Here is a 55947-nt window from a genome sequence, read left to right on the forward strand (position 1 = left end):
GGTGCTGGAGGAAACCGGGCTGGCGCCACACCTCCTGGAGCTGGAGTTGACCGAAAGCCAGCTGCTGGACAGCGTCGAGCACATCATCGCCACCTTCCAGCAGTTGCGTGATCTCGGGGTGAAACTGGCCATTGATGATTTTGGCACTGGCTACTCCTCCCTGAGCTACCTCAAGCGTATCCCGGTGGATTACGTGAAGATCGACCAAGCCTTTATCCGCGGGTTGGGAGAGGGCACCGAGGATGCGGCGATCACGCGGGCGATCATTGCCATGGCTCACGGCCTGAAGCTGAAGGTCGTGGCGGAAGGGGTGGAGCGGGAAGAACAGCTTGAGTTCCTGAAAGCCGAGCGCTGCGATGAAGTGCAGGGCTATTTGATCAGCCGGCCCATCGAGTCACAGGCATTGGCGATCCTGTTGCGAGAGCAATGTTCGAATTGAATGGGCTGATTCCCGCCGGGTTTTGTGGGGCGACGTAAAGCCTTGCGATCAGGGCATCAGTGCTACATGAAGCGCGGGCACCTGAAATCGAGGGATTCGGTAACGCATTGAGCAGGCAAAAAGCCAATTCATGTAGTATAACTACAAGCGTGCTACATCCCCGGCACCTGCCAATAACAAAGAGTCCAGCCCCTTGAATCTGCTGCAACACATCGCCCAGTCTCGCCACCTGTTACGCAAGTCGGAGCTCAAGGTCGCCGACCACGTGCTGCTTGATCCTGCGGCCGTGATGCACAGCTCCATGGCCGACCTGGCCCACAGCGTGGGCATCAGTGAACCGACCATCGTGCGCTTCTGCCGCGCCATCGGTTGTTCCGGGTTTCAGGACCTGAAACTCAAGCTGGCCCAGAGCCTGGCGGCAGGTGCGAGTTTCGGCCAGTTTGCGATCCATGAGGATGATTCGGTCGCCGACTACAGCCTGAAAATCTTCGACACCACCCTGCATACGCTGATGGAGGTTCGCGAGAAACTCGATCCGCTGGAGTTGCAGCGGGCGGTGACACTGATGTCCCAGGCCCAGCGTGTCGAGTTCTACGGCTTCGGCGCCTCGGGTGCGGTCGCGGCGGACGCCCAGCACAAGTTCTTCCGCTTGCTGCTCACCGCTGCGGCGTATTCCGACCCGCACATGCAGGCGATGTCGGCCGTAACGCTCAAGCCAACCGACGTGGCGATCTGCATTTCCCAGTCCGGGCGCTCCAAGGACCTGTTGATCACCGCCAACCTGGTGCGTGAAAGCGGTGCCTCGTTGATCACCTTGTGCCCGAGCCAGACGCCATTGGCCGAGCTGTCTACGGTCAATCTGGCGATCGATGTGCATGAAGACACTGAAATCTATACGCCGCTGACTTCGCGTATCGCCCACCTGGTGGTGATCGACGTGCTGGCGATGGGCGTAGCCATGGCCCGTGGCCCGAGCCTGGTCAACCACCTCAAGAGCGTCAAGCGCAGCCTGCGCAGCTTGCGGTTGTCGCCAAAATCGGTGAAAGCGCTGGACGATTGATTTCAAGGCTGGCACCGACCCTGTGGCGAGGGAGCTTGCTCCCGCTCGGCTGCGCAGCAGTCGCAAAATCTTAGGGTCGCTTCGCAACCCAGCGGGAGCAAGCTCCCTCGCCACAGGCCCAACCAATTTTCATCAGTCTGTAACGCCCGAGCCGCCAAACCGTCATCCCCCGCGCCTATCTTGAAACTCCCGTACTCGCCTTGGGAGACTCGAAATGGCTATGCCCTACGAAGAACGCAACAGCGCTGTCAAAACCCGACGTCAGCAAGAAGATCAGCGCCGCATGGAATTCCGCCGCGCCATCGAAGATCGCTGCGAACGCCGTCAGCTTCTGGCCGAAATTGGCGACTTTCCGGAGTTGGAGCTCAATTTCTGGCAGGCATCTGCCTCGACTTCCCGTCGAAACGCTCAGCCAACGCGCTGATTTGAATCCGTTCGCAACGGATAAACGCCAGGAAGGCGTGCGCCACCGGTGACAGGCGTTTCGCCTTGGCCTGCACCAGGCACCAGCTGCGAAACAGCGGCAGCTCTTCGACCGGTAGCTCGATCAGTCCACCGGTTGCCAGCTCAAGGCTCAGGGCGTGGCGCGTCAACAGCGCAACGCCCAGGCCTGCCAGTACACATTCACGCTGGGCTTCGGCAGACGAGACCTCCTGAGTCTGGTTGAAGTGCACGCGCTTCTCCTTGAAGTATTCTTCGCACGCAAGCCGCGTCCCGGAGCCTGGCTCACGCAGCAACAGTGTGTAGGGCTCGAGATCCTGCAAGCGCAGCGGCCCCATATGACACAGCGGGTGATCCGGTGGCGCCACGGCGACGATCGGGTTGTTCAGGAATGGCAGGAACTCCAGGCCCATGTCCTGCGGCACCATGGACATGATCACCAGGTCGTCGCGGTTGTCCGACAGGCGCCGGATCACTTGGCCGCGATTGACCACCGTCAGTTGCAGGTTCACTTCCGGGTGCTGGCGTTTGAACGCGGCAAACAGATGCGGTACGAAATATTTGGCGCTGGACTCGATTGCCAGTTTCAGTTGCCCCTGCAACGAGCCCTGCATGTCCGACAGCTGCATGTCGAGGTTTTCCAGGCGCCCGAAAATATCCCGGCTGGCTCGCTGTAACGCTTCAGCCGCTTCGGTCATGTAGAGTTTTTTGCCGACGTAATCGAACAAAGGCTGGCCAATCAGCTCTTCAAGTTGACGAATCTGCAGGCTGACGGCAGGTTGTGTGAGCGACATTTCGTCGGCTGCGCGGCTGTAGGACCGCAAATCACAGACCTCGTTGAAGATCTGCAATTGCCGCAAAGTCATACGCATCAATGACTTACGCATTTTATCGTTGCTCTCGTCGCTGGCTGGTGCATCAACTATAAGTCTTTACTTATGCACGACCCAATTTTTATTCATTTTTGTTAATCCCTTGTGGGCGCTAGTGTGGACCTGCGACCAAATTGAAACATTTGGTCACTCGTCGGCCTGATCTAGCAGGTCGTGGGTACACCGGCTCAAGGGAACCTCCAAGTGATAACAAAGATCCTGATCGCCAACCGTGGTGAAATTGCCGTACGAATCGTACGTGCCTGCGCCGAGATGGGCATTCGTTCGGTCGCGATCTATTCCGACGCCGACCGCCATGCCTTGCATGTGAAGCGTGCGGACGAGGCCCATAGCATTGGTGCCGAGCCACTGGCCGGTTACCTGAACCCGCGCAAGCTGGTGAACCTGGCTGTAGAAACCGGTTGCGATGCACTGCACCCCGGCTATGGCTTCCTTTCGGAAAACGCTGAGCTGGCGGAAATCTGCGCCGAACGCGGGATCAAATTCATCGGCCCATCGGCTGAAGTCATTCGCCGCATGGGCGACAAGACCGAAGCTCGTCGCAGCATGATCAAGGCCGGCGTACCGGTGACCCCGGGCACTGAAGGCAACGTGTCGGGCATCGAAGAAGCCCTGACCGAAGGCGATCGCATCGGTTACCCGGTGATGCTCAAGGCCACGTCCGGTGGTGGCGGTCGCGGCATTCGTCGCTGCAACAGCCGCGAAGAACTCGAACAGGCTTTCCCACGGGTCATTTCCGAAGCCACCAAGGCGTTTGGTTCGGCGGAAGTGTTCCTGGAAAAATGCATCGTCAATCCGAAACACATCGAAGCGCAGATTCTTGGCGACAGCTTCGGCAACGTGGTGCACCTGTTCGAGCGTGACTGCTCGATCCAGCGCCGCAACCAGAAGCTGATCGAGATCGCCCCGAGCCCGCAACTGACCCCGGAACAGCGCGCCTACATCGGCGACCTGTCGGTGCGCGCAGCCAAGGCCGTGGGATACGAGAACGCCGGCACCGTGGAGTTCCTGCTCGCCGAGGGCGAGGTGTACTTCATGGAGATGAACACCCGGGTGCAGGTGGAACACACCATCACCGAAGAAATCACCGGTATCGACATTGTCCGTGAGCAGATTCGCATTGCGTCCGGCCTGCCGCTGTCGGTGAAACAGGAAGACATCCAGCACCGTGGTTTCGCCCTGCAGTTCCGGATCAACGCCGAAGACCCGAAGAACAACTTCCTGCCGAGCTTCGGCAAGATCACGCGCTACTACGCTCCCGGCGGCCCTGGCGTGCGCACCGACACGGCGATCTACACCGGCTACACCATCCCGCCGTACTACGACTCGATGTGTCTGAAACTGGTGGTGTGGGCGCTGACTTGGGAAGAGGCGATGGATCGTGGCCTGCGCGCCCTGGACGACATGCGCCTGCAAGGGGTCAAGACCACTGCCGCGTACTACCAGGAAATCTTGCGTAACCCGGAATTTCGTAGCGGCCAGTTCAATACCAGCTTCGTTGAAAGCCACCCTGAACTGACCAACTACTCGATCAAGCGCAAACCCGAAGAGCTGGCCCTGGCCATCGCCGCCGCCATCGCCGCCCACGCAGGCCTGTGAGGAATAGAACAATGAGCAAGAAGATTCATGTAACCGACACCATCCTGCGCGACGCTCACCAATCGCTGCTGGCGACCCGCATGCGCACCGAAGACATGCTGCCGATCTGCGACAAGCTCGACAAAGTCGGCTACTGGTCGCTGGAATGCTGGGGTGGCGCGACGTTCGACGCCTGCGTACGTTTCCTCAAAGAAGACCCGTGGGAGCGTCTGCGCCAACTGCGCGCCGCGCTGCCTAACACCCGCCTGCAAATGCTGCTGCGCGGCCAGAACCTGCTGGGCTACCGCCACTACAGCGACGACGTGGTCAAAGCCTTCGTCGCCAAGGCTGCGGTCAACGGCATCGACGTGTTCCGCATCTTCGACGCCATGAACGATGTGCGTAACCTGCGCGTGGCCATCGAAGCGGTGAAAGCCGCCGGCAAACACGCCCAGGGCACCATCGCCTACACCACCAGCCCGGTGCACACCATCGAGGCCTTCGTGAACCAGGCCAAGCAAATGGAAGCCATGGGTTGCGACTCGGTGGCGATCAAGGACATGGCCGGCCTACTGACCCCGTACGCCACCGGCGAACTGGTCAAGGCATTGAAATCCGAGCAATCGCTGCCAGTGTTCATCCACTCCCACGACACCGCCGGCCTGGCCGCGATGTGCCAGCTCAAGGCGATCGAAAACGGCGCCGACCACATCGACACCGCAATCTCCAGCTTCGCCTGGGGCACCAGCCACCCGGGCACCGAGTCGATGGTCGCGGCCCTTAAAGGCAGCGAATTCGACACCGGCCTGAATCTGGAACTGCTGCAAGAGATCGGCCTGTACTTCTACGCCGTGCGCAAGAAGTACCACCAGTTCGAAAGCGAATTCACCGCCGTCGACACCCGTGTTCAAGTCAACCAGGTACCGGGCGGGATGATTTCCAACCTGGCCAACCAGTTGAAAGAGCAGGGCGCACTCAACCGCATGAGCGAAGTGCTGGCCGAAATCCCGCGGGTTCGTGAAGACCTCGGCTTCCCGCCGCTGGTGACCCCGACTTCGCAGATCGTCGGCACCCAGGCGTTCTTCAACGTACTGGCCGGCGAGCGTTACAAGACCATCACCAACGAAGTGAAGCTTTATCTGCAAGGCGGCTACGGCAAGGCGCCGGGCACCGTGAACGAACAACTGCGTCGCCAGGCCATCGGCAGCGAAGAAGTGATCGACGTTCGCCCGGCCGATCTGCTCAAGCCGGAAATGGCCAAGCTGCGTGCCGACATCGGCGCATTGGCCAAGTCTGAAGAAGACGTGCTGACCTTCGCCATGTTCCCGGACATCGGTCGCAAGTTCCTCGAAGAGCGTGCTGCGGGCACCCTGACACCTGAAGTGTTGCTGCCGATTCCTGAAGCCGGCGGCGTCGTGTCCGTTGGTGGGGAAGGCGTGCCAACCGAGTTCGTCATCGACGTTCACGGCGAAACCTACCGCGTCGACATCACCGGTGTTGGCGTCAAGTCTGAAGGCAAGCGTCACTTCTACCTGTCCATCGACGGCATGCCGGAAGAAGTGGTGTTCGAGCCGCTCAACGAATTCGTCGGTGGTGGTGGCAGCAAGCGCAAGCAAGCCTCTGCTCCAGGCCACGTCAGCACCACCATGCCGGGCAACATTGTCGACGTGCTGGTCAAGGAGGGCGACACCGTCAAGGCTGGCCAGGCCGTATTGATCACCGAAGCGATGAAGATGGAAACCGAAGTCCAGGCGGCCATCGCCGGTAAAGTCACCGCCATTCACGTGGCCAAGGGCGACCGGGTGAATCCGGGCGAGATCCTGATCGAGATCGAAGGCTGAGTTAACAGCCTCGGTTCAACGCTTTAAACCTCGGGGGGGCATGTGCTCCCCTTTTTTTCGCCCCGGGTTTGTGGCTGTCAGAAACTCATTCGCCACTGACCCGTGACACCATGATTGCGGCTGTCGGTGCCGATCTCGCCAGTGAGGCCGACGCCCAGGGTGTGTTTTGCTGACAATCCAAGGTCCAGTCCTGCATCGACCAGCAGACTGTCACGATCCAGCGGCGCGCCGGAAACGGTGAAGTTTTTTCCGCCCGTCACCAATCGTTGACGGGTATCGCTGTAGACGTCCCCGTAAGTGTGTTTCCAGCCGGCACTGAACCGTGGTGTCAGTTGCATGCCGTTATTCAGCGTGTTGAGCTTCGCAAGTCGCAGGCCGAATGTGCTGTTCAAATTATTCTGCGTTTGACCGAGTACCTTCAGTGCCGCTGCGCCACCTTTTTCCGTGTAGGTGTCGCGCTGATAACGTTGGTAGCCCAGGCTGGCAAACGGTTCGATGCTGACGTTCGCCCGTCCCAGGTTGTAACCGAATTCCGCAAAGGCCTGCTGGGTGTTGGCGTCGTAACGGCCTTCGGGGCGGTCGCTGAAACCTTTGAAGGCAACCCGGCGTTTAGTGCTGCCGTCGTGGCTGCTATAGGTCGCGCCCAGGCGCAGGGACATTGGTCCGTTTTGACGTAGGGCATAAGCTCCCACATGCCAGCTGTCGAGATCGCCGTCGAGTCCGCGACTATCCAGACGCGTTTCGGATTTGCCGCTCATCACCCCGATGCGCCAATCCTCATCAATTCCCCAATCTGCGCCCAAAATCAGACCTTGGGTGGAGTGTTTCAGGGCGTCGTAGTCGCGATCCAGCGTCCCACCGTGGCCCAATGCTTGAAGCCAGACTCGGCCATTGTCTTCGTTGCCGGCGGCCAGGCGTGGTGCATTGCGCCTGTTGGAATTGTAGCTACTAGCGCTGTCCAGCTGACGCATGGCCGAGAGCATGGTCGCGCTGATTGGGCTGTCACTGTTCAGGGTCGCTTTCGCAAGGTTGGCGTTCTGGCCACCAGCCAGCTGTTCGATGGCAACAGATGCCGTTTGTTTGTCAGCGCTGAGCAGGGCTGTGACAGCAGCGTTTGTGGGGATGGATGCCTTTGGCTCTGTGGCGACGGAATGGGTAGCTGGGGGTGGAGTTACGGCAGTGACGGGCTGGGCGGTAGTGGATGGAGTTGCGGCAGTGGCGGGTTGGTCGGTGGTAGGTGGTATTGCGGCTGTCGAAAGTTTTTCAGCGGTGGTTGTCGGTGTGGAGACGGGAACGGATGTGTCGGCACTTGCAGGTGAGTTCGGAGCTTCAGCGACGGAGGGGGCTTGAGGTATGTCCTTCGGCTCTTCAATACTTTGGGCGACTTCCTTCCCGTTATTCGTGGTTGCGACACTCTCGATCGTCACATCGTCACATCGTCACATCGTTACGGACGAGGATCAGGTCGACAGTCTTTTCTTCGTAGGCGAGCTTGGGCGTTAAAAAGGCAAGGTTGTTAAGGACTTTCCCAAATTCCCCTTCGACTTTATTGGCAATAAGGATGTTGCGTTCGCTGATTAGCGGGTAGTCACCCGGTGCTGCAACGATGTTCAGTGTGGCGCCTCCAAGGTTGGCGGTTCCATCGACTAATATCGTTTTACTTTTGCGGTCGGCATTGACCTCGTAGTTAGCTCGCAACTCGGAAACTCATCTTCCTTTCGCTAACTACGGCTCAAATACGCCTTCCCATAATGCCGCTCCATCTGCGCCTGAATCAGCTCCAACCCAATCGACATCACCCAATAAATCACCGCCGCCGTCGTCAGCATCTCGATGTAGCGATAGCTCGAGCGCCCATACGATTGCGCCAGAAACATCACCTCCCAAACCCCCATCACCGAGATCAGCGACGAGTCTTTGAGCATCGAGATGAATTGGTTGGTGGTTGGCGGGATGATGGTGCGCATGGCCTGGGGCAAGGTGACTCGCCAGAAGATCACGGTTTCGCGCATGCCCAGGGCCAGGGATGCTTCGCGCTGGCCGTGGGGGACGCCGAGGATGCCGGCGCGGAAGATTTCGCTCAGGTACGCGCCGTAGTTCAGCGACAGGGCGATGATGCCGGCGGCGATGGCGCCCGGGACGATGCCGAGTTGTGGCAGGCCGAGGTAGATCAGCAGGATCTGGATCAGTAGCGGTGTGCCACGAAAGAACGAGGCATAGAAGCTCGCGATTCCGAAGGCCACGGCGCTTTTCGACAGCCGCGCCAGGGCGGTGATGAAGCCCAGCAGCGAGGAGGTCACGATCGAGCACAGGCACAAGAACAACGTCAGCGCCGCTCCCTGCAAAAAGCCGTTGGGTGCCAGGTGCAGACCGATCAGGTTCGGCAGTTTGTCGAGGATGATCGAGAACTTCAGGTCGAAGCTCAGGAAGAAGCTGGCGAATAACCCGAACATCGCTGCCCAGGTCAGGAACAGCCGCGTGCGGAAACCGAAGATCCGTTGCAACAGCGACTCAGCCACCGGTTGTGGCGGCTGAGGAGATTTGGGGAAAGAAGTCATTTGCTGATGTCGGCGCCGATCCATTTCTGCGAAAGCTTGCTCAGAGTGCCGTCCTGTTTCAGCTGAGCGAAGACGTCACGCACTTTGGCGTCCCACTGGGCGTCGCCTTTTTCAATGGCCACCGAGTTCGGCTCCGAGTACAGCGGCTCGCCGGCGAGCTTGAAGCGCTTGTCTTCGGTCAGGCGCGGTTGGGCGGTGACAAGGTTGGTGAGGATCGCGTCCAGTCGCACGCCAGCGCCCAGGCCGAGGTCCTGGAACGCCACGTTGTCAGTGTCATACGGGGCGATCTGCACGTCCTCGAACGGGTACTGCAATTGGGTGTCTTCGGCGCCTTCGATCACCAGGTTTTTGTTCAGGTAGCTTTCATAGCTGGAGGCGCTGGTGAGGCCGACTTTCTTGCCGCTCAGGTCCTTGGCGCTGTGGATGCTGTCGTCCTTGGCGTTGACCACGATCACCGCTGGCGAGGCGTAGTACTCGACCGGGAAGTCGAAGACCTCAGCGCGGGCCTTGCTCGGGGTCATGGAGCAGATGCAGATGTCGTAGCGCCCACTCCAGCGGCCGGCAGCGATCACGTCCCAGGACGGGGTTTCGAGGCGCAGTTTGACGCCCAGTTTGTCTGCCACGGCCTTGGCCACGTCGACGTCGAAGCCATCGAGCTGGTTCTGATCATTGAGGAACGAGAAGGGTGGATAGCTTTCCATCAACACGCCCACCAGTTCTTTTTTTTGCTCGACGCGATCCAGCGTGGCGCCGCCAAAGGCTTGGGTGGAGGCAGCCAGAATCGTCAGGCCCAGGGCCAGGAGTGGTTGGAATTTCACAGTCGATTCCTGATAAAAAAGAGGTTGTCATTAACCGGATGGTGCGTATTAAATAGTTATAAGAACGACTCCGATAGTGAGTTATTTTCATAAGCTTATGAGTGAAAAGCATATGGGCGCAGCAAGCACAGTGATTCTGGATGGCGGCATGGGTCGTGAGTTACAGCGCCGAGGCGCGCCGTTCCGGCAGCCTGAGTGGTCGGCGCTGGCCTTGAGCGAAGCGCCGCAAGCGGTAGAGGCGGTGCACTCGGCTTATATCGAAAGCGGTGCGAACGTGATCACCAGCAACAGTTACGCGGTGGTGCCGTTTCACATTGGCGAAGAGCGTTTTGCAGCAGAAGGGCAGGCGCTCGCGGCGTTGGCCGGTGAGCTGGCTCGGCGCGCGGTAGAGGCTTCGGGCAAAGCGGTGCGTGTGGCCGGCTCATTGCCGCCGCTGTTTGGGTCCTATCGCCCGGACCTTTTTGATGCTGGTCGGGCGACTGAATTGTTGGCGCCGCTGGTGAAGGGGCTGGCACCTCATGTCGATCTGTGGCTGGCAGAAACCCAGAGTTCGATCGTTGAGGCGCGAGCGATCCACGCCGGTCTGCCAACGGACGGCAAGCCGTTCTGGCTGTCGTTTACCCTGAAGGATGAGGACACGGACGAAGTGCCGCGCTTGCGTTCGGGCGAGCCGGTGGCTGAAGCCGCCGCCGTGGCGGCTGAGTTGGGCGTCGAAACGTTGCTGTTCAACTGCAGCCAGCCGGAAGTAATCGGTGCTGCGATTGATGCCGCGCGGGAAACCTTCGAGCGTTTAGGGGTGAAGATTCACATCGGCGCTTATGCCAATGCCTTCCCGCCGCAACCGAAAGAGGCCACGGCCAATGACGGTCTGGACCCGTTGCGAGAAGACCTTGATCCGCCGGGTTACTTGCAGTGGGCGGCGGATTGGAAAGAACGCGGCGCCAGTCATTTGGGCGGTTGCTGCGGGATCGGGCCGGAGCATATTGCGGTGCTTGCCCAGAAACTCGCCTAAAAGCATCGCGGGGCAAGCCATGCTCCTACAGGTTTGGTGGCGTCCACAGATCGTGTGTCCGGCCCATATCCCGTAGGAGCAAAGCTTGCTCCGGGCGGCGTTCCGACGATAGCGTCCGTCCAGGCGCTACCGAATCAGGTGCGGCACTCCGCCAACGTTTTCACCTGCCCCGAATCCGTCTGGTTCTCATCGGATAGCCACCGCTCAAACCCCGCCCCGATCGCTGGCCATTCCGAGTCCAGAATCGAATACCACGCCGTATCCCGGTTCTGCCCCTTCACCACCATATGCTGACGAAACACGCCCTCAAAACTGAACCCCAGCCGCTCGGCCGCGTATTTGGAGCGGGCATTGCCGTTGTTGCACTTCCACTCCAGACGGCGATAACCCAGCGCAAAGGATTCCTTGGCCAGCAAATAAATCGCCTCGGTGCTTTTCGGCGAGCGCTGCATCGGCGCGCCGAACGTGACATGGCCGATCTCGATCCGCCCTTGTGAAGGGACAATCGACATCAAACTGAGGATGCCCTGCACATCGCCGCTAGCACGGTCGATCACGCTGAAGAAATACGGGTCGCTATTGGCCGCATGATTGTTCAGCCAATCGTTGAAAACGCTGCGCTCCGGGAAAGGCCCATAAGGCAAATAATCCCAGAGTTTCGGGTCGGCACCCGGGCCTTGCAGGGCCTTCCACAAACCATCGGCGTGACGCGCCGGGTCGAGTTTTTCCAGGCGGATGTAACGGCCTTCGATCAGTTGAGCGGTGGGTGCCGGGACGCCTTTCCAGTCGGCGAGTGAAATCGACATGCTGTTCTCCTAGATGGCTTTGCGAAACTGGATGAAACCGGGGCGTTCGGCGATGCGCTCGTAGAGCTGGATCGCGGTGGCGTTGGTTTCGTGGGTCAGCCAGTGGACCTTGTTGCAGCCGTCGGCCTTGGCCGTGGTGTAGACGAATTCGATCAGTTGCCGGCCGACGCCGGTGCCACGGGTTTCCGGGGCCACCAGCAAGTCTTGCAGGTAGCAGGCGTTTTCGATGGCCCAGTTCGAACGATGGTAGATGAAATGCACCATGCCCACCGCTTTGCCATCAGCCCAGGCGAGGGCGGCATGAGTCGGTTCGCTCGGGTCGAGCATGCGCAGCCAGGTGCTTTGGGTAACGGCCTCCGGCAATTCGGTGTTGTAGAAGCGCAAGTAGGCTTGCCACAGCGGCAACCAGGCCGCGTAATCACCGGCGGTGACCTGGCGAATGTCGATTTGACTCATGGTGATTTCCTTAGCGCATCAATCGGGCGAGGGTTTGGTCGTTGACGTCGGGGCTCGCGGCCAGGCCTTCGCGCACGCCGGCGATGTCGGCGGGGCTGCGGTTCTGGCTGAGCTTGCGCTTGCCTTCCAGACGGTCGATGGGAATGGCGAAACCGACGATGGCCTTGAGCATGCCGTCAATGTAATCGGCTGGGGCATCGGCCACTGACCACGGTTGGGCGCGGCCAGCTTCATGGCGGTCGGTGAGGGTGCTGACGATGTCGAGCAGCCGTCCGCCATCGCTGAAGGTTTCAGCTCGGCCATAGGCGTGTACGGCGACGTAGTTCCAGGTTGGCACGACTTTGCCGTGTTCGGCCTTGCTCGGGTAGAAACCAGGGCTGACGTAGGCGTCGGCACCGGCAAAAATCAGCAGGGCTTCGGCGCCGTCGCGCAGGTCTTTCCATTGTGGATTGGCTTTGGCCAGATGCCCGTACAACGTGCCGTTCGAGCCTTGTTCGCAATGCAGCAGCACCGGTACATGGCTGGCTTGCAGGCCGCTTTCACCGTGGGTCACCAATATGGCGAGACGGGTGGCGAGGATCAGTTCATGCAGTTGGGACAACTCGTCGATGGCAAAAGCACGTGGCGTGTACATGGAGATATTTTCCTTGGCGAATGTCTGCATCCTAGGCAGGCTATTGGTCTGTTGTAAGAGCCATTAATGACCAATTTCATAGGTCCATTGTGATGACTAGCGAACCACTGTCCTTGACCTTCAACCCGGCGGGTATCGAGCTTGATCGTCGCCAGGGGCTGAGTCGGCAGCTCTATCAGGCATTGCGGATGCGGGTGCTCGACGGGCGACTGGCCAGCGGCACGCGTCTGCCGGCCAGTCGGGATCTGGCTGCCGCGCTGGCGATTTCCCGCAACAGCGTCGTGCGCGCCTACGATCAGCTTTACGCTGAAGGGTTTATCGAGGGGCGGGTAGGCGACGGGACTTACGTCGCGCAATTACCCCAGGCAACCTTGCCGGCAAAAAAACTATCCACAAAAGTATCCACAGGGTTTTCAACAGGCTTACCCACAGGTTTATCCACAAATTGGCTTGATTTACCTGTGGATTCATCCAGCAAAGTTACCCACAGGGACGCCTTGTCCCGCGTTGAAAAGAACCATTTACCCATGCCGCCCAGTGGTCCGCCCAGGGCTTTTCGGGTCGGTGTCCCGGCGTTCGATCTGTTTCCGTTCGAGGTCTGGGCCAAGCTGAATGCGGCTTTCTGGCGCAAACCGGATTTGCAGCAACTGTGCTACGGCGACCCGGCAGGCGATGCGCGCTTGCGGGGGATGATCGCGGCGTATCTACGTAGCTCGCGGGGCATGCAGTGCACGGCTGAACAAATTGTGATCACCAGTGGCGCACAGCAGGGAATCAGCCTTTGTGCACAGCTGCTGGTGGAGCCCGGTGACGGGGTGGCGATTGAAAATCCGGGATATCGGGCGGCCGGTCATGCGTTCGCCGTTGCAGGTGCCCGGCTGCATGGGGTGGCGGTGGATAGTGAGGGTATCGACTGCGGTGAACTGGCACAGCTGGGCGATTGCCGTCTGACCTACGTCACCCCGTCCCATCAGTACCCCACCGGGGTGGTGATGAGCCTGGCTCGCCGTCTGGAGTTGCTGGCCTGGGCCGAACGCACGCAGGGCTGGATCGTCGAGGATGACTACGACGGCGAGTACCGCTACAGCGGTGCGCCGTTAGCACCTTTGGCGGCACTGGATCGGCATGGCCGGGTGCTCTACGTCGGCACGTTCGGCAAAGTGGCGTTTCCGGCGTTGCGCCTGGGTTACCTGGTATTGCCGACGGGGCTGGTGCAGGCATTTGCCCAGCGTCGGGCGGTGGACGTACGGCATTCCGAGGTCAGTACCCAGGCCGTAATGGCCGAGTTCATGGCTGCCGGGCATTTCCAGCGGCATATCCGCCGCATGCGGCGTGCGGCGCTGAGCCGGCGTAATGCGTTGCTCAGCGGCTGGCCGGGGGGCATTCCCGGTGTCGGCCAGTTGCCCACGGTCGCCGCCGGGTTGCACATGACAGTGCCGGTCGACAGCATTGAGCGAGAACAGGCGTTGATTGAATTGGCACGTAGCGTCGATGTCGAGATCAATGGCTTGAGTGGCTATTGGCTGCCCGAGTCCACGATCCCGATGGATCAGCGTGCCGGGTTGGTTCTGGGGTTTGCAGCAGTGCCGGAAAAGGCTATCGAAGCCGCGTTGGAGCGGTTGCGCACGGTCTGGCGTTGTCTTTGAAACGAGCGCGTCGGGTCGCTGATGTGCCGCCGTCACCAGGACCTGCGCGAGCGCAGGTCCTGGTGACGGCGGGAGCGAAGCGGGTATCAGGTGCCGGACTTGATCTTGGTCCAGGCCCGGGTCCGCGCACGTTCGGCATCGCGGGGCAGCGGTTGCAGGGTGTAGAGCGTGCTCATCGCCGTGTCGGTCGGGTACAGGTTCGGGTTGTTGCGGATCGCCGGGTCGACCATTTCCGTGGCGTCCTTGTTCGGGTTCGGGTAGCCGACGAAGTCACTGACCGGCGCGATCACCTGGGGTTGCAGCAGGTAGTTGACGAAGGTGTAAGCGTCGTCGGGGTTTTTCGCACCCTTCGGAATCGCCAGCATGTCGAACCAGATCGGCGCGCCTTCCTTCGGCAAACGCATGTCGACGACCACCCCGTTCCTGGCTTCTTTGGCGCGGTTGGCAGCTTGCGAGAAGCTGCCGGAGTATCCGACCGCAACGCAGATGTCACCATTGGCGATATCGGCCATGTACTTGGACGAGTGGAAGTAGGTGATGTACGGGCGGATCTTCATCAGCAGCGCTTCAGCCTTGTCATAGTCTGCAGGCTTCTTGCTGTTGGGGTCCAGACCGAGGTGTTGCAGGGCCAGCGGCAGGATTTCAGACGGCGAGTCGAGCAGGGCGACACCGCACTGCTTGAGCTTGCTGATGTTCTCTTCCTTGAAGATCAGATCCCAGCTGTCCACCGGCGCATTATCGCCAAGCACGGCCTTGATCTTGTCCGGGTTGAAGCCGATCAGGATGGTGCCGTACATGTACGGCACGGCGAACTTGTTGCCTGGGTCGTTGGCCTCGATCAGCTTCATCAGCTTGGGATCGAGGTGGTTCCAGTTCGGCAACTTGCTGCGGTCCAGCGGCTGGAACACCCCGGCTTCGATCTGCTTGGCGAGGAACACGTTGGACGGCACCACCACGTCATAGCCGGAGTTGCCGGTCAGCAGCTTGGCCTCCAGCGCTTCGTTGGTGTCGAAGATGTCGTAGACCAGTTTGGTCTGGGTGTTCTGCGTCTTGAAATCTTCCAGGGCCTTGGGCGTGATGTAGTCGAACCAGTTGTAGACGCGCAATGTTCGCTCTTCGGCGTGGGCGGCAACGCTGAGTACCGAGGCGCACAGCGTCGGCACGATAAAACGCTTAAGACTTTTCATTCCTCTACTTCCTCAACAAGCGCTTTCAAAACCTTCGAGAACGTTCACGGCATTGATGCCGATTTCTTCGACGGCATAACCACCTTCCATCACGAACAGCGTCGGTACGCCGAGGTTGGCGATGCGCTTGCCCATGGCCAGGTAATCCGGGCTGTCGAGCTTGAATTGCGAGATCGGATCGTCCTTGAAGGTATCGACGCCCAGGGACACGACGACGATGTCGGCGCCGTAGCTTTCGATCTCCTTGCAGGCCTGTTCCAGCGCAGCGCTCCAGGTGTCCCAGCCTGAACCGGCGGGCAACGGGTAGTTGAAGTTGAAACCTTCACCGGCGCCTTCGCCCAGTTCATCGTCATAACCGAGGAAGAACGGAAATTCGGCTTCCGGATGACCGTGAATCGATGTGAACAGCACGTCGCTGCGCTTGTAGAAAATCGACTGGGTGCCGTTGCCATGGTGGTAATCGACGTCGAGGATCGCGACCTTCTTGTGGCCCTGATCGAGGAAGGCCTGAGTGGCGATGGCGGCGTTGTTGAGGTAGCAATAACCACCCATCAAGTCGCCGGCGGCGTGGTGTCCAGGTGGACGGCACAGGGCGAAAGCAGAACGGGCGCCGCACTGGATTTCCGCTTGGGCGGTGAGCGCGACTTGCGCTGCGCTGTACGCCGCTTGCCAGGTGCCGGCGGTGATCGGGGCGCCGCCGTCGAAGCTGTAATAGCCGAGCTGGCCGTGCAGGCTGGTCGGTTTGACCTGGCGTAACGTGCGGGCCGGCCAGGTGTAGGGCAGCAGGTCACCGTCAGTGTTGAATTCGGTCCAGCGTGCCCAGGCGCCCTTGAAGAAATCAAGATAGTCGTGGCTGTGGATGCGCGCGATGGGCTCCAGGCCGAAATCCTTCGGTGCCTGGACGGGGCCCAGGTTCTGGTTTTTCACCCGTTGCAGCACGTGGTCGGCACGGGAAGGCATTTCGAAGCAGGGCTTGAGTTGGCCATCGATCAATTCACAACGGCCGTGGTGCAGGTGGTGATCATCCGAGTAGATCGTCAGCATTTCTTGTTCTCCGCAGGCTGGTTCGGTTGAACACAGTCTTGCGGTGCAGACGGTTTTGGAGAATGGCAGGAAAGGCCAAAAGGGGATCAATGTGGCCAAAACATTTGACCGAAATTCGCCCCTGAATGGCGCGGAGCATGGACCTGTAGGAGCTGGCTTGCCAGCGAAGGCGGTATTTCAGCCGATAGAGATGCGTCGGATGTGCTGGCCTCTTCGCTGGCAAGCCAGCTCCTACAAAGGCCTGTGTTGTGGCCGGAACTGACTCGGCGCCACACCGCTCCAGCGCACAAACGCATGCCGAAAACTCGCGGTTTCGCTGAAGCCCAGGGCCTCGGCGATCTGATAGATCGGCAACTGATCCTCGCACAGCATTTGCTTGGCCTGCTCGAAGCGCAGTTCGTCGAGCAGTTCCTGATAGCTGCAACCCATGTCCTTGAGATGCCGGCGCAAGGTCCGCGCCGAACAGTTCATTTGCTCGGCCAGCCCCTCCAACCCCGGCGCCGCATTCAATTGCGCGCTGAGCAATTGGCGGATGCGTCCCAGCCAGGCCTGGCGTCCGGTGAACTCGATGTTCTGTTTTCGGCAGCGTTCGGCCATGGCCTGGTGGGTGATGATATCGGCCAGCGGCAGTGGCTGGTCGAGCCAGCGCTTGTCGAAGGCAAAGGCATTGTTGCGGGCGCCGAAGTGCACCGGGCAATTGAAGTGTTCGGCGTAGGTCGCTTCGTAGTCGGGGGCGGCGTGTTCAAAGCGGGCGCCGAGCAAGGGCAGGGGATGGCCGAGCAGGTCGTCGCAGGTGACTTTCAGCGACACCAGGCAGAACTCGGCGTTGAACACCGCCATGGCCGGGCTCTCGCGGTAATCGGCGGCGGCGAACCAGATGCGCTCGCCATCGTCTTCAAGGCTCAACTCGAAAAGTGTTCCCAGCAGCGCCGGATAGCGCATCGCCAGACGCAAAGCGTCACCGAAGGTGGCACAGGTGAGCAGGGCGTAACCGAGCATGCCGTAGCAGGAAACGTGCATCCGCCGGCCCAGTTCCAGGCCGATGTCACGTTTGAGGGCAACGGCGTTGGCACAGACCTGCATTTCCTGATTGGTGGTGATGCACGTGTCGGCACGGTTCAGATCCGCCGCACTGATGCCGCTGCCGGCCAGCAGCGCTTCGCTGGACAAGCCTTGTGCCTTGAAGGCATCGAGTACCAGGGAGACCGCGTTGAGTGTGGTGAGGTGGGAGTGGAGCATGAGGACTTCCAGCCTTGGGATAGCTGGAGCGCAGCAAGTTGTATGCCGGGTGATGTCCCCTGTGGGAGCGAGCCTGCTCGCGATAGCGGTCTACCATTCACATTGATGTGACTGATCCACCGTCATCGCGAGCAAGCTCGCTCCTACAAGGGTGGTGTGGTGTCAGCTCAGTTCGCCGCAGAGGTCGAGCTCTACAAGTTGACGGACTTCTTGCGGATCAAGCCCCGCACCGAGCAACCCGTGCAACTTGCCGAACGCCGCTTCACGGGTCATGCCGCCACCGGACAACACGCCCACACCGCGCAAGCGACTGCCGGCTTCATAGACGTCCAGTACAACCCCACCTTCATGGCACTGCGTCACCGCGACCACGACCACGCCGTTGTCCCGCGCGCGGCCAAGGCTGGCGAGAAACTCGGGGTTGTCGCTCGGGCCGGTGCCGCTGCCGTAGCACTCCAGCACCAGGCCTTGAATGCCACTGTCGAGCAAACCATCCAGCACCTCGGCGCTGATGCCGGGGAACAGCGGCAGCACCGCGACGTTCGCCAATTGTTTGGGTTGGTTGTAATTCAGCTGTGCTGGTAAAGAAGGCGCCTTTACGCCACCGCCCTGACGCTCCAGTCGTTTGAACGGATGCCGGCCAAAACTGCGGACTTTCGCGCAGCGGGTCGGGTCCAGCAGTTCGCCATGGAAGTACAGATGTACGCCCGGCGCGATGCCCTGGCCCAGTGCAACCAGCGCACCGCCGAGGTTTTCCCAGGCGTCGCTGTCGGTGACGCCGGCCGGCAGCATGGAGCCGGTGAAGCACACGCGGGCATGCAGGCCGAGCAACTGGAAGCTCATGGCGGCGGCGCTGTAGGCCAGGGTGTCGGTGCCGTGCAGGATCAGCACGCTGTCGCAGCCCTGAACATCCACCGCGTCGACCACCGCTTCGCGCAGTTGTTGCCAATACGCCGGGGTCATGTTGGCGCTGTCGATCAGCGGCGACATTTCGCGAAAGCGCCATTGCGGCACCACCAGCTCAGGCTGGCTGTGCAGATACTCACGCATCCGCGCTTCGAAACCGGACGCCGGGGCCAGGCCATGGGCGCTGGCCTGCATGCCGATGGTGCCACCGGTGTAGAGCACCATGACGTGCTGGGCGGCAGGGTAGGTCGAGGAATTCATGGAAGTTCTCCGAAACAATGACTGCCATTGTGGGAGCAAGCCCGCTCCCACAATGGATTTGCGCACTCTAGCTGACGGACGCAAGGGATGCGCCCGCTTTTTACCGATCAGCGTTGCGCTGCAGGCACACCTTGCGACTCAACTTCAGTCTTGCCGACAGCGGCTGGCGGATTGGCCGGCCACGCCTGGAGGTCCAGATCCAGGTCCGGGAACTTGGCAGAGTCGAACACCGGGGTCTTGATGCCAGCGGCGCGCTGGTCATCGTAGTCACGCAGGATGCGCATGCCGACCTTGAACAGCAGGAACAGCGCGATCAGGTTGACGAACGCGAGCATGGTCATGGTGATGTCGGCGAAGGCAAATACGGTGCCGAGGTTTTCGATGGCGCCCCAGAAAATCAGCACCAGTACCAGCGCGCGATAGCCGATCAGTGCCTTGCGGTTTTCACCGATCAAAAAGCGCAGGTTGCTCTCGCCCAGGTAGTAGTTGTAGAGGATCGAGGTGAACACGAACAACGCCAGGGCCACGGAGATGAACATCCGGCCCCAGTCACCGACCACGGCGGCCAGCGAGTTCTGGGTCAGGGCAATGCCGTCGCCTTCGAAGCCCGGGGTGTAGAATCCGGAAAGCAGGATCAGCAGTGCGGTGCAGGTACAGATCACGAAGGTGTCGAGGAACACGCTGAACGCCTGGACCACGCCTTGTGCCACCGGGTGCTCGACCGCCGCAACTGCCGCCACGTTCGGCGCACTGCCCAGGCCGGCCTCGTTGGCGAACACGCCACGCTTCACGCCCATGACAATGGCGCTGCCGATCAGGCCACCGAAGGCCTGGTCCAGACCGAAGGCGCTCTTGACGATGGTCATCAGCATGCCCGGCACATGGTCGAACTGCAGCACGATCACGTAGAGGGTCACGCCGATGTACACCAGGGTTTTCACCGGCACCAACAGGTCGGCGACCTTGGCGATGCGCTTGATCCCGCCGATGAACACCAGGCCCAGCAACACGGCCAGACCGATGCCGGTGTAAGTGGTGTCGAGGCCGAACGCATTGTTCAAAGAGTGCGTCACAGCGTGGGCTTGCAGGCCGTTGAAGGCGAAGCCGAACGTCACCAGTAACAGGAACGCCATCAACATGCCCAACCAGCGTTTTTGCAGACCGTGCTGGATGTAATAGGACGGACCGCCACGGAACTGGCCTTCGGAATCGCAGCGCTTGTAGAGCTGGCCGAGGGAACATTCGAAGAAGCTACTGGACATGCCGACCAGCGCGGTCACCCACATCCAGAACACGGCACCGGGGCCACCGAGGGTCACGGCAATGCCGACGCCGGCGATGTTGCCCGCACCGACGCGGCCGGCAAGGCTGAGCATCAGGGCCTGGAACGAACTGAGTTGCCCGGCGCTGCTTTTGAGGCTGTCGCGGAACACCGCGAACATGTGGAAGAAATGACGCAGTTGAACGAAACGCGAGCGGATCGTGAAGTAGCTACCGAGCCCGACAATGAGCACGATCAGTACTTTCCCTGAGAGGAAGTCGTTAATGACTTCGAGCATGGATTATTCCTCGCTGTTTTTTGTGTAGGCAAATGCTGGCCGGGTAAACACATCGAGTTACACCCGCTGGCGCACGGCACAACAGGCGGGTCAACGTTCGTCCCGGTTTCATATCGCGGGTTTGTTATTAGTTCGGGTTTCGCATGGGTTGAGGCCTCGCTACCGACGACCGCTCACACGAAGAGGGGCGGCACTATACCGATGACGGTGCCGTCCGTCTGCACGGTTGTGGTACGTGTGGTGAAACGAAGCCTTTGAAACACCTGACTTTAAGGCGCCGGGCTCCTGTAGGAGCGAGCTCGCTCGCGAAAAACTCAAGGGCGCCGCTGGTCATCAGGTTCACGCGTTATCGTTAAATATCTTTCGCGAGCAAGCTCGCTCCTACAAAACAGTTAAAAAAAAGGGCCTGGAGATTGATCTCCAGGCCCTCAAAAGGTGAGAGGTGTCTAGTCCCTCGACCTGGTGAGCGGTGCTACAAATAACGCGTCGGGTTATGCCTTCAGAGGCACCAGACGCGGAGCAATCATGTTTTCCGGGCGCAGGATGTCGGCGAGCATGGCTTCGTCGAGCAGACCTTCTTCACGCACCAGTTCCAGCACGCCGCGGCCGCTTTCAAGGGCGAGGCCGGCGATGCGGGTGGCATTTTTGTAGCCGATGTACGGGTTCAGCGCGGTGACCAGGCCGATCGAGTGCTCGACCAGTTCACGGCAGCGTGCTTCGTTGGCGGTGATGCCAACGATGCAGTGCTCGCGCAGCATGTCCATGGCGCGTTGCAACAGGCGGATCGAGTCGAAGATCTTGAAGGCGATCAACGGCTCCATCACGTTCAGTTGCAGCTGGCCGCCTTCGGCCGCGATGGTCAGGGCCAGGTCGTTACCGATGATCTGGAACGCCACCTGGTTGACCGCTTCCGGAATAACCGGGTTGACCTTGCCTGGCATGATCGAACTGCCTGGCTGACGTGCCGGCAGGTTGATCTCGTTGATGCCGGTACGTGGGCCGCTGGACAGCAGGCGCAGGTCGTTGCAAATCTTCGACAGCTTGACCGCGGTACGCTTGAGCATGCCGGAGAACAGCACGAAGGCGCCCATGTCGGAAGTGGCTTCGATCAGGTCGGCGGCCGGTACCAGCGGTTGACCGCTGATCACTGCCAGACGCTGAACAGCCAGAGCCTGATAACGCGGGTCGGCGTTGATGCCGGTACCGATCGCGGTGCCGCCCAGGTTCACTTCAGTCAGCAGTTCCGGAGCCAGCGTCTTCAGACGGGCCAGGTCTTCGCCCATAGTGGTGGCGAACGCACGGAATTCCTGACCCAGGGTCATCGGCACGGCGTCTTGCAGTTGGGTACGACCCATTTTCAGGACGTGGTTGAATTCTTCACCCTTGGCCGCGAACGCCTGAATCAGGCTGTCGAGGCTGGCGAGCAGAGCATCGTGACCGAGCAACAGACCCAGGCGGATCGCCGTCGGGTACGCGTCGTTGGTCGACTGCGCCATGTTTACGTCATCGTTCGGGTGCAGGTACTGGTATTCGCCTTTCTGGTGACCCATGGCCTCCAGTGCGATGTTGGCGATGACTTCGTTGGCATTCATGTTGGTCGAAGTGCCAGCGCCGCCTTGAATCATGTCCACCACGAACTCTTCGTGGAAGTCGCCGCGAATCAAACGTGCACAGGCTTCGCTGATGGCAGCGTGCTTGGCTTCGCTCAGGTGACCCAGTTCACGGTTGGCGTCAGCAGCGGCCTGTTTGACCATGGCCAGGCCGACAACCAGTTTCGGGTAGTGCGAAATCGGAACGCCCGAGAGGCGGAAGTTATTCACCGCTCGCAGGGTCTGGATACCGTAATACGCTTGAGCGGGTACTTCGAGAGCGCCAAGCAGGTCATTTTCTGTGCGGAATGATGCAGCGGAGGACATGATAGAAATCATCTCAATATGGACCCGGTCTGTGCCGGAACGCTGTGAATGCTAGGCTTGTGCAGAATTTTGGGCCAATGCTGTTAAACACTAGCCTATGCACATTCGGCATAATGCCCGTGTGACGCCGTGTTGACGGCAGGCGTATGACCTAAATTGGTGCATCTCCGGGAGGGCGTGATGAATCTGGAAAGCAAATGGCTGGAGGACTTTAGTGCCCTGGCCGCCACCCGCAGTTTCTCCCAGGCAGCCGAGCGGCGTTTCGTGACGCAACCGGCATTCAGTCGGCGAATCCGTAGCCTTGAGGCCGCGCTCGGTCTGACTCTGGTCAACCGTTCCCGAACGCCGGTGGAACTGACGGCAGCAGGGCAATTGTTTCTGGTTACCGCACGCACCGTGGTCGAGCAACTGGGCGAAGTGCTGCGCCATCTGCACCACCTGGAAGGCGGGCAGGGCGAAGTGATGCAGGTCGCGGCGGCGCATTCCCTGGCGCTTGGTTTCTTTCCGCGCTGGATCGCGCAGTTGCGCAACGAAGGCTTGAACATCGCCACGCGGCTGGTGGCAACCAACGTCGGTGATGCCGTGCATGCGTTGCGCGAAGGCGGTTGCGATCTGATGCTGGCGTTCTACGACCCGGACGCCGCGATGCAGATGGACCCGGAAATCTTCCCCTCGCTGCACCTTGGCCACACCGAGATGCTGCCGGTGTGTGCCGCCGACGCCAATGGCAAACCGCTGTTCGATCTGGAAGGCGAAAGCAGCGTGCCGTTGCTGGCGTACAGCGCCGGGGCCTTTCTCGGGCGTTCGGTGAACTTGCTGCTGCGTCAACGAGCGCTGCGCTTCACCACGATCTACGAAACCGCCATGGCCGACAGCCTGAAAAGCATGGCCCTGGAGGGCCTGGGCATCGCCTGGGTGCCGCAACTGAGTGTGCGGGCCGAACTGGCGCGCGGTGAACTGGTGGTCTGCGGCGGCCCGCAGTGGCATGTGCCGCTGGAGATTCGTCTGTACCGCTGTGCGCTGGTGCGCAAGGCCAACGTGCGATTGTTGTGGCGCAAACTCGAGGGTGGGGCCGCACAAACTCCGACTGGACTGTAGGAGCCGGCTTGCTGGCGAACCAGACAACCCGGTTTGTCAGGTATGCCAGCTTTCGCTGGCAAGCCAGCTCCTACGATGAAATGCGCGGTGTTTTCATTGACCTTCGAGTCAATAAAACCGGTACTTTGCGCCGCATGACAGATGGTCGCCACAGGGGCTGTTTATCTGCTTCATTGAGGTATACTGCGCGGCCTTCGGCCGGTTACGACCGGCCATAATTCGTACAATCAAGCCACGCATTCTGCGTGGCTTGTTGTTTTTTGATGCGCCTGCGGGCGCCCAGAGAGAAGAGGCACGACGATGAGTGCACTGGTTGGCGTGATCATGGGCTCCAAGTCCGATTGGTCCACCCTTAGCCACACCGCCGATATGCTGGAAAAGCTCGGCATCCCCTACGAGGTGAAAGTGGTTTCTGCCCACCGCACCCCGGACCTGCTGTTTCAGTACGCCGAAGAGGCCGAAGCACGGGGCATCGAGGTGATCATCGCCGGTGCCGGTGGCGCGGCTCACTTGCCAGGCATGTGTGCGGCCAAGACCCACTTGCCGGTGCTGGGCGTACCCGTGCAGTCCGCCATGCTTTCGGGCGTTGATTCGCTGCTCTCCATTGTGCAGATGCCAGCAGGCATTCCGGTTGCCACTCTGGCCATCGGCAAGGCGGGCGCGATCAACGCGGCGCTGTTGTCGGCGAGTATCCTGGGCGCCAAGCACCCGCAGTTCCACGCGGTGCTGAAAACCTTCCGTGCTGAGCAGACAGACAGCGTCCTGGAAAATCCAGACCCACGCATCGCCTGAGGTTGTTGACGATGAAGATCGGTGTAATCGGTGGCGGCCAGTTGGGTCGCATGTTGGCGCTGGCGGGCACTCCGCTGGGCATGAACTTCGCTTTCCTGGACCCGGCGCCGGATGCTTGTGCAGCCGCGTTGGGCGAACACCTGCGGGCCGATTACGGCGATCAGGATCACCTGCGTCAGCTGGCCGATGAAGTCGATCTGGTGACCTTCGAGTTCGAAAGCGTTCCGGCCGAGACCGTGGCTTTCCTGTCGCAATTCGTCCCGGTCTATCCGAGCGCGGAAGCGCTGCGCATCGCCCGCGATCGCTGGTTCGAGAAGAGCATGTTCAAGGACCTGGAGATTCCTACCCCGGCGTTCGCCGACATTCAGTCCCAGGCTGATCTGGACGCTGCCGTGGCTTCCATCGGTCTGCCGGCGGTGCTGAAGACCCGTACTCTGGGTTATGACGGCAAGGGTCAGAAAGTCCTGCGCACGCCAGAAGATGTGGTTGGCACCTTCGCCGAACTGGGCAGCGTGGGCTGCCTGTTGGAAGGTTTCGTGCCGTTCACCGGTGAAGTCTCGCTGATCGCCGTGCGCGCCCGCGATGGTGAAACCCGCTTCTATCCGCTGGTACACAACACCCACGAAAGCGGCATCCTCAAGTTGTCCGTGGCCAGCACCGATCACCCGCTGCAAGCCTTGGCCGAAGACTACTCCAGCCGTGTGCTCAAGCAGCTGGAATACGTCGGCGTGATGGCGTTCGAGTTCTTCGAAGTCGATGGTGGCCTCAAGGCCAACGAAATCGCCCCGCGCGTGCACAACTCCGGGCACTGGACCACCGAGGGCGCTGAGTGCAGCCAGTTCGAAAACCATCTGCGGGCCGTCGCCGGTCTGCCATTGGGTTCGACGGCCAAAGTCGGCGAAAGCGCGATGCTCAACTTCATCGGCAAAGTGCCGGACACCGAGAAGGTCTTGGCTATCGCCGATTGCCATCTGCATCACTATGGCAAGGCCTTCAAGGTCGGCCGCAAGGTCGGTCACGCCAACCTGCGTTGTGCGGATCGCGAAACGCTGACCGCGCAGATCCTCAAGGTCGAAGCGCTGATCGCCGAATAGTTTCATGTGGCAGCGGCGGAACCATTCAGGGACCGCCGTTCTCTCATGGCAGGATGCTGAAGTCTGTCTAGGCTTTGACATAACCAACCAATCAGAGGGAAATGCCATGGGAATCATCGGAACCATCTTTATCGGCTTGATTGTCGGCCTGCTGGCGCGGTTCCTGAAACCGGGCGATGACAGCATGGGCTGGATCATGACCATCCTGCTCGGTATCGGCGGTTCGCTGGCGGCCACTTACGGCGGTCAAGCCCTGGGCATCTATCAGGCTGGCCAAGGTGCAGGCTTTATCGGTGCGTTGGTTGGCGCGGTCATCCTGCTGGTGATCTACGGCCTGGTCAAAAAGAACTGAGCCAAGCGACAAAGTCCTCTCGGCGGCACAAGCCGGGAGGGCTAGAATGCTCGGTGTTTCCTGTTCTTCCCTTTGGCGAGCACCTTCATGCGCTGTCTTTTGTTGACTCTTGTTTTACTGGGTTCGGGCCTTGCCCATGCCGGCGAACTGCCGGAAACCGACTGGCTTGAATTGATGCCCAAGTCGGACCAGAAGGCCCTCGAGGCCATGCCTGAAATCGACCACAACTCCCCTGAAGCCAATGGCACTTTCACCGACAAAGGTGGGATGAAGCAGGCCAAAGGCTTGCCGGCGGTGATGTACTCGACCAAGACCGTTGCGTCGATGAGCGACAAGAACATCCGCATCGGTGGTTATCCGGTGCCGCTGGAGTCCGATGCCAAGGGCCGCAGTACGCTGTTCTTCCTGGTGCCGTACCCGGGCGCGTGCATCCATGTGCCACCTCCGCCGCCCAACCAGCTGGTGCTGGTGCGCTATCCAAAGGGCCTGAAGCTGAACGATATCTACACGCCGCTGTGGGTCACCGGCACGCTGAAAGTCGAGAAGGTCAGCAATGACCTGGCCGATGCGGCGTATGCGCTGGATGCGCAGAAGGTGCGGGTGGTGGAAGAGTCGGATCTGTAACGGCAACACCAAACCCCTGTAGGAGCGAGCTTGCTCGCGATGGAGGCTAACGATAACGCGTGTTATCTGGATACGCGTTGTCCTCACGTTTTTCGCGAGCAAGCTCGCTCCTACAGGGGGTTATGGCGCTGATTAGAGCGGCTGGCTACCGACGCTCACGCCAAGCGTATGGCTGGCACCCGGCGCCAGGTTCACCACATCGCCCATCACGTTCGCCGTCTCGATGCACAGCATGCGCTGCCAGCCGTCGTCGGCCATGTCGCTGAACGCGGCGGCGCGGTCGATCCACGGGTTCCAGATCACCGTCGTGCGAGAGCCGGTGCTGGTCAGTACGATGCGTCGCTCCCAGGCAGGATCGACGATGCTCAACTGCGGCGGGGTGTCGAGGTAGATGCGATCGGTCTCGCCGGTAAAACGCAGATCACCGGTCTGGGGGACGATTTTCCAGTTGTCCAGGGTTTCGATGTAGTTGAGGCCATCCAGGCCTTCGACATGCACGTCGCGCACATCACTGACGGCAAAGTAACTGTGCAGAGCCTGGCTGATGCTGACGGTTTCGGCGCCTCGGTTGTGGCTGGTCAGCTGGATGTGCAATTGCTCGTCGAGGCGAATGCTCAGCGTCAAATCCACTTGGTGCGGCCAGCCGGGAAAGCCGCCTTCGGGGTAGGGCAAGAGGAATTCGACCTTCAGGCTTTCGCCTTCGGCTTCTATGCCGCCCAGCTCCCAATCCATCGCTCGCACGAAGCCGTGAGCCGACGGCGCTTCATTGCTGATGCGCATCGCCTGCACGCTTTGCGGGTTGCGCGCAAAGTTGCCGAACCACGGCCAGCACACCGGCACGCCGGCACGGATGCTCTTGCCGGTCTTGAACACGGCCTCGTCGTTGAGCCAGATCAGCGGCGGCTGGCCAGCCAATTGATAGCTGAGGATGTGCGCGCCTTGCTGGGCCACCAGTAATTCGGCCTGACCGTGGCGGATGCGCCAGCAGTTCAGTTCATTCAGTTTTACGGCTTCAACATTGGGCGTGCTCATGGGACAGCTCTCGATCAGTAACGTGGACGACTATCGACCGCAAAACGGCTGCCAGGTTTAGCGAGCCCGAGGCGGGACCGAACGGGTGCGACCGCTGCCGTCGATGGCAACGAACACAAACACCGCTTCGGTTACTTTACGCCACTCGCTGGACAGCGGATCGTCGCTCCAGACCTCGACCATCATCTTGATCGAGCTGCGACCGATTTCCAGGGCCTGGGTATAAAAGGAGAGCTGCGCGCCCACCGCCACCGGAACCAGAAAGGCCATGCGGTCGATCGCGACGGTGGCAACGCGTCCGCCAGCGACCTTGCTGGCCATAGCGGTGCCCGCCAAATCCATCTGCGCCACCAGCCAGCCGCCGAAAATATCGCCGAAGCCGTTGGTTTCGCGAGGAAGCGCGGTGATTTGCAGGGCCAGGTCGCCTTGCGGGATCGGATCTTCTTGTTCGAGCTCTATCATTCCGGGGGTGCCTCTGACCCGTGACTCTTCGTTGGTATTGCTGGTGGTAGCCGTCTTCGGGAAAAACGATTCAGCACCGAACATACTACGTTCGTCACGTTTTCCATAAGGCGCCTAAAGGGAAACTCTGCGAAATCGCCTATGAACCTGACAGGCGTTTTCGCACAGCAACCCCTAAAAAACCGGAGCAAGACTGCGAGTATATCGGTCGGTAGACTCCGCGACGACCATCCGGTTCTCATTTTGACCGTCAAAAACGCACCTCTATGTGCTTTTTCGATCAATTTGTTATCGTGCCGGACCTGCCCAAACCTCCGCCAGCGTTGTTGAGGTTGCAGATCCGACTATAAGAGAAGCCCTTGCCATGACCACAGCGCCCTCGAGCATCGCGCAGCCAGACCAACCCGCACGCCCGCTGACCCGCAACGACTACAAGACTCTATCGCTGTCTGCCCTGGGCGGCGCGCTGGAGTTCTACGACTTCATCATCTTCGTGTTCTTCGCCACTGTGGTGGGCAAGCTGTTCTTCCCGGCGGACATGCCTGAGTGGCTACGCCTGATGCAGACCTTCGGCATCTTCGCCGCCGGCTACCTGGCGCGGCCGCTGGGCGGCATTGTGATGGCGCACTTCGGCGACCTGCTGGGCCGCAAGAAAATGTTCACCCTGAGCATTTTCATGATGGCCGTCCCGACCTTGATCATGGGTTTGCTGCCGACTTATGCGCAGATCGGCATGTGGGCACCGATCCTGTTGCTGTTGATGCGGGTGATCCAGGGAGCGGCCATTGGCGGTGAAGTGCCGGGGGCGTGGGTCTTCGTTTCCGAGCACGTTCCGCAACGGCATGTCGGCTACGCCTGCGGCACCCTGACCAGCGGTCTGACGGCCGGCATTTTGCTCGGCTCGCTGGTCGCCACGGCGATCAACAGCCTCTATACCCCTGTGGAAGTAGCGGATTACGCCTGGCGCATTCCGTTCCTGCTTGGCGGCGTGTTTGGTTTGTTCTCGGTGTACCTGCGTCGCTGGTTGCACGAAACCCCGGTGTTCGCCGAGCTGCAACTGCGCAAGGCCCTGGCCGAAGAGGTGCCGCTGCGGGCGGTGCTGCGTGACCATCGTGGTGCGATCGCCATTTCGATGTTGCTGACCTGGTTGTTGTCCGCCGCCATCGTGGTGCTGATTCTGATGACCCCGACTGTGTTGCAGACGGTCTATCACGTCTCGCCAACCACGTCCCTGCAGGCGAACAGCGTGGCGATCGTATTCCTGAGCTTTGGCTGCATCATTGCCGGCGCACTGGCCGATCGCTTCGGTGCGGGACGAGTCTTCGTGATTGGCTGTACCGCGTTGCTGGCCAGCTCCTGGACCTTCTACCACAGCCTGGCTGACCATCCCGACTGGCTGTTCCCAATGTATGCCCTGACCGGTCTGCTGGTCGGCACCATCGGCGCGGTGCCCTATGTGATGGTCAAGGCCTTCCCGCCCGTGGTGCGTTTCAGCGGGTTGTCATTCTCGTACAACGTCGCCTACGCGATTTTCGGTGGTCTGACGCCGATGATCGTCAGCCTGTTGCTCAAGGAAAGTGCGATGGGGCCCGCTTATTATGTGGCGGTGCTGTGCGGGGTCGGGATATTGGTGGGTGCCTGGTTGTGGAAGAAGGGTCGGTAATTATCGGCTGTCGCCGAAAGATCGCAGCCTGCGCAATTCCAACATCTACAGTTACAACTGAAAGGTCAGTCTCCTGATCGGGATAATGGCCTTTCATCCAATTGTCATATTTCAGCCATAGAGTGTTCACACGGCCTGCTGATACTTGGCCCCGAATAACACACCCTATCTGCTAGGAGTAAGGCATGAAACTGAAGCGTTTGATGGCGGCAATGACTTTTGTCGCTGCTGGCGTTGCGACTGCCAACGCGGTTGCCGCTGTTGACCCTGCTATCCCGAGCTACACCAAGACCACTGGTGTGTCGGGCAACCTGTCCAGCGTCGGCTCCGATACCCTGGCCAACCTCATGACCCTCTGGGCTGAGAACTACAAAAAAGAATACCCGAACGTAAACATCCAGATTCAGGCCGCTGGCTCCGCCACTGCGCCACCTGCGCTGACTGAAGGCACCTCCAACCTGGGCCCGATGAGCCGCAAGATGAAGGACACCGAACTGGCTGCCTTCGAGCAGAAGTACGGCTACAAGCCAACCGCTATCCCGGTTGCCGTGGACGCCCTGGCTGTATTCGTACACAAGGACAACCCGATCCAGCACCTGACCATGGAACAAGTTGATGCGATCTTCTCATCGACTCGTCTGTGCGGCGCTAAAGCCGACGTGAAAACCTGGGGCGACCTGGGCGTGACCGGCGACCTGGCCAACAAGCCGGTTCAACTGTTCGGTCGTAACTCGGTATCCGGCACCTACGGCTACTTCAAGGAAGAAGCCCTGTGCAAAGGCGACTACAAGCCTAACGTGAACGAGCAACCAGGTTCGGCTTCGGTCGTGCAGTCGATCAGCTCCTCGCTGAACGGCATCGGTTATTCGGGCATCGGCTACAAGACCGCTAGCGTGAAGACTGTGGCCCTGGCCAAGAAAGGTACCACCGAGTTCATCGAAGACACCGAAGAAAACGCCCTGAACGGCAAGTACCCGCTGTCCCGCTTCCTGTACGTGTATGTCAACAAAGCCCCGAACAAGCCTCTGGCCCCGCTGGAAGCCGAGTTCGTGAAACTGGTTCTGTCGAAACAGGGTCAGGAAGTTGTAGTGAAAGACGGTTACATCCCACTGCCGGCCAAAGTAGCTGCCAAAGCTCTGGCTGACCTGGGTCTGGCGGAAGGCGGCGCTGAAGTCGCAAAAAAGTAACAAATTGAGTCTAGAGTGACCCCTCTGGACTCACATGGGGGCGGCAGGAGCTGCCTCCATACACCTCTAATTCTCTATCCACTGCTGGTTACCGCCAGCGGCGGATTTGTTGCGTCACTGCATTGTCATCTTTCTGTCATACAGGATCGCTAGGGTGTGCGCATGAATGATCTGGCCAATTCCAACATGACTACTAATCCCCCCAAGCGAATTGACTTCAATACGCCTGAGCTACAACGCAAGCGCCGCATTCGCGCGCTCAAAGATCGCCTGACTCGCTGGTACGTCCTCGTTGGCGGCCTCGCTGTACTGGGTGCGATCACCTTGATCTTCTTCTTCCTTGCCTACGTCGTCGCGCCCCTGTTCCAGGGTGCCAGCCTGACCGCCAGGGACGCCATCACGCCAGCCTGGATGCAAGACGCCGGCAAGCCGCTGATGATCTCCCTGGAAGAGCAGAATCAGGTTGCGATGCGGGTTTCCGACAAGGGCCAGGCATTGTTTTTCGACATCGACAGTGGCGCTGAATTGAAGCGCGTCGATTTGTCGATCCCGGCCGGCACCACCGTGACCTCCATCGGAGAAGACCAGCCAGGTCACCCGCTGGTGGCTGTGGGTCTGTCCAACGGTCAGGCTCTGGTGTTCCGTCACACCTATAAAGTCAGCTACCCGGAAGGCAAGAAAACCATCACCCCGGCCGTCGAGTACCCGTACGGCGAAATGCCGATTGCGGTAAATGAAGCCGGCGGTGCGCTGGAGCACGTCAGCCTCAACGCTAACGATTCGACCCTGATGCTGGTCGGTGCCACCGGTTCACAACTCAATGTTCTGTCGCTGACCAGCGAAGAGAACATGATGACCGGCGAAGTCACCAACGAGCAGAAACGCATCGAACTGCCGCAGATGAACGAGCCGGTGAAGAACATCTTCGTCGACCCGCGTCAGCAGTGGCTGTACGTGATCAACGGGCGTGCCCAGGCCGATGTGTTCAGCTTGCGCGACAAGAGCCTCAATGGTCGCTACAAACTGCTTGAAGACGGTGAAGCGCAAGTCACCGCCAGCACCCAGCTTGTGGGCGGTATCTCGCTGATCATCGGTGACTCCAAAGGTGGCCTGGCCCAGTGGTTCATGGCTCGCGACCCCGATGGCGAGCAACGCCTGAAGCAGATCCGCACCTTCCAGATGGGCACCACGCCGATCGTTGAAATCACTGCTGAAGAACGCCGCAAGGGCTTCATTGCCCTCGACGCTTCCGGCAAACTCGGCGTGTTCCACAGCACTGCTCACCGCACCTTGCTGGTGGAGCCAGTCGCTGAAGGCCAAGGCGTTTTCGGTCTGTCGCCTCGCGCCAACCGCGTGATCGTGGAAGCCGGCGGCAAGTTGCACCCGCTGCTGCTCGACAACCCGCACCCGGAAGTATCGTGGAGCGCACTGTGGAGCAAGGTCTGGTACGAGAACTACGACGAGCCTAAGTACGTCTGGCAATCGACCGCTGCCAACACTGACTTCGAACCCAAGCTGAGCCTGTCGCCGCTGACCTTCGGTACCCTGAAAGCCGCGTTCTACGCCATGCTGCTGGCCGCTCCACTGGCCGTTGCCGCTGCGATCTACACCGCGTACTTCATGGCCCCGGGCATGCGCCGCAAGGTCAAGCCGGTGATCGAGCTGATGGAAGCGATGCCGACGGTGATCCTCGGTTTCTTCGCCGGTCTGTTCCTCGCACCGTATGTGGAAGGGCACTTGCCGGGCATTTTCAGCCTGTTGATGCTGCTGCCGATCGGCATTCTGGTCGCCGGTTTCACCTTCAGCCGCCTGCCTGAGTCGATCCGCCTGAAAGTCCCGGATGGCTGGGAAAGTGCGCTGCTGATTCCGGTGATCCTGTTTGTGGGCTGGTTGTCGCTGTACATGAGTCCGTTCATGGAGAACTGGTTCTTCGGCGGCGACATGCGCATGTGGATCTCCCACGACCTGGGTATCACCTACGACCAGCGCAACGCCCTGGTAGTCGGTTTGGCCATGGGCTTCGCGGTCATCCCGAACATCTACTCCATCGCCGAAGACGCCGTGTTCAGCGTGCCTCGCGGCCTGACCCTGGGCTCCCTGGCCCTCGGTGCCACGCCGTGGCAGACCATGACTCGCGTGGTGATCCTCACCGCCAGCCCGGGCATCTTCTCGGCGCTGATGATCGGCATGGGCCGTGCAGTCGGCGAAACCATGATCGTGTTGATGGCCACCGGTAACACCCCGGTCATGGAAATGAACCTGTTCGAAGGCCTGCGCACCCTGGCGGCCAACGTTGCGGTGGAAATGCCCGAATCGGAAGTCGGCGGCAGCCACTACCGCGTGCTGTTCCTCTCGGCGCTGGTGCTGCTGTTGTTCACCTTCGTCATGAACACCCTGGCGGAACTGATTCGTCAGCGTCTGCGCAAGAAATACTCGTCGCTTTAAGAAAGGTAGAAGTCTGTGAAACAGAACTCCCTGAAAGGATGGTTCAAGAGCGGCGCCCCCGGCGTCTGGATCAGCGGTGGCGCGGTGTCCATCGCGGTCATCATGACCATTGGCCTGCTGGCAGTGATTGCCGTGCGTGGCCTGGGTCACTTCTGGCCGGCGGATCTGATCCACGCCAGCTACGACGTGCCGGGCCAGGGCCAGCACCTGGTCATTGGCGAAGTGGTGCAGAAAGAAGAAGTGCCACGTGCCCGTCTGAAGAGCGCTGGCTTGCCAGTGCCTGACGAAGGCCCTGAGTTCATGACCCGCGAGCTGATCAAGGTCGGTAACCGTGACCTGAACGGCAACGACTTCACCTGGACCGTCGGCGAGTGGCTGACCAACCAGACGACACCGCCAGAGCTGATGGCCGTCGAGCGTCGTGAGTGGGGCAACTTCTACGGTTACCTGGTCAACGTCAAACAGGACGGCAAGGTCATCGCTGAAGGCGAAGCCGCGTGGCCTGAGTTGCAGGCCCGTGTCGACCGCGTGAACAAGCTGGCTGCACAGCTCAAGAACCTGGAAAAAACCGACATCGGTGCGATCAACGCCGGTCTCGAGCGCATCCGCTTGCACGGCCGCAAACTGGAACTGGATGGCCAGCTCGACGCCACCGCACAAGCGGACATGGAATCCGAGCGCGCCGAACTCAATGCTCGCTATCAGGATATTGAAGCGCGCCTGAGCGACCTGCACGCGCAGTTCAACCGCGACAGCCTGACCGCCCGCGATGCGAACGGTAAGGAAATCGAAATCGGTATCGGCAAAGTGGTGCACGCCTATCAGCCGAACGCCATGAGCACGACCACCAAGATCGGCTTCTACTTCAGCAAGGTCTGGGAGTTCCTGAGCGACGACCCGCGTGAAGCGAACACCGAAGGCGGGATCTTCCCGGCGATCTTCGGCACCGTGATGATGACCCTGATCATGGCGATGATCGTGACCCCGTTCGGCGTGCTGGCGGCGGTGTACCTGCGTGAATACGCCAAGCAGAACGCGCTGACCCGGATTATCCGCATCGCGGTGAACAACCTGGCGGGCGTTCCGGCCATCGTTTACGGCGTGTTCGGCCTGGGCTTCTTCGTCTACGTGCTGGGTGGCTCGCTCGACCGTCTGTTCTTCCCGGAAGCCTTGCCGGCGCCGACTTTCGGCACACCGGGCCTGCTCTGGGCCTCGCTGACCCTGGCGCTGCTGGCAGTGCCGGTGGTGATCGTGGCCACCGAAGAAGGCCTGGCGCGGATTCCTCGCACCGTGCGTGAAGGCTCGTTGGCCCTCGGCGCGACCAAGGCTGAAACCTTGTGGAAGATCGTGCTGCCGATGGCCAGCCCGGCCATGATGACCGGCATGATCCTCGCCGTGGCCCGCGCCGCGGGTGAAGTGGCGCCGCTGATGCTGGTGGGTGTGGTGAAGCTGGCGCCGTCGCTGCCGGTGGACGGTAACTACCCGTACCTGCACCTGGACCAGAAGATCATGCACCTGGGCTTCCACATCTATGACGTCGGCTTCCAGAGCCCGAACGTCGAAGCCGCGCGGCCATTGGTATATGCCACGGCGCTGCTGCTGGTGCTGGTGATCGCCACGTTGAACCTGTCGGCGGTGTACATCCGTAACCACCTGCGCGAGAAGTACAAGGCGCTGGATAGCTGATAACCCTGTAGGAGCGAGCTTGCTCGCGAAGAAGGTACATCCGACACATTTTTTGTGTCTGAACGACCATCGCGAGCAAGCTCGCTCCTACAGAAAGAATTGTGTAACCGCAGGCCAAGGCCAGCGGAAAACGAACCGAATTTGTTAGCACAGGGAGCCTCCCATGCAGCACGAAGCACATACCCACGGCATCAACATGTCGGCGCTGGGTCGCGACAAACAGAGCCTGAACCTCGAGCAGGAAACCGTGGCTATCGAAGTGCCGGGCCTGAGCCTGTTCTACGGCGAAAAACAAGCGCTGTACGACGTCAGCATGAACATCCCGAAACAGCGCGTGACCGCCTTCATCGGCCCGTCCGGCTGCGGCAAGTCGACGCTGCTGCGTACCTTCAACCGCATGAACGACCTGGTTGACGGCTGCCGCGTTGAAGGCGAGATCAACTTGTACGGCAACAACATCTACCGCAAGGGCGAAGACGTGGCCGAACTGCGTCGTCGCGTCGGCATGGTGTTCCAGAAGCCGAACCCGTTCCCGAAAACCATCTACGAAAATGTGGTTTACGGCCTGCGCATCCAGGGCATCAACAAGAAGCGCGTCCTCGACGAAGCCGTCGAGTGGGCGTTGAAAGGCGCGGCGTTGTGGGACGAAGTCAAAGACCGTCTGCACGAGTCGGCATTGGGTCTGTCCGGTGGCCAGCAGCAACGTCTGGTGATCGCCCGCACCATCGCCGTGGAGCCGGAAGTGCTGCTGCTCGACGAACCCTGCTCGGCACTCGACCCGATCTCCACGCTGAAAGTCGAAGAGCTGATCTACGAACTGAAATCCAAGTTCACCATCGTCATCGTGACTCACAACATGCAACAGGCGGCGCGGGTGTCTGACTACACCGCGTTCATGTACATGGGCAAGCTGGTGGAATTCGGCGACACCGATACCCTGTTCACCAATCCGGCGAAGAAGCAGACCGAAGACTACATCACCGGTCGCTACGGCTAGCAGTAGCCACAAGCCGCACGCTTCAAGCGGCAGGTCAGAGCGGTTCGGGTACGACACACATCAGCTTGCAGCTTGTAGCTTGCAGCTCACAGCTTTTGCGGAGCAGACAACATGATTTCTAAGGAAGGCCTTACACACCACATCTCCCAGCAGTTCAACGCCGAACTGGAGGAAGTGCGCAGCCACCTCCTGGCCATGGGCGGGCTGGTCGAGAAACAGGTCAACGACGCGGTGACCGCGCTGATCGAGGCCGACTCCGGCCTGGCCCAGCAGGTGCGCGAGATCGACGACCAGATCAACCAGATGGAACGCAACATCGACGAAGAATGCCTGCGCATTCTGGCCCGTCGTCAGCCGGCAGCGTCCGACTTGCGCCTGATCATCAGCATTTCCAAATCGGTGATCGACCTGGAGCGCATCGGTGACGAAGCGACCAAGATCGCCCGTCGCGCCATCCAGCTGTGCGAAGAAGGCGAAGCGCCGCGCGGTTACGTCGAGGTGCGCCACATCGGTGACCAGGTGCGCAACATGGTCCGCGATGCACTGGACGCCTTTGCCCGTTTCGACGCCGAGTTGGCGTTGTCGGTGGCGCAGTACGACAAGATCATCGACCGCGAATACAAGACCGCACTGCGTGAGCTGGCGACCTACATGATGGAAGATCCGCGTTCTATCTCGCGGGTTCTGAGCATTATCTGGGTGCTGCGTTCGCTGGAGCGTATCGGCGATCACGCACGCAATATCTCGGAGCTGGTGATTTACCTGGTGCGCGGCACTGACGTGCGGCACCTGGGTCTCAAGCGCATGAAGGAAGAAGTTGAAGGAACCAGTGGCGAAACCGCTAATGTTCCGGGCAAAACTGACGATAAGTAAGGTTGCCCAAGTAAAGCGCCCGGCCTTTTGGCCGGGCGTTTTTGTTTGCGGCTGACGAATTCGAAAAGCAGCACCCGCGAACGAAAAGTCCGGCGTGACTGAAGGTTTTTGGCAATGTGCCATCAGCAAGGCGGTATGCTGGCCGGGATTTTTTAAAGGGGTGGTGGATGAGTAAGGTCAGTGTGTTGGTCGTGGACGACGCGTCGTTCATTCGTGACCTGGTGAAGAAGTGCCTGCGCAATTATTTCCCGGGCATGCGGATCGAAGACGCGATCAATGGCAGAAAGGCCCAGGCCATGCTGGCCAAGGAAGCATTCGACCTGGTCCTGTGCGACTGGGAGATGCCGGAAATGTCCGGCCTGGAACTGCTGACCTGGTGTCGTGAGCAAGACAACCTCAAAACCATGCCCTTCGTGATGGTGACCAGCCGTGGCGACAAGGAGAACGTTGTCCAGGCGATCCAGGCCGGGGTGTCCGGTTACGTCAGCAAGCCGTTCACCAACGAGCAACTGATCACCAAGGTCAAGCAGGCGCTGCACAAGGTTGGCAAACTCGACGCCTTGATCAACGTAGCCGCGACCAAAACAAGCTCGGCATTCGGTAACGACTCCCTCGCTGCCTTGACCGGTGGCAAGGCACCCGTCGCCACGCCAACAGCCGCACCTGCACCGTCCAAAGGCCTGCTCAACAACCCGCCGATCAAGACGCCTGCGGCTTCTTCGGCACCTGCCAGCGGCCGTGGCCAGGGTCAACTGCGTTTGCCGAATGGCATCCAGCAATGTGTGATCAAGGCCTTGAGCCTCAAGGAAGCCCTGCTGGTGGTCAAGCGCTCCGAGACCCTGCCGCAGATCCTCGACAGCGCCGTGCTGGACCTGGAGCAGGGGGACAACGCCGAAGTCGCCCGCCTCAACGGCTATCTGCACGCCATCGTGGCCCACGAACCGAAGCCCGACAGCGACTGGCTGCAACTGACCTTCCGCTTTGTCGATCAGGATGCGCAGAAGCTCGATTACATTTCGCGCCTGATTGCGCGGGGTACGGCGCAGAAGCACTTCATTCCTGGCGCGTGATCTTCGTCGCTTGTGAAAGATCGCAGCCTGCGGCAGCTCCTACAGGTTTATGTGTACACCTGTAGGAGCTGCCGCAGGCTGCGATCTTTTGATCTTGTCTCTTTGAAACATCTGTCGACTACCCGGGTCCATTGCAGCTGCTAGGCTCAATCCCAGGCCTCACTCGACAGAATCCTTGCTCATGTTCACGCGCCTGCTGTTTTTATGTGGCCTGTTCATGGTCGCCACCTCGGCCATGGCTATGACCATCTACAAGTCCAAAGACGCTTATGGCGTGGTTTCCTACAGCGACCGCCCCAGCAAAGGCGCCCACGTGTTCGTTTTTCGCGATGGCATGGTCGAGCACCTTGAGCGCCAGGTGCGCCTCATCATCACGAAGAAGAACGGCGTGCACAGCGTGTACGTGCGCAATGATCTGTATGCGCCGGTAGAGGTCGAATTGAGTTTTGCCGGGGTGAAGAACGCCAGCGGTGTGCCGGGCGGGACGATTCGGCGCGTTATACCGCTACGCAGCAGCGTTCGCCTGGCGCAGCTCACGGCGACTAAAGGTGGAAGGCCCCTTGCGTACGTCCCGAAGTTCAAATACTCCCTGGGCGACCCCTCAGGGCCCATGGTGGGCTATCGGTACCCGTTGCCCTGGCGTGGCGGGCCATTCCGGATCACTCAGGGCGCCAATGGCCCCTACAGCCACTTCGGGCCCAAGAGCCGATATGCCATAGACATCGCAATGCCTGAGGGCACGCCGATCATTGCGGCACGGGGCGGAGTGGTGGTGAAAACCGAAAATCGCCAGAGCGGGCGCGGCACTGATGCATCCGGCAATTTCGTGCGGGTGCTGCACGATGACGGGACCATGGGCGTTTACCTGCACCTGAAGAAAGGCTCGGTCTGCGTTCGGGAAGGTCAGCGGGTACAGGTGGGCAGCGCCTTGGCGCTGTCGGGCAACACCGGTAATAGCACCGGGCCGCATTTGCACTTCGTGGTGCAGCGCAATACCGGGCTGGGGCTGGTATCGATTCCGTACCAGTTCAATCAGCCGGTCGGCGCGCTGCCCAACTTTGCGTTGGGCAAGCAGTGAAGCCTTGAAGCTTTGGGATCAATGCGGTTTAACGAATCGCCTCAATCGAGCATCAACACCTTGGCCAACACGATCTTCGGCCCTTTCATCTTCTTGATGATGATCCGCAGGCCTTCGACTTCCAGCACTTCTTCCTCTTCAGGAACGCGCTTGAGGCTCTCATAGACCAGCCCGGCAAGGGTTTCGGCTTCGACGTGGTCGAGGTCGATGCCCAATAGTCGTTCAACCTTGAACAGCGGCGTATCGCCCCGCACCAGCAGCTTGCCCGGCTGATACGCGAGGATCCCGCGTTCGGCCTTGCGGTGTTCGTCCTGGATGTCGCCCACCAGCACTTCCAGCACGTCTTCCATGGTCAGGTAGCCGATGATGTTGCCGTCGGCCTCTTCAACCACAGCGAAGTGCGAGCCGCCCTTGCGGAACTGCTCCAGCAACTGCGACAACGGCATGTGCCGCGACACGCGCTCCAGCGGTCGGGTCAGTTCGGCCAGGTTGAACGACTCGGGAATGTGGTCCAGCGCCGCCAGTTCCAGCAGCAGATCCTTGATGTGCAGCAGGCCGACGAACTCCTGGCGTTCGCTGTCGTACACCGGATAACGGCTGAATTTGTGGCGACGGAACAGCGCCAGGATTTCCTTGAGCGGTGCATTGAACTCGAGGGTGACCAGGTCTTCGCGGGAGTTGGCCCAGTCGACCACTTCCAGCTCGCCCATTTCCACCGCTGACGCCAGAACGCGCATGCCTTGGTCGCTCGGATCCTGGCCACGGCTGGAGTGCAGGATCAGTTTCAGTTCTTCGCGGCTGTAATGGTGCTCGTGGTGCGGGCCGGGCTCACCTTGGCCTGCGATGCGCAGGATCTGGTTGGCGCTGGCGTTGAGCAGGTAGATGGCCGGGTACATGGTCCAGTAGAACAGGTACAGCGGCACGGCGGTCCACAGCGACAGCAATTCGGGTTTGCGGATCGCCCAGGATTTCGGGGCCAGCTCGCCGACCACGATGTGCAGGTAGGAAATGATGAAGAAGGCGGTGAAGAACGAAACCGCCTTGACCACTTCAGCGGAATCTACGCCCACGGCGCTCAGTACAGGCGCCAGAAGGTGCGCAAACGCAGGCTCACCAACCCAGCCCAGGCCCAGGGAGGCGAGGGTGATACCCAATTGGCAGGCCGACAGGTAAGCATCGAGCTGACTGTGCACGGTGCGCAGGATGTGCCCGCGCCAGCCGTTTTTGTCAGCGATGGCCTCGACCCGGGTCGAGCGCAGCTTGACCATGGCAAATTCCGCCGCAACGAAAAATCCGTTGAGCAAAACCAGGATCAGAGCAAAAAGAATCATGCCGAAATCGGCGAAAATTGTAGCGAGGGTCAAGCCAGGGGAAGGGTCCATGATGGAGTTTTGCGGGTTCCGTGTATTCGAAAGGGAAGTAAAAACCGCGCCTGAAGGGCAGGCGCAAGTCAGCCAATGTAGCGGCTGACCGGCCAGTTGCCTAGTGGTGCGTGCTGACCGGTATCAGTCGGCGGTGCTGATAACCCGGGATTTGGTGACCTGGGCCGGGGCAAAGTGGCAGGTAAAGGTGCTGCCGTGGCCCGGTACGCTGCTGATTTCCATCCGTGCCCGATGCCGTAACAAGACGTGTTTGACAATCGCCAGCCCCAGGCCGGTGCCCCCGGTGTTGGAGTTGCGACTGGAGTCGACGCGATAGAAGCGTTCGGTCAGGCGCGGCAGGTGTTTGGCATCGATGCCGATCCCGGAATCCTGCACGCTCAGGTGCGCCCCCTGGTCATCGCCCCACCAGCGAATGCGGATATTGCCTTCGGCCGGGGTGTATTTCACCGCGTTGAACACCAGGTTGGAAAACGCGCTGCGCAACTCCGCTTCGCTGCCCTTGAGCAGAATCGTCGGGTCGGCTTCCAGGGTGATTGTCTGGTTTTTCTGGCCGGACAACTGCTGAGCATCGCTCTTGATCGATTGCAGCAAGCCGTCGATCGGCACCGGCTGGTTGTCCGACGGATAATCGGTGGCTTCCAGCTTGGCCAGCAACAACAGGTCGTTGAGCAAGGTCTGCATGCGTCCGCCTTGTTGCTGCATCTGCTGCAAGGCACGGCTCCAGCGCGGGTTCACCTCGTCGACGTTATCGAGCAAGGTTTCCAGGTAGCCGCAGATCACCGTCAGCGGTGTACGCAGTTCATGGGAAACGTTGGCGATGAAGTCTTTGCGCATTTGCTCAAGCTGATGGATACGCGTCACATCGCGCACCAGCATCAAGTGTTCGTTGTTACCGTAGCGGGTGATGTACAGCTGGATGCGCACGCGGTCGTTGGTCGGCGAAGGAATTTCCAGCGGCTCGGCGTAGCTGTCTTGCTCGAAGTATTCCTTGAAGCGCGGATGGCGCACCAGGTTGGTCACCGGCTGGCCGCTATCCTGCGGGGTCTTGAGGCCCAGCAGGGTTTCGGCGGCGCGGTTCCACCATTCCAGGTTGCCATCGCTGTCGAGCATGATCACCGCATCTTTCAGCGCGGCGGTGGATTCCTGAACCCGGTCGATCACCGCTTGCAGGCGCCCGCGTACCCGTTGGTCGCGGCGTTGCAGGTGGTAGATGCTGTCGAACACCTCGCCCCACAGACCGTAGCCGTCGGGTGGCGCTTCATCGGGTTTGTGCAGGCGCAGCCACTCGTGCAGACGCAGCAATTGCTTGAGGGTCCAGGCCAGGTAAAGGCCCAGGCCTGCGGCGAGGCTCCAGCCGTAATAACCGGTGATCAGGCCGATCACCAGGCAGGCGGTGACCAGCAGCAGCATGTGGCGGATCAGGGTGCCATGCCAGTTTTGGTTCACGAAAAAAATACGTCCTTGAAAGTGGAACCGCTGCGATCATCAGGCCTTGGTCGAGAACCGGTAGCCAGTGCCGCGCACGGTTTGTACCAGATTTTCGTAAGCATCGCCGAGGGCTTTGCGCAGGCGTCGAATGTGCACGTCAACCGTACGCTCTTCGACGTAGACGTTGCCACCCCAGACCTGATCCAGCAACTGGCCACGCGTGTAGGCGCGCTCCTGGTGGGTCATGAAAAATTGCAGCAGCCGGTATTCGGTCGGACCCATCTCGGCAGGACGGCCGTCGATGGTCACGCGGTGGCTGATCGGGTCCAGCAGCAGGCCGCCGACTTCGATTGGCGCCTCGCCATCGGTCGGGCCGGCGCGACGCAGCACGGCTTTCAGGCGCGCCACCAGCTCACGAGGGGAAAACGGCTTGGTGATGTAGTCGTCGGCGCCGACTTCCAGGCCCTGGATCTTGTTGTCCTCTTCACCCTTGGCGGTGAGCATGATGATCGGGATGTCCCCGGTCAGTTCATCACGCTTGAGACGACGGGCCAGCTCGATGCCGGACGTGCCGGGCAGCATCCAGTCGAGCAGGATCAGGTCCGGTTTGCGGTCGACGATAATGGCGTGGGCCTGCTGGGAGTTTTCAGCCTCCAGGCAGTCATAGCCGGCCATTTCCAATGCAACGGCGATCATTTCGCGAATAGGCGCTTCGTCGTCGACGATCAGAATGCTCCTGCCAACCATGCCCTTATTCCTCTTGTCATTTAACTGTCTTGCGCCGCATTAGATAACGGAATTATTGCAGTCGTGTGACAGTATTTTAGTCGGCCGGCGATTGGCTGGATCCTGGGCTAAGCTTTTAAGTCCGAATCCTGACAACCACAAAAGGAAGGTTTCAAATGAATCGACACTCGCAATCCCTCAAGGCCTTGCTGCTGGCCGCTGCCCTGGCATTGCCTTCGATGGCCTTCGCTGCCGAACCGGGCAAGATGACAGGCGGCATGATGACCGACGACAAAGGGATGACCCTGTACACCTTCGACAAGGACATGGGCGGCAAGTCGATGTGCAACGGCGACTGCGCCAAATACTGGCCGCCAATGATGGCGCCGGCGGGTGCCAAGGCCGAAGGTAAATGGACAGTCATCAAGCGTGACGATGGCAAGATGCAATGGGCCTATGACGGCAAGCCGCTGTACTACTACGAGGACGACAAAAAAGCCGGAGACATGACGGGTGACAAGAAAAAAGACGTTTGGCACGTCGTTCGCGAGCATATGTAACATCGCGAAAAGATTGCAGCCTTCGGTAGGCGCTGCCGCAGGCTGCGATCTTTTCAAAGGTCAACGCAGCGCGTAATCCAGCACAATCCCGACGAAAATCGCCAGGCCCGCCCAGTGATTGTGCAAAAACGCCTTGAAACAGCGCATCCGGTCCTTGCCTCGGGTGTACCAGAACTCCCACGCAAAACAGCCCGCCGCCGCCAGCAAGCCGAGATGGAACCAGCCACCGAGTTCGAACTTCGACCCGGCCAGCAACAAGCAGCCCAGCGCCAAGCCTTGCAAGGTCAGGATGATCACCCGGTCTGCATCGCCAAACAGAATCGCCGTGGACTTCACGCCGATCTTCAGGTCGTCATCGCGGTCAGTCATCGCGTAATAGGTGTCGTAACCCACCGTCCACATCAGGTTGGCGATCCACAGCAGCCACGCGACAGCCGGCAATTCACCGGTTTCGGCGGTAAAGGCCATCGGCATGCCCCAGGAAAACGCCGCGCCCAGTACCACTTGCGGGTAATAGGTGTAGCGCTTCATGAACGGGTAACTGAACGCCAGCGCCAGACCGCCCAACGACAGCCAAACGGTCGCGGCATTGGTGCACAGTACCAGCAGGAAACTCACGCCCATCAGCAATGCGAAGAACACCAGCGCCTCTTTAGAGCTGATCTTGCCGCTCACCAGCGGCCGCTGTTCGGTACGCTTCACATGGCCATCGACCTTGCGGTCCGCCCAGTCGTTGATCACGCAGCCGCCGGCGCGCGTCAGCACCACGCCGAGGACGAAAATCACAATGTTGGCCAAGGAAGGCGAACCCTTGCCGGCAATCCACAGCGCCCACAGCGTCGGCCACAGCAGCAGGTAAATGCCGATCGGCTTGTCCATGCGGGTCAGCTGAATGAAATCCCAGGCCCTAGGATTCAAGCGGTTCAAGGACTTGAGCAGGCTTTGGTACATCAACGGTTCTCCGATTGGGCGCAGGCGGCGTCCCACAGGGAAGGCAGGAATATTTCGGCCACCAAAACGCTCAAGGCGCCGCGGTCGAAGCGCGAGCGGCGCCCCCACAGTTCAGGCGATTGCACCTCGGCGGGCAGCCACGCTTGCGGATAATGGCAAACCTCGATGGCCCGGCGCTGGAAGGCCTGATCGCAAAACAGCAATTCGCCCAGCGAGCGGCTGCCCAGTTCGTCCATGTGCAAGCCGTCGCCTTGCAATGCACTGCGTGACGCCACGCTGCGCGCAAACACCCACGCCTGGCCGTGACCGCGCAAATACACCTCACGTACCCAGCCCTCACTGCCTTCGGCCAGGTCCAGCGCTGCGCATTCGTCGGCACGCAGGGGTTGCCAGCCTTCGAACATCGGCGAGACGCTGAAGGCATCATTCGACAGATGAATCAGACGTCTGGTCAGCGAGCCTTCGTCGAACAGCCAATCGAGGGTGGAGGCATCGGGGAGGGGCGCCAGTTCGCTGCGCGAGAGCCAGAGAGGAGCTGGAGAGGGGGATTCTGTGTGATGCACAATGAGTCATTATTGGCAGCAAATGAGGCGGCGAGCTTAACATGTCAGCCGCCGATATCGATTGAAATGGCCTGCCGTTGCGCCGAACAGGCTTGCATCTGACGGCCCCGATCAGTACAAAACGCGCTGAGTTGGACGGCAGTGCTACAACCATCGACCGTCCGGCCGGCAAAACGCCTGAACCCTGAGGAAGTACCTGAATGAAAAAGTGGCAATGTATCGTCTGCGGCCTGATCTACAACGAAGCCGACGGTTGGCCGGATGACGGCATTGCGCCGGGCACCCGTTGGGAAGACGTCCCGGCAGACTGGCTGTGCCCGGACTGCGGTGTGGGCAAAATGGATTTTGAAATGATCGAAATCGCTGCCTGAATAATTGAGGAGTAAGGAATGAACGCACCTGTCGTCATCATTGGCACCGGCCTGGCTGGCTACAACGTGGCCCGCGAGTTTCGCAAACTCGATAGCGAAACCCCGCTGCTGTTGATTACCGCCGATGACGGGCGCTCCTACTCCAAGCCGATGCTCTCCACCGGCTTCGGCAAAAACAAGGATGCCGACGGCCTGAGCATGGCTGAACCCGGCGCCATGGCCGAACAACTCAAAGCGGAAATACGCACCCACACCCGCATCAGCGGCATCGACCCGGGCCACAAACGCCTGTGGATTGGTGAAGAAGCGGTGATCTACCGCGACCTGATCCTGGCCTGGGGTGCCGAAACCGTGCGCGTGCCTATCGAAGGCGACGCGGCGGATTGCGTTTTCCCCATCAACGACCTGGAAGACTACGCACGCTTCCGCGCAGCGGCAGCCGGCAAGCGTCGCGTGCTGCTGCTCGGTGCCGGCCTGATCGGCTGCGAGTTCGCCAACGACCTGACCCTGGGCGGCTACGAAGTGCAACTGGTTGCACCATGCGAACAAGTCATGCCTACCCTGTTGCACCCGGCGGCCGCTGCTGCGGTACAGGCTGGCCTCGAAAGCCTCGGCGCGCGCTTCCACCTTGGGCCAGTGCTCAACCGCCTGCAACGCGTGGCTGACGGCCTGGAAGCGCACCTGTCCGATGGCCAGGTGATCCCGTGCGACGTAGTGGTCTCGGCCATTGGCCTGCGCCCACGGGTCGACCTCGCGGCAGCGGCCGGTCTGCAGGTCAGCCGCGGCGTCATGGTCGACCGGCACCTGAAAACCTCCCACGCCAACATCTACGCCCTGGGCGATTGTGCCGAGGTCGACGGGCTGAATCTGCTGTACGTCATGCCTCTGATGAGTTGTGCGCGAGCGTTGGCCCAAACCCTCGCCGGCAATCCGACCGCCGTCACCTATGGCCCGATGCCGATCACCGTCAAAACCCCGGTCTGCCCGTTGGTGGTATCCCCGCCGCCACGGGGCGCAGAGGGCATTTGGACCGTCGAAGGGCAGGGCGCCGACATCAAGGTGTTATGCCGTGATGCCGCGGGCAAGCTGCTCGGTTATGCCCTCACCGGCGCCGCCGTGATGGAAAAACTGGCCCTGAACAAAGAGCTTCCGGCTCTGTTGGCATAAATACCGGTCGTTCTGTCGGAATCACCCCCCTTTTGCCCTAACAATGGCCGCGCCGATACTGGCGCGGGGCCTCACTGCGTGCCATCCTCACTTCCGTCTGCCGCAGAGTAGAGCACCTGCGGCGCTTTTGGCGCTGCTCCGCAGAGAGCAGCACGGACATAACAACAACAAACCGTCAAAGGGGCTTCACTCACATGCGTAAACCAGACCTCGCCGCAGCCATTGCTGAAAAAGCAGACCTCACCAAAGAACAAGCCAACCGCGTTCTCAACGCCGTTCTTGAAGAAATCACCGGTGCCCTGCACCGCAAAGACAGCGTGACGCTGGTGGGCTTCGGCACCTTCCTGCAACGCCATCGCGGTGCCCGCACCGGCAAAAACCCGCAAACCGGTGAGCCCGTCAAAATCAAGGCCAGCAACACCGTTGCTTTCAAGCCTGGGAAATCGTTGAAAGATAGCGTTAATCCGTAATCCGTAATCCGTTTTCACCTCCCGCGTAGCGGGGGAGTGGAATAAAAAATGGGCACGCCAACCAGGGTTGGGTGCCCATTTTTTTTGAAGGGTTAATTGAGGATCCCTGACTGCCCTATTGCGACAAGCAGTACCATTGCACCTACAAGCCCAATAAAACTCCATTGCAGCATTACAAGGTGTCGCTTAAGTGGGAGGGGGAAGCTGTCTATGTCCTCAGAATTGGCTAGACCTCGTTTAAGGAAGAACCCCGGGAATGTAAGAATGCTAGAAATGTTTCCTACCAGCTGTAACCTGCCATAGAGAGTTGTGCGCCTATATATTCCGAAAGTCAGTAGAGACGAGCTGTTTTTGAAGTGTGACGACATCAAGTCACCCTTGGTATAACTCAGATACAAAGCTGTTCCAATGCAGATGAATTGACAAATAATAACCACGCCGCCCAAGCTGCCGATGATCATTTTAGCGGTAGTCATTTCATGGTCTCGTAAATTTGCTCTCCAACCATTTCACCGAGTACGCCACCAAACTCTCCTCCAGCATAAGAACCAATTCCCACGACCAGAATACTGCATGCCAATGGTGCAAAGCCGGCTGTAGGTACAGTTAGTGCAACACAGAGTCCACCCACTAAGGGAGCAGTCAAACCGCCAGCCAATACGCCGCCCCCAATCCCGTCAGCAAAGCTCCCTGCCTCAGTGAACTTGACTCGCTTGCAGGCCTCGGCATTGCCCGCTGTGCACACATCCTGCACCTTCATAGCTGACGCTCCGCCACCAACAGCGGTGCCGAGCCAACCGCCGTACTGAACGTACTTTGACGCCTTGGCGACACCCTCAAGATGAGAAGTGTATCCGGGTATATGCTGTGCGCTGCCGGCTTCGGTCCAACGGTGAACCAAACTGCGACTTGAAATACCCAGTGCACGCTTCAAGTTTGGATGATCAGGGAACCCAATGCCTTAACGTGTCAGGCTGGTCATATGGGTATCGAGCTTTGCAAATAGCTGTTGGCGCTCCGCAAAAAACGTCGGTGAACTCAGATGTCCATCGCGCAGAAATGAACGCTGATGCAACGCTTCGATGTCATTCAGGGTTTTACTGACGTTATCCAGGTTGTTTTTGAAAACGCTCGCGCCGATGCCGATAGCGTTCGAGCCATAGGTCAAGAAGGTCTGGATGGCATCACGGTGTTGCACCATGAAATCCGCCTCTTCCGGGCTGAGCGTTGCAAGCACTTGGTTAGTCCTGGCTGCCACATCCATGAGAAGGGCTTCTTCGCGGGTGCACTGGTAGTTGCTCGGGTCGCTCAGCACGATCATCGAGCCGGCTTTGACGTCGCGCAGATTGGGATTGAGCAGTTTGAATTTGCCCATCACCGCCGGGTCGCGCAGGGTGAACAACGAGGCCTCAAGCTGTTCGCGGGAGGTGCTCTTTGGAACGATGTAAAAGCCTGGCTCTACTGCCTGCGCGCTGTTGTCACGCATCGGCACGGGAGAGCTTGGTGCAGGCGCGTAGCTGGATGATCGTGACGCTAACGGAGCGCTGGCAGCGGTGGGCGCGGCCTGCGCGGTGGCGGTTCGCGTGGCGTGTGGTTCTGCACTGCGCTCGGACTTGTAGGTGCCCGTGGACTGCGATGGGATCAGCCCGGCTTTGCAAGGACAACTACTGAAGCTATCCAGCGACCCCGCCACCATCCTGCCGCTGCTTTTGATGAATGAAACACCGCCATTGATCACATAGAATTTATTGTCTTTACCGCAGGAAACCCGATCCCCGTCGCGCGCGTGCGCGAAGCCAAACATCATGATGTGAGTATCGGCTTCCAGAACCTCGCCACCGCAGGTGGTCTTGTCACCCTTGCGGATGAAGTATCCCTTTGTCATTGCTTGCACTCCGTGTCCATTCACGCGCAAGGCAAGGCACGTGCTGCGTTATATGAGTCGCACCGACTCAGGAATGAGCGGGCGAACACAAAGTACGTGGGCAGGAAAGTTATTCAAGACGGCGCAGGGAGAACAGGAAGCTTCCTACGCAGATTTGAGAAAGGGAGAAGTGAGTGGGAGTTGGCTTTTAAGGGCGGCAGCAGCGACTTGCCTTAAACCCCGATGGTGACGGCTCCGATCGGGGGCGTTTTCCTGCTTGGCGAGTTAGCAGGTTCGGCTTGATTTCTTCGTGAGAATCGCTGCCATTTCCGGTTCTTCCAGATGATCCAGCGCTTGCTCTACCAGCAAATGCACCCCGTCAGCCATGCGGCTGATCGCCAGGGCTACTGAGCGGCGTGAGCCGTCTACATCATCGGCCAGGTCAGCGGCGATGGCGCTGATGGACAGCAGATCTTCCGAGGCGTTGGCCAGGAGTGCTTCGGTGTTGATGTCCGGGCAGACACTGAAAAGTTGGCCGTTGCGTTTTGGTTGTTTCTGTTCGGTTTGGGTTGCATGGTGATTGGGGGCGCGTTCTACCGCTTGATGGAGCTCTTTGGTATTAAGGGCTTCGTAGCGGGTAGGGGCTTCGTTTACTGGGGGATTCGGTGTTGGCTTAATCATTGGAATCGTACCGATTTGAGGGCTAACACCATTTCGCTTGCACTTCGAAAGAGGTGGCAGCTGTGTATAGGTGTGCAAGACCGGAATCGGTAAACCGGCAGATCGGAAGATCTCCCACACACAGCCGCCATAACGATCCGCGAGCATAGAAAAACGCTCTAGGAATAGCCATTACCGATTGTGTGCCGATTCCGGACTTGCACGTCCGAGTCACCGATTTTGCGGTGACTTAAAGAGGTTATCGGTGCCGACCAAAATCGCCTAGTTCACGCATGGCCCGGCGTTTTGAAGGAAATGTCCGAGAAGTCTGCGGGGTGCAAGATCAAAAGATCGCAGCCTTCGGCAGCTCCTACAGGAATGTGTTTCTGCCGTTGTAGGAGTGTCACGGAAGACATTCCTACGCATGAGTGTGGGAACGATCAGTGAGACAGTATGAAAGCGTGACTTAGCGGTCATCATACGAGAAATATGGCTTATCTTCTTCTAACGCATCTGAAAGGTGGCGCTCAGTTGTTAAGTCGCTAAACTGCTCCGGCCGTTCATTTTTCTCTTGAGGCTGTGCGCATGAAATTTCGTTTTCTGCTGTGGATGCTGGGTTTGTTGATGGGTAAGGCCAGCCGGACCAATCCGGCGTTTCAGCAGCAGTTGGGTGATAAGGATCTGGTGTTTCAACTGCAGACCCTGGACGGGAAAGTGGCGCGGCAATTTCGCGTGAAGGACCGGCGCATCACCAGCCAATCGGGTGTGCATGCCGAGCCTGCCTTTGCGATTGCCTTTAAAGATGCCGCGTACGGCTTTGCCACGATGCAGGCGAAGAACAAGCAACTGGCGTTCATGACGGGGATTCAGGACAAGTCGATTCAGATCAAGGGCAACCCGGCGCTGGTGATCTGGTTCCAGGGGCTGACCAAGTATTTGAAGCCGAAGAAGGCGTAGGAGCGAGCTTGCTCCGGGCGGCGTTCCGACGAGAAACTCAAGTACCCCCGCGTTTATCCAGGATGCACGCGTCATCGTTGACGACCTTCGCGGGCAAGCCCGCTCCTACAGGATTCAGGTGATCCATGTGGGAGCGTGGCTTGCCCGCGTTGCTTTTCAGCCCTGAGTGAACTGCGAAGCCAGTTCGCGCAGCAGCACTTCGGCCTCGAGGACTTTGCTGACCACGTCGTTGGCTTTTTCGCGGCTCAGGCCAAGGCGTTCGAGCAGGGCGTCGGGGATGCCTTCGTCCGGACCAGAGCCAATGCCACGGCTGCGCAGCAGGCGTACAGACAGGCACACCAGGTTCGGGTATTCGGCGTAGGCGCCATCGTAGGCCGGGTCGTGCTGGAAGCGCAGGGCGGTGGCCAGTTCTTCAGGCATGTCCCAGAAACGCATCAGCCATGTGCCGATCTGTTCCCGGCTAATGCCCAGCAGGTGTTGTTCCACGAAGCTGTGGCACAGGTGCGGGTTGACCTCCAGGTGGCGGCAGATCAGTGAGAAGTGCGGCGGGAACACGTGGGCCAGCAGCAGGTAGCCGAAGTTGTGCAGCAGGCCGGCCAGGTAGGTCAGGCCGGCTTCCGGACGCTGGGCGCGAGGCATGGCGCGGGTCAGGCCTTCGATGACGGCGGCGGTGTAGATCGATTGCTGCCAGTACGGTGTGGAGTGTTGCGGGTGGTCCTTGGGCAGGCTCAGGGTTTTGCCCAGGGCCAGGCCCAGCGCCAGGTTGATCACCAGGTCGAAGCCCAGCACGCGCACGATGGCGTCTTCCACCGAGCGGATCTTGCCGGGTGAGGCGTAATACGGCGATGCCGCCCAGCTCACGACTTGAGCGGCCAGAGCCGGGTCGGTTTCGACCACGCCGGTGATGTCGTCGATGGTGGCGTTGGGGTCGACGCGCAGCTTGATGATTTTTTGCGCGGTTTCGGCCAGCGGCGGAATCTCGATGGTCGCTTCCAGGCGCTGCTGGATACGCCGTGCGGTGAACGCCTGGACGGCTTGGGTGATTTCCTCGCGGTCGTCATCGGGGCGGTCGAGGTTGGGGCGGATGCTGGTCAGGTTTTCGCCGAAATTGGCGGCGCTGGCCTTGGTCAGCATGGTCTTGAAGTCTTCGCTGGAGATTTCCAGCAGCACGCCCGGCTCACCGGAATTGACCAGCAGCTTTGGTTCGCGCAGCAGGCTTTCTTCGTACAGGCACGGCGAACTGGTGAGCGCCGGCAGGCCAGGCAACAGGCTCAGGTTGTGCTTGCCGAGCATTTTTTCCAGGCGTTCGACGGGTACGGCAGTGAGGCGGCGACCGGTGAGTTCGGTCAGGCGATTGAGGTCAAGCAACTGGCTCTGCGGGAACAACACCATCAACGCGCCGACGCTGTCATCCAGCAGAACGGCCTGCACTTTGCGCGCGGCATTGAGGCCGTGATGGTCCAGCACTTCTTCGTAGGCAATGGCCAACTTGCCCAGCATCAGCCGAATAACCGACGGAGCGTGCGGGGTGGCGGGTGCTTGGGCAACTTCGGTCATGGACTGTATCCGTTTCAAAACAATTGCAGGAGTATAACCAGCTTGCTCAAACCCATGGCCCGGAAACTGCGACGGTGCTTAGACTTGGCCGTATTGCTGCCCGTGACGTAGCCAGCGGTCGAGTAGCGGGCTGACGTGGGTTGGCCAGCGCTCAAGCAATGCCTGGGCGGCATCCCGTACGGCGGGCAACAAATCGGCATCGCGCATCAGGTCAGCGACTTTGAATTGAAGCAGGCCGGTTTGCCGGGTGCCGAGCATTTCGCCGGGGCCGCGCAGTTCCAGATCCCTTTCGGCGATGACGAAACCATCGTTGGTTTCGCGCATGATGCCCAGGCGCCGGCGGCCGATCTGCGACAGCGGCGGATGGTAGAGCAGCACGCAATGGCTGACGGCGCTGCCCCGGCCGACGCGGCCGCGCAGCTGGTGCAGTTGCGCCAGGCCCAGGCGCTCCGGGTTTTCAATGATCATCAAGCTGGCGTTGGGTACGTCCACGCCCACTTCGATCACCGTGGTCGCGACCAGCAGTTGCAGGTTGCCGGCCTTGAACTCGGCCATCACCGCGGCTTTTTCTGCGGGCTTCATGCGGCCGTGGATCAGCCCGACCTTCAACTCGCCGAGGGCAGCGGTGAGGTCTTCATAAGTGGTTTCGGCAGCCTGGCAGGTCAACTCTTCCGACTCTTCGATCAGTGTGCAAACCCAATAGGCCTGGCGCCCTTCGGCGCAAGCGCTGCGTACCCGCTCGATGACTTCGACCCGGCGGGTGTCGGTGATCAGTACGGTGTTGACCGGAGTTCGGCCCGGCGGCAGTTCGTCGAGGATCGAGGTGTCGAGATCGGCGTAGGCGCTCATGGCCAGCGTGCGCGGAATCGGCGTGGCGGTCATGATCAACTGGTGCGGGCACATGCGCCCGCCGGCGCCCTTCTGCCGCAAGGCCAGACGCTGCTGCACGCCGAAGCGATGCTGCTCGTCGATGATCACCAGCGCCAGGTTCTTGAATTGCACTTCATCCTGGAACAGCGCGTGAGTACCAACCACCATCGGTGTGCCGCTGGCGATTTGCTCCAGCGCAGCCACGCGGTTCTTGCCCTTGAGCTTGCCGGCCAGCCACGCGACTTCGATGCCCAGCGGTTCGAGCCAGCGCTTGAACGTGATGAAGTGCTGCTCGGCGAGAATCTCGGTGGGCGCCATCAGCGCGACCTGATAGCCGGCCTCCAGCGCTTGCAGCGCGGCGAGCGCGGCGACCACGGTTTTGCCGGCGCCAACGTCGCCCTGGATCAGCCGCAGCATGGGTTCGTGCTGACTGAGGTCGTAAGCGATTTCGTTGCCGACCCGTTGCTGGGCACCGGTCGGGTTGAAGCCGAGGTTGGCCAGGTATTTGGCCGGCAGTTGGGTGGCTTTGGGCATTGCCGGCGCGCGCAGGGAGCGCATGCTTTCACGTAGGCGTTGTTGCGACAATTGATGGGTCAGCAGTTCCTCGAAGGCCAGACGGTGCTGCGCCCAGTGGTGACCGAGGGCCAGTTCATCGACGTCGGCATCGGCGGGTGGGTTGTGCAGGTAGCGGATCGCATCGGCCAGTGGCGCCAATTGGTAGTCGCGAGCCAGTTCGTTCGGCAGCCAGTCGGGCAGGCTGCTGGGGCCGAGCAGGGTGAGGGTCTGCATGCACAACTGGCGCAAGCGCTGTTGGGTCAGGCCTTCGGTGAGCGGGTAGACCGGGGTCAGGGTTTCATCCACCGGCGGCGGTTCGTCGCCGGTGATGGCGCGGTATTCCGGATGGTAGATCTCCAGCCCCGAAGCACCGGGCCGTGCTTCGCCGTAACAGCGAATTCGCGTGCCGCGCTTGAGGCCTTCTTTCTGCGCGTTGCTGAAATGGTAGAAACGCAGGCTGAGTCCGCCGGTACCGTCCTGCAAGCGCACGACCAGGCTGCGTCGCCGGCCCATGACCACGTCGGCGCCGCTGACGGTGCCTTCGATGACCGCGTCCTGTCCGGGTCGCAATGCGCCAATCGGAACCACGCGGGTGCGGTCCTGATAGCGCAGCGGCAGGTGAAACAGCACGTCCTGGAGGTTTTCCAGGCCGACCTTGGCCAGTTTCTCGGCCATGGCTTCACCGACACCCTTGAGTGCCGTCACCGACACTTGCGACAACTCGCTCATGACCGTTGCTTAGCCCGCAGCGACTTGTGCCGCTGGCTTGGCCACCGAGCACAGGCGAATGGAGTCGGCGAGGATTTCAATCGCCTTCGGACGCGGGAAGCTCGCGCGCCAGGCAATGGCCACGGTGCGGAACGGTACGGGTGCCGAGAGCGGGCGCACTTCAATCACGCCCGGGGCGTAGTGATGGCTGTCGACTGCCGATAACGGCAGGATCGAAATACCCAGGCCGGACGCGACCATGTGGCGAATGGTTTCCAGGGAGCTGGATTCCACCGTGGTGTGCTTGGCGCCGTCGTTGCCTTTGGTCAGGGTCGGGCAGGCTTCCAGTACCTGATCGCGGAAGCAGTGACCTTCGCCGAGCAGCAGCAGGCTCTTGTCGTTGAGCAGGTTGGCGTCGATGGATTCTTTTTGCGTCCACGGGTGCTGGGCCGGCATCAGTACGTAGAAGGGCTCGTCGTAGAGTTGCAGGGTCAGCACGTCGGCTTCATTGAACGGCAGGGCGATGATGATCGCGTCGAGCTCGCCGTTGCGAAGTTTGTCGCGCAGCACGTGGGTGAAGTTTTCCTCGATGTACAACGGCATCTGCGGGGCGACCCGGTGCAGTTGTGGAATCAGGTGCGGAAACAGGTAAGGCCCGACGGTGTAGATCGCGCCGACTTTGAGCGGGGCGGTCAGTTGATTCTTGCCGGCCTGGGCCAGTTCGCGGATGCCCTGGGCTTGTTCCAGCACTTTCTGCGCTTGGGCGACGATGCCTTCGCCAACCGGGGTCAGGCGCACGGCACTTTTGCTGCGCTCGAAAATCAGCACACCGAGTTCGTCTTCAAGCTTTTTCACGCCCACCGAAAGGGTCGGCTGGCTGACGTGGCAACGCTCGGCCGCGTGGCCGAAGTGCTGCTCTTGGGCGAGGGTAACGATGTAGCGTAATTCTGTAAGAGTCATAGCAAGCGTCCATGAAGTTGCGGGCCAAGCATACCGGCTGCAATCGATAGACGCACGTTATCAGACTGTACGTGTCGAGTGACACTGGGCAATGCGAAAGGCAAAAAAGATCGCAGCCTGCGGCAGCTCCTACAGGGATCACATTAACCCGTGTAGGAGCTGCCGCAGGCTGCGATCTTTTGATCTGCTGCTTTTTACCGCCGGCGTTTTTCCAGCGAATAAACAAACGGTGCAACGATTTCGATGGAGCCGTTAGTCAGCATGTCGGCCGGTGGCTTGGGCAGCGGTTGAGCGCGGCGGATCATTTCCAGGGTGGCCCGGTCCAGATCGGCAGTGCCCGAGGCGCCTATCAGCTCAAACGACAACACATTGCCTTCGGCATCCACGACGAAACGCAGACGGTTCATGCCTTCCTTGCCCCGCGCCTGGGCACTTGCCGGGTACTTCTTGTACTTCTGCAGGTGCGCCAGCAAGGTGCCTTGCCAGCTGGCCTTGGCCGCCAGTTGAGCCGGCGAAGGGCCGGGCGCAGGCTGGGCGGATTTCTCCGTTGGCGTCTGAGTCTGTTGCGTTTCGGCTGGTTTCTCTTCGGCCGGCTTTTCCTTCGGCGGTTCGGGTTTCTTCTCTACCGGCTTGGGCGGCTGCGGCTTCGGCTTGGGTTTGACCGGCTTGGGCACGGCAATTTCAGCTTTCGGCGCTTCAGCGAGCTTGGGTATCGGCAGTTCTTCAACCGGAGCCGGTGGCTGCGGCGGGGTGACGACCTTCGGCGGAGCAGGCGGTGGCGGGGCAGGAACCGGTGCCAGCTCGACCATCATTGCCTGAGGGGGCAATTCGATGGGCGGACGGGCGGACCAGTTCAGCGCCAGCGCGATGGCCAGCGCGTGAACACCCAACACCACGGCCAGGCTACCGCTGTAACGCGTCAGCTTATGGCGCGTCGTGATCATTTTTTGGCTGCCGTCTCGAGTCCGACCAGACCGACTTTCAGGTAACCGGCAGAGCGCAGGTTGTCCATCACGCTCATCAGGTCGCCGTAATCCACGCCTTTGTCGGCCTGGAAGAAGATTGTCGTGTCTTTCTTGCCCTGGGTTTTGGCGTCGAGCGTGGCACCGAGTGCTTCGGCCTTCACTTCGTCTTCGCCGAGGAACAGGCGCTGGTCAGCCTTGACGCTGAGGAACACCGGTTTCTCTGGCCGCGGCGCCGGCTTGGCGGTCGAGGCGGGCAGGTCGACCTTGATGTCCACGGTGGCCAGAGGGGCCGCCACCATGAAGATGATCAAAAGCACCAGCATCACGTCGATGAACGGCGTGACATTGATTTCGTGGTTTTCGGACAGATCGTCGTCTGCCCCTTCCTTCAAATGCAGGCCCATGGCCGATTACCCCACTTTCACCATGTGCGGTTGCGAGCTGCGCTCAGGCTGGTGGTCGAGGTCACGGCTGACCAGCAGCAGG

54 protein-coding genes and 1 pseudogene (2 of these 55 running past the window's edge) are annotated in these 55947 nt (G+C 60.2%); 25 read left to right on the top strand and 30 right to left on the bottom strand.

Annotated elements, in window-relative coordinates; genetic code table 11:
- The 3 genes from KW849_RS23910 to KW849_RS23920 form a co-directional block, all read left to right on the top strand.
- Nucleotides 1-439: the end of an EAL domain-containing protein gene (locus KW849_RS23910; RefSeq protein WP_218431533.1), read on the top strand. The gene continues 2432 nt to the left of window position 1, outside the view; the window shows 439 of its 2871 coding nt (coding positions 2433-2871); the start codon falls outside the window, past its left edge; its stop codon occupies nucleotides 437-439.
- Nucleotides 440-632: 193 nt separating this feature from the next.
- Nucleotides 633-1499, top strand: a complete 867-nt coding sequence (gene hexR / locus KW849_RS23915; protein WP_007954250.1) for a transcriptional regulator HexR — start codon at nucleotides 633-635, stop codon at nucleotides 1497-1499.
- A gap of 214 nt (nucleotides 1500-1713) precedes the next feature.
- Complete coding sequence (locus tag KW849_RS23920) at nucleotides 1714-1923, top strand: PA3496 family putative envelope integrity protein (RefSeq protein WP_218431534.1); 210 nt, start codon at nucleotides 1714-1716, stop codon at nucleotides 1921-1923.
- Here the strand turns inward: KW849_RS23920 and KW849_RS23925 are convergent.
- Complete coding sequence (locus KW849_RS23925; RefSeq protein WP_218431535.1) at nucleotides 1865-2827, bottom strand: LysR family transcriptional regulator; 963 nt, start codon at nucleotides 2825-2827, stop codon at nucleotides 1865-1867. The two genes, KW849_RS23920 and KW849_RS23925, sit on opposite strands and share 59 nt — an antisense overlap.
- Before the next feature lie 189 nt (nucleotides 2828-3016).
- Between KW849_RS23925 and KW849_RS23930 the strand changes: the two genes are divergently transcribed.
- Together KW849_RS23930 and oadA are read left to right on the top strand one after the other, a co-directional pair.
- Nucleotides 3017-4432, top strand: coding sequence for an acetyl-CoA carboxylase biotin carboxylase subunit (locus KW849_RS23930; protein ID WP_046038868.1), 1416 nt, complete (start codon nucleotides 3017-3019; stop codon nucleotides 4430-4432).
- 11 nt (nucleotides 4433-4443) lie between these two features.
- The gene (gene oadA, locus KW849_RS23935; RefSeq protein WP_218431536.1) at nucleotides 4444-6252 is read left to right on the top strand and encodes a sodium-extruding oxaloacetate decarboxylase subunit alpha; all 1809 of its coding nucleotides are present in this window, start codon (nucleotides 4444-4446) and stop codon (nucleotides 6250-6252) included.
- A gap of 77 nt (nucleotides 6253-6329) precedes the next feature.
- Here the strand turns inward: oadA and KW849_RS23940 are convergent.
- The 4 genes and pseudogenes from KW849_RS23940 to KW849_RS23955 form a co-directional block, all read right to left on the bottom strand.
- Nucleotides 6330-7682: pseudogene (locus tag KW849_RS23940) on the bottom strand (autotransporter domain-containing protein); the annotation flags it as partial.
- A gap of 1 nt (nucleotide 7683) precedes the next feature.
- Nucleotides 7684-7950 (bottom strand): hypothetical protein, encoded by a 267-nt coding sequence (locus tag KW849_RS23945; RefSeq protein WP_218431537.1) that lies wholly within the window; start codon nucleotides 7948-7950, stop codon nucleotides 7684-7686.
- Between the two features lie 23 nt (nucleotides 7951-7973).
- A complete protein-coding gene (locus tag KW849_RS23950; protein ID WP_218431538.1) occupies nucleotides 7974-8810 on the bottom strand; it encodes an amino acid ABC transporter permease in 837 nt (278 codons plus the stop codon).
- A complete protein-coding gene (locus KW849_RS23955; protein ID WP_108218844.1) occupies nucleotides 8807-9628 on the bottom strand; it encodes an ABC transporter substrate-binding protein in 822 nt (273 codons plus the stop codon). The genes KW849_RS23950 and KW849_RS23955 overlap by 4 nt, the downstream gene beginning before the upstream one ends.
- Before the next feature lie 112 nt (nucleotides 9629-9740).
- On the opposite strand from KW849_RS23955, the gene KW849_RS23960 reads away from it, so the two are divergent.
- Nucleotides 9741-10640, top strand: coding sequence for a homocysteine S-methyltransferase family protein (locus KW849_RS23960; protein ID WP_108218845.1), 900 nt, complete (start codon nucleotides 9741-9743; stop codon nucleotides 10638-10640).
- A gap of 134 nt (nucleotides 10641-10774) precedes the next feature.
- On the opposite strand, the gene KW849_RS23965 is transcribed toward KW849_RS23960, so the two are convergent.
- Genes KW849_RS23965 through KW849_RS23975 form a run of 3 tightly spaced genes read right to left on the bottom strand, consistent with a single transcriptional unit; the run spans nucleotide 10775 to nucleotide 12536 of the window.
- Nucleotides 10775-11446 carry a GNAT family N-acetyltransferase gene (locus KW849_RS23965; protein WP_218431539.1) on the bottom strand — a complete coding sequence of 224 codons (672 nt, stop codon included), beginning with the start codon at nucleotides 11444-11446 and terminating at the stop codon, nucleotides 10775-10777.
- A 9-nt stretch (nucleotides 11447-11455) separates the two neighbouring features.
- The gene (locus KW849_RS23970) at nucleotides 11456-11902 is read right to left on the bottom strand and encodes a GNAT family N-acetyltransferase (protein WP_218431540.1); all 447 of its coding nucleotides are present in this window, start codon (nucleotides 11900-11902) and stop codon (nucleotides 11456-11458) included.
- A gap of 10 nt (nucleotides 11903-11912) precedes the next feature.
- Entirely contained in the window at nucleotides 11913-12536 is a 624-nt protein-coding gene (locus KW849_RS23975) for an FMN-binding negative transcriptional regulator (protein WP_218431541.1), read from the bottom strand.
- Nucleotides 12537-12628: 92 nt separating this feature from the next.
- On the opposite strand from KW849_RS23975, the gene KW849_RS23980 reads away from it, so the two are divergent.
- Nucleotides 12629-14182, top strand: a complete 1554-nt coding sequence (locus KW849_RS23980; protein ID WP_218431542.1) for a PLP-dependent aminotransferase family protein — start codon at nucleotides 12629-12631, stop codon at nucleotides 14180-14182.
- Nucleotides 14183-14268: 86 nt separating this feature from the next.
- Here the strand turns inward: KW849_RS23980 and KW849_RS23985 are convergent, their stop codons facing one another.
- From KW849_RS23985 to KW849_RS24010, 6 genes are all read right to left on the bottom strand, one after another.
- Nucleotides 14269-15369 (bottom strand): polyamine ABC transporter substrate-binding protein, encoded by a 1101-nt coding sequence (locus KW849_RS23985; protein WP_218431543.1) that lies wholly within the window; start codon nucleotides 15367-15369, stop codon nucleotides 14269-14271.
- 12 nt (nucleotides 15370-15381) lie between these two features.
- On the bottom strand, nucleotides 15382-16413 hold the full coding sequence (locus tag KW849_RS23990) for a histone deacetylase family protein (RefSeq protein WP_218431544.1): 1032 nt from the start codon (nucleotides 16411-16413) through the stop codon (nucleotides 15382-15384).
- Between the two features lie 231 nt (nucleotides 16414-16644).
- Nucleotides 16645-17652 carry an AraC family transcriptional regulator gene (locus KW849_RS23995; RefSeq protein WP_218431545.1) on the bottom strand — a complete coding sequence of 336 codons (1008 nt, stop codon included), beginning with the start codon at nucleotides 17650-17652 and terminating at the stop codon, nucleotides 16645-16647.
- Between the two features lie 162 nt (nucleotides 17653-17814).
- Nucleotides 17815-18819 (bottom strand): asparaginase, encoded by a 1005-nt coding sequence (locus tag KW849_RS24000; RefSeq protein ID WP_218431546.1) that lies wholly within the window; start codon nucleotides 18817-18819, stop codon nucleotides 17815-17817.
- 107 nt (nucleotides 18820-18926) lie between these two features.
- Nucleotides 18927-20378 (bottom strand): sodium:alanine symporter family protein, encoded by a 1452-nt coding sequence (locus KW849_RS24005; RefSeq protein WP_218431547.1) that lies wholly within the window; start codon nucleotides 20376-20378, stop codon nucleotides 18927-18929.
- A gap of 491 nt (nucleotides 20379-20869) precedes the next feature.
- Complete coding sequence (locus KW849_RS24010) at nucleotides 20870-22294, bottom strand: aspartate ammonia-lyase (protein ID WP_218431548.1); 1425 nt, start codon at nucleotides 22292-22294, stop codon at nucleotides 20870-20872.
- A gap of 180 nt (nucleotides 22295-22474) precedes the next feature.
- Between KW849_RS24010 and KW849_RS24015 the strand changes: the two genes are divergently transcribed.
- From KW849_RS24015 to KW849_RS24035, 5 genes are all read left to right on the top strand, one after another.
- Nucleotides 22475-23392, top strand: coding sequence for a LysR substrate-binding domain-containing protein (locus KW849_RS24015; protein ID WP_218431549.1), 918 nt, complete (start codon nucleotides 22475-22477; stop codon nucleotides 23390-23392).
- A gap of 300 nt (nucleotides 23393-23692) precedes the next feature.
- Nucleotides 23693-24184, top strand: a complete 492-nt coding sequence (gene purE / locus KW849_RS24020) for a 5-(carboxyamino)imidazole ribonucleotide mutase (protein ID WP_007971731.1) — start codon at nucleotides 23693-23695, stop codon at nucleotides 24182-24184.
- 11 nt (nucleotides 24185-24195) lie between these two features.
- A complete protein-coding gene (locus KW849_RS24025; RefSeq protein ID WP_218431550.1) occupies nucleotides 24196-25278 on the top strand; it encodes a 5-(carboxyamino)imidazole ribonucleotide synthase in 1083 nt (360 codons plus the stop codon).
- Nucleotides 25279-25384: 106 nt separating this feature from the next.
- On the top strand, nucleotides 25385-25630 hold the full coding sequence (locus tag KW849_RS24030; RefSeq protein ID WP_008018299.1) for a GlsB/YeaQ/YmgE family stress response membrane protein: 246 nt from the start codon (nucleotides 25385-25387) through the stop codon (nucleotides 25628-25630).
- An 87-nt stretch (nucleotides 25631-25717) separates the two neighbouring features.
- A complete protein-coding gene (locus KW849_RS24035; protein WP_218431551.1) occupies nucleotides 25718-26254 on the top strand; it encodes a DUF3299 domain-containing protein in 537 nt (178 codons plus the stop codon).
- Between the two features lie 132 nt (nucleotides 26255-26386).
- On the opposite strand, the gene KW849_RS24040 is transcribed toward KW849_RS24035, so the two are convergent.
- Both KW849_RS24040 and KW849_RS24045 read right to left on the bottom strand, forming a co-directional pair.
- Nucleotides 26387-27286 (bottom strand): D-hexose-6-phosphate mutarotase, encoded by a 900-nt coding sequence (locus tag KW849_RS24040; protein ID WP_218431552.1) that lies wholly within the window; start codon nucleotides 27284-27286, stop codon nucleotides 26387-26389.
- 57 nt (nucleotides 27287-27343) lie between these two features.
- Nucleotides 27344-27748: an acyl-CoA thioesterase gene (locus tag KW849_RS24045; RefSeq protein ID WP_007942704.1), complete on the bottom strand. Its 405-nt coding sequence runs from the start codon at nucleotides 27746-27748 to the stop codon at nucleotides 27344-27346.
- Between the two features lie 364 nt (nucleotides 27749-28112).
- On the opposite strand from KW849_RS24045, the gene KW849_RS24050 reads away from it, so the two are divergent.
- From KW849_RS24050 to KW849_RS24085, 8 genes are all read left to right on the top strand, one after another.
- Complete coding sequence (locus KW849_RS24050; protein ID WP_218431553.1) at nucleotides 28113-29411, top strand: MFS transporter; 1299 nt, start codon at nucleotides 28113-28115, stop codon at nucleotides 29409-29411.
- Between the two features lie 185 nt (nucleotides 29412-29596).
- Nucleotides 29597-30598 (top strand): phosphate ABC transporter substrate-binding protein PstS, encoded by a 1002-nt coding sequence (locus KW849_RS24055; RefSeq protein WP_108218861.1) that lies wholly within the window; start codon nucleotides 29597-29599, stop codon nucleotides 30596-30598.
- 411 nt (nucleotides 30599-31009) lie between these two features.
- Nucleotides 31010-33043, top strand: a complete 2034-nt coding sequence (locus KW849_RS24060) for an ABC transporter permease subunit (protein WP_218431572.1) — start codon at nucleotides 31010-31012, stop codon at nucleotides 33041-33043.
- Nucleotides 33044-33058: 15 nt separating this feature from the next.
- Nucleotides 33059-34729, top strand: coding sequence for a phosphate ABC transporter permease PstA (gene pstA, locus KW849_RS24065; protein WP_218431554.1), 1671 nt, complete (start codon nucleotides 33059-33061; stop codon nucleotides 34727-34729).
- Nucleotides 34730-34892: 163 nt separating this feature from the next.
- A complete protein-coding gene (gene pstB, locus KW849_RS24070) occupies nucleotides 34893-35726 on the top strand; it encodes a phosphate ABC transporter ATP-binding protein PstB (protein WP_007971742.1) in 834 nt (277 codons plus the stop codon).
- Nucleotides 35727-35837: 111 nt separating this feature from the next.
- On the top strand, nucleotides 35838-36599 hold the full coding sequence (phoU, locus tag KW849_RS24075; RefSeq protein ID WP_007992846.1) for a phosphate signaling complex protein PhoU: 762 nt from the start codon (nucleotides 35838-35840) through the stop codon (nucleotides 36597-36599).
- A gap of 167 nt (nucleotides 36600-36766) precedes the next feature.
- Nucleotides 36767-37669, top strand: coding sequence for a response regulator (locus KW849_RS24080; RefSeq protein ID WP_218431555.1), 903 nt, complete (start codon nucleotides 36767-36769; stop codon nucleotides 37667-37669).
- 181 nt (nucleotides 37670-37850) lie between these two features.
- Nucleotides 37851-38747 (top strand): peptidoglycan DD-metalloendopeptidase family protein, encoded by an 897-nt coding sequence (locus KW849_RS24085; RefSeq protein WP_218431556.1) that lies wholly within the window; start codon nucleotides 37851-37853, stop codon nucleotides 38745-38747.
- 41 nt (nucleotides 38748-38788) lie between these two features.
- On the opposite strand, the gene KW849_RS24090 is transcribed toward KW849_RS24085, so the two are convergent.
- The 3 genes from KW849_RS24090 to phoB all read right to left on the bottom strand — a co-directional run bounded on the left by KW849_RS24090 (nucleotide 38789) and on the right by phoB (nucleotide 42304).
- Nucleotides 38789-40129: a hemolysin family protein gene (locus tag KW849_RS24090; protein ID WP_218431557.1), complete on the bottom strand. Its 1341-nt coding sequence runs from the start codon at nucleotides 40127-40129 to the stop codon at nucleotides 38789-38791.
- A gap of 123 nt (nucleotides 40130-40252) precedes the next feature.
- The gene (gene phoR / locus KW849_RS24095; RefSeq protein ID WP_256357357.1) at nucleotides 40253-41539 is read right to left on the bottom strand and encodes a phosphate regulon sensor histidine kinase PhoR; all 1287 of its coding nucleotides are present in this window, start codon (nucleotides 41537-41539) and stop codon (nucleotides 40253-40255) included.
- 75 nt (nucleotides 41540-41614) lie between these two features.
- Complete coding sequence (phoB, locus tag KW849_RS24100; protein WP_003229608.1) at nucleotides 41615-42304, bottom strand: phosphate regulon transcriptional regulator PhoB; 690 nt, start codon at nucleotides 42302-42304, stop codon at nucleotides 41615-41617.
- Between the two features lie 155 nt (nucleotides 42305-42459).
- Between phoB and KW849_RS24105 the strand changes: the two genes are divergently transcribed.
- Nucleotides 42460-42843: a hypothetical protein gene (locus tag KW849_RS24105; protein ID WP_218431559.1), complete on the top strand. Its 384-nt coding sequence runs from the start codon at nucleotides 42460-42462 to the stop codon at nucleotides 42841-42843.
- Between the two features lie 60 nt (nucleotides 42844-42903).
- On the opposite strand, the gene ubiA is transcribed toward KW849_RS24105, so the two are convergent.
- Nucleotides 42904-43794 (bottom strand): 4-hydroxybenzoate octaprenyltransferase, encoded by an 891-nt coding sequence (gene ubiA, locus KW849_RS24110; protein WP_218431560.1) that lies wholly within the window; start codon nucleotides 43792-43794, stop codon nucleotides 42904-42906.
- Complete coding sequence (locus KW849_RS24115; RefSeq protein ID WP_218431561.1) at nucleotides 43794-44357, bottom strand: chorismate lyase; 564 nt, start codon at nucleotides 44355-44357, stop codon at nucleotides 43794-43796. Before KW849_RS24115 ends, ubiA begins: the two co-directional genes overlap by 1 nt.
- Before the next feature lie 200 nt (nucleotides 44358-44557).
- On the opposite strand from KW849_RS24115, the gene KW849_RS24120 reads away from it, so the two are divergent.
- The 3 genes from KW849_RS24120 (at nucleotide 44558) to KW849_RS24130 (ending at nucleotide 46365) form a co-directional block, all read left to right on the top strand.
- Nucleotides 44558-44728, top strand: coding sequence for a rubredoxin (locus KW849_RS24120; RefSeq protein WP_007995385.1), 171 nt, complete (start codon nucleotides 44558-44560; stop codon nucleotides 44726-44728).
- An 18-nt stretch (nucleotides 44729-44746) separates the two neighbouring features.
- A complete protein-coding gene (locus KW849_RS24125; protein ID WP_218431562.1) occupies nucleotides 44747-45895 on the top strand; it encodes an NAD(P)/FAD-dependent oxidoreductase in 1149 nt (382 codons plus the stop codon).
- Between the two features lie 194 nt (nucleotides 45896-46089).
- Entirely contained in the window at nucleotides 46090-46365 is a 276-nt protein-coding gene (locus tag KW849_RS24130; protein ID WP_003195589.1) for an HU family DNA-binding protein, read from the top strand.
- Between the two features lie 472 nt (nucleotides 46366-46837).
- Here the strand turns inward: KW849_RS24130 and KW849_RS31490 are convergent, their stop codons facing one another.
- The 3 genes from KW849_RS31490 to KW849_RS24140 form a co-directional block, all read right to left on the bottom strand.
- Nucleotides 46838-47299 (bottom strand): hypothetical protein, encoded by a 462-nt coding sequence (locus tag KW849_RS31490; protein ID WP_256357347.1) that lies wholly within the window; start codon nucleotides 47297-47299, stop codon nucleotides 46838-46840.
- Nucleotides 47300-47326: 27 nt separating this feature from the next.
- Complete coding sequence (locus KW849_RS24135) at nucleotides 47327-48250, bottom strand: PAAR domain-containing protein (RefSeq protein WP_256357348.1); 924 nt, start codon at nucleotides 48248-48250, stop codon at nucleotides 47327-47329.
- Between the two features lie 264 nt (nucleotides 48251-48514).
- Nucleotides 48515-48910 (bottom strand): DUF6124 family protein, encoded by a 396-nt coding sequence (locus KW849_RS24140; protein WP_218431573.1) that lies wholly within the window; start codon nucleotides 48908-48910, stop codon nucleotides 48515-48517.
- A 564-nt stretch (nucleotides 48911-49474) separates the two neighbouring features.
- Here KW849_RS24140 and KW849_RS24145 point away from each other — a divergent pair.
- The gene (locus tag KW849_RS24145) at nucleotides 49475-49846 is read left to right on the top strand and encodes a helicase (protein ID WP_218431563.1); all 372 of its coding nucleotides are present in this window, start codon (nucleotides 49475-49477) and stop codon (nucleotides 49844-49846) included.
- A 156-nt stretch (nucleotides 49847-50002) separates the two neighbouring features.
- Here the strand turns inward: KW849_RS24145 and KW849_RS24150 are convergent, their stop codons facing one another.
- From KW849_RS24150 to exbB, 6 genes are all read right to left on the bottom strand, one after another.
- On the bottom strand, nucleotides 50003-51403 hold the full coding sequence (locus KW849_RS24150; protein WP_108218874.1) for an aminoacyl-tRNA deacylase and HDOD domain-containing protein: 1401 nt from the start codon (nucleotides 51401-51403) through the stop codon (nucleotides 50003-50005).
- A 78-nt stretch (nucleotides 51404-51481) separates the two neighbouring features.
- Nucleotides 51482-53557, bottom strand: a complete 2076-nt coding sequence (gene recG / locus KW849_RS24155; protein WP_218431564.1) for an ATP-dependent DNA helicase RecG — start codon at nucleotides 53555-53557, stop codon at nucleotides 51482-51484.
- A gap of 9 nt (nucleotides 53558-53566) precedes the next feature.
- The gene (locus KW849_RS24160; protein WP_108218876.1) at nucleotides 53567-54496 is read right to left on the bottom strand and encodes a hydrogen peroxide-inducible genes activator; all 930 of its coding nucleotides are present in this window, start codon (nucleotides 54494-54496) and stop codon (nucleotides 53567-53569) included.
- 194 nt (nucleotides 54497-54690) lie between these two features.
- Nucleotides 54691-55440 (bottom strand): energy transducer TonB, encoded by a 750-nt coding sequence (locus tag KW849_RS24165; RefSeq protein ID WP_218431565.1) that lies wholly within the window; start codon nucleotides 55438-55440, stop codon nucleotides 54691-54693.
- Entirely contained in the window at nucleotides 55437-55865 is a 429-nt protein-coding gene (gene exbD / locus KW849_RS24170) for a TonB system transport protein ExbD (RefSeq protein WP_007989589.1), read from the bottom strand. The genes KW849_RS24165 and exbD overlap by 4 nt, the downstream gene beginning before the upstream one ends.
- Nucleotides 55866-55871: 6 nt before the next feature.
- A protein-coding gene (gene exbB / locus KW849_RS24175; RefSeq protein WP_218431566.1) for a tonB-system energizer ExbB crosses the window boundary here: on the bottom strand, nucleotides 55872-55947 show its end. The gene runs 869 nt beyond the window's last position; the window shows 76 of its 945 coding nt (coding positions 870-945); its start codon lies beyond the right edge, outside the window — the gene reads right to left on this strand; it ends in the stop codon at nucleotides 55872-55874.

The organism is Pseudomonas sp. PDM26 (assembly GCF_019219185.1).
GTDB lineage: Bacteria > Pseudomonadota > Gammaproteobacteria > Pseudomonadales > Pseudomonadaceae > Aquipseudomonas.

What these genes read in the sequence shown, in the direction of transcription:
- KW849_RS23920 (WP_218431534.1), top strand. Translation starts at nt 1,714, where the DNA reads ATGGCTATGCCCTACGAAGAACGCAACAGCGCTGTCAAAACCCGACGT.
- KW849_RS23925 (WP_218431535.1), bottom strand. Translation starts at nt 2,827, where the DNA reads ATGCGTAAGTCATTGATGCGTATGACTTTGCGGCAATTGCAGATCTTC.
- oadA (WP_218431536.1), top strand. Translation starts at nt 4,444, where the DNA reads ATGAGCAAGAAGATTCATGTAACCGACACCATCCTGCGCGACGCTCAC.
- KW849_RS23950 (WP_218431538.1), bottom strand. Translation starts at nt 8,810, where the DNA reads ATGACTTCTTTCCCCAAATCTCCTCAGCCGCCACAACCGGTGGCTGAG.
- KW849_RS23960 (WP_108218845.1), top strand. Translation starts at nt 9,741, where the DNA reads ATGGGCGCAGCAAGCACAGTGATTCTGGATGGCGGCATGGGTCGTGAG.
- KW849_RS23965 (WP_218431539.1), bottom strand. Translation starts at nt 11,446, where the DNA reads ATGTCGATTTCACTCGCCGACTGGAAAGGCGTCCCGGCACCCACCGCT.
- KW849_RS23970 (WP_218431540.1), bottom strand. Translation starts at nt 11,902, where the DNA reads ATGAGTCAAATCGACATTCGCCAGGTCACCGCCGGTGATTACGCGGCC.
- KW849_RS23975 (WP_218431541.1), bottom strand. Translation starts at nt 12,536, where the DNA reads ATGTACACGCCACGTGCTTTTGCCATCGACGAGTTGTCCCAACTGCAT.
- KW849_RS23980 (WP_218431542.1), top strand. Translation starts at nt 12,629, where the DNA reads ATGACTAGCGAACCACTGTCCTTGACCTTCAACCCGGCGGGTATCGAG.
- KW849_RS23985 (WP_218431543.1), bottom strand. Translation starts at nt 15,369, where the DNA reads ATGAAAAGTCTTAAGCGTTTTATCGTGCCGACGCTGTGCGCCTCGGTA.
- KW849_RS23990 (WP_218431544.1), bottom strand. Translation starts at nt 16,413, where the DNA reads ATGCTGACGATCTACTCGGATGATCACCACCTGCACCACGGCCGTTGT.
- KW849_RS23995 (WP_218431545.1), bottom strand. Translation starts at nt 17,652, where the DNA reads ATGCTCCACTCCCACCTCACCACACTCAACGCGGTCTCCCTGGTACTC.
- KW849_RS24000 (WP_218431546.1), bottom strand. Translation starts at nt 18,819, where the DNA reads ATGAATTCCTCGACCTACCCTGCCGCCCAGCACGTCATGGTGCTCTAC.
- KW849_RS24005 (WP_218431547.1), bottom strand. Translation starts at nt 20,378, where the DNA reads ATGCTCGAAGTCATTAACGACTTCCTCTCAGGGAAAGTACTGATCGTG.
- KW849_RS24010 (WP_218431548.1), bottom strand. Translation starts at nt 22,294, where the DNA reads ATGTCCTCCGCTGCATCATTCCGCACAGAAAATGACCTGCTTGGCGCT.
- KW849_RS24015 (WP_218431549.1), top strand. Translation starts at nt 22,475, where the DNA reads ATGAATCTGGAAAGCAAATGGCTGGAGGACTTTAGTGCCCTGGCCGCC.
- purE (WP_007971731.1), top strand. Translation starts at nt 23,693, where the DNA reads ATGAGTGCACTGGTTGGCGTGATCATGGGCTCCAAGTCCGATTGGTCC.
- KW849_RS24025 (WP_218431550.1), top strand. Translation starts at nt 24,196, where the DNA reads ATGAAGATCGGTGTAATCGGTGGCGGCCAGTTGGGTCGCATGTTGGCG.
- KW849_RS24030 (WP_008018299.1), top strand. Translation starts at nt 25,385, where the DNA reads ATGGGAATCATCGGAACCATCTTTATCGGCTTGATTGTCGGCCTGCTG.
- KW849_RS24035 (WP_218431551.1), top strand. Translation starts at nt 25,718, where the DNA reads ATGCGCTGTCTTTTGTTGACTCTTGTTTTACTGGGTTCGGGCCTTGCC.
- KW849_RS24040 (WP_218431552.1), bottom strand. Translation starts at nt 27,286, where the DNA reads ATGAGCACGCCCAATGTTGAAGCCGTAAAACTGAATGAACTGAACTGC.
- KW849_RS24045 (WP_007942704.1), bottom strand. Translation starts at nt 27,748, where the DNA reads ATGATAGAGCTCGAACAAGAAGATCCGATCCCGCAAGGCGACCTGGCC.
- KW849_RS24050 (WP_218431553.1), top strand. Translation starts at nt 28,113, where the DNA reads ATGACCACAGCGCCCTCGAGCATCGCGCAGCCAGACCAACCCGCACGC.
- KW849_RS24055 (WP_108218861.1), top strand. Translation starts at nt 29,597, where the DNA reads ATGAAACTGAAGCGTTTGATGGCGGCAATGACTTTTGTCGCTGCTGGC.
- KW849_RS24060 (WP_218431572.1), top strand. Translation starts at nt 31,010, where the DNA reads ATGCAAGACGCCGGCAAGCCGCTGATGATCTCCCTGGAAGAGCAGAAT.
- pstB (WP_007971742.1), top strand. Translation starts at nt 34,893, where the DNA reads ATGCAGCACGAAGCACATACCCACGGCATCAACATGTCGGCGCTGGGT.
- phoU (WP_007992846.1), top strand. Translation starts at nt 35,838, where the DNA reads ATGATTTCTAAGGAAGGCCTTACACACCACATCTCCCAGCAGTTCAAC.
- KW849_RS24080 (WP_218431555.1), top strand. Translation starts at nt 36,767, where the DNA reads ATGAGTAAGGTCAGTGTGTTGGTCGTGGACGACGCGTCGTTCATTCGT.
- KW849_RS24085 (WP_218431556.1), top strand. Translation starts at nt 37,851, where the DNA reads ATGTTCACGCGCCTGCTGTTTTTATGTGGCCTGTTCATGGTCGCCACC.
- KW849_RS24090 (WP_218431557.1), bottom strand. Translation starts at nt 40,129, where the DNA reads ATGGACCCTTCCCCTGGCTTGACCCTCGCTACAATTTTCGCCGATTTC.
- phoR (WP_256357357.1), bottom strand. Translation starts at nt 41,539, where the DNA reads ATGCTGCTGCTGGTCACCGCCTGCCTGGTGATCGGCCTGATCACCGGT.
- phoB (WP_003229608.1), bottom strand. Translation starts at nt 42,304, where the DNA reads ATGGTTGGCAGGAGCATTCTGATCGTCGACGACGAAGCGCCTATTCGC.
- KW849_RS24105 (WP_218431559.1), top strand. Translation starts at nt 42,460, where the DNA reads ATGAATCGACACTCGCAATCCCTCAAGGCCTTGCTGCTGGCCGCTGCC.
- ubiA (WP_218431560.1), bottom strand. Translation starts at nt 43,794, where the DNA reads ATGTACCAAAGCCTGCTCAAGTCCTTGAACCGCTTGAATCCTAGGGCC.
- KW849_RS24120 (WP_007995385.1), top strand. Translation starts at nt 44,558, where the DNA reads ATGAAAAAGTGGCAATGTATCGTCTGCGGCCTGATCTACAACGAAGCC.
- KW849_RS24125 (WP_218431562.1), top strand. Translation starts at nt 44,747, where the DNA reads ATGAACGCACCTGTCGTCATCATTGGCACCGGCCTGGCTGGCTACAAC.
- KW849_RS24130 (WP_003195589.1), top strand. Translation starts at nt 46,090, where the DNA reads ATGCGTAAACCAGACCTCGCCGCAGCCATTGCTGAAAAAGCAGACCTC.
- KW849_RS24135 (WP_256357348.1), bottom strand. Translation starts at nt 48,250, where the DNA reads ATGACAAAGGGATACTTCATCCGCAAGGGTGACAAGACCACCTGCGGT.
- KW849_RS24140 (WP_218431573.1), bottom strand. Translation starts at nt 48,910, where the DNA reads ATGATTAAGCCAACACCGAATCCCCCAGTAAACGAAGCCCCTACCCGC.
- KW849_RS24145 (WP_218431563.1), top strand. Translation starts at nt 49,475, where the DNA reads ATGAAATTTCGTTTTCTGCTGTGGATGCTGGGTTTGTTGATGGGTAAG.
- KW849_RS24150 (WP_108218874.1), bottom strand. Translation starts at nt 51,403, where the DNA reads ATGACCGAAGTTGCCCAAGCACCCGCCACCCCGCACGCTCCGTCGGTT.
- recG (WP_218431564.1), bottom strand. Translation starts at nt 53,557, where the DNA reads ATGAGCGAGTTGTCGCAAGTGTCGGTGACGGCACTCAAGGGTGTCGGT.
- KW849_RS24160 (WP_108218876.1), bottom strand. Translation starts at nt 54,496, where the DNA reads ATGACTCTTACAGAATTACGCTACATCGTTACCCTCGCCCAAGAGCAG.
- KW849_RS24165 (WP_218431565.1), bottom strand. Translation starts at nt 55,440, where the DNA reads ATGATCACGACGCGCCATAAGCTGACGCGTTACAGCGGTAGCCTGGCC.
- exbD (WP_007989589.1), bottom strand. Translation starts at nt 55,865, where the DNA reads ATGGGCCTGCATTTGAAGGAAGGGGCAGACGACGATCTGTCCGAAAAC.